Origin of the sequence: Flavonifractor sp. HCP28S3_F3 (assembly GCF_052065355.1) — a bacterium.
GTDB lineage: Bacteria > Bacillota > Clostridia > Oscillospirales > Oscillospiraceae > Flavonifractor.
This window is the reverse complement of sequence record NZ_JBQHUF010000010.1, coordinates 1-55,340: the sequence shown is the minus strand read 5'-3', so window position 1 is coordinate 55,340 and position 55,340 is coordinate 1. Positions and strand designations below refer to the sequence as shown.

Annotated in this window: 57 protein-coding genes and 2 pseudogenes (1 of these 59 running past the window's edge); 32 read left to right on the top strand and 27 right to left on the bottom strand. The window is 57.8% G+C overall.

Translation table 11 applies throughout. From position 1 onward, the window contains the following. The 8 genes from alaS to mltG all read right to left on the bottom strand — a co-directional run. Positions 1-2,397, bottom strand: the 5' portion of a protein-coding gene (gene alaS, locus ACTNB1_RS10060) for an alanine--tRNA ligase (RefSeq protein ID WP_441169185.1). Its footprint begins 273 nt before the window's first position; 2,397 of the gene's 2,670 nt are visible here — the first part of the coding sequence; its start codon is at positions 2,395-2,397; its stop codon lies off the left edge, out of view. Positions 2,398-2,700: 303 nt separating this feature from the next. Beyond that, complete coding sequence (locus tag ACTNB1_RS10055) at positions 2,701-3,156, bottom strand: hypothetical protein (protein ID WP_441169184.1); 456 nt, start codon at positions 3,154-3,156, stop codon at positions 2,701-2,703. Further along, complete coding sequence (locus ACTNB1_RS10050; RefSeq protein ID WP_441169182.1) at positions 3,146-3,688, bottom strand: hypothetical protein; 543 nt, start codon at positions 3,686-3,688, stop codon at positions 3,146-3,148. Before ACTNB1_RS10050 ends, ACTNB1_RS10055 begins: the two co-directional genes overlap by 11 nt. Before the next feature lie 115 nt (positions 3,689-3,803). Continuing rightward, positions 3,804-4,961 (bottom strand): iron-containing alcohol dehydrogenase, encoded by a 1,158-nt coding sequence (locus ACTNB1_RS10045; protein ID WP_441169180.1) that lies wholly within the window; start codon positions 4,959-4,961, stop codon positions 3,804-3,806. A gap of 309 nt (positions 4,962-5,270) precedes the next feature. After that, positions 5,271-6,686, bottom strand: a complete 1,416-nt coding sequence (locus ACTNB1_RS10040) for a hypothetical protein (protein WP_441169179.1) — start codon at positions 6,684-6,686, stop codon at positions 5,271-5,273. Next, positions 6,683-7,168: an RNA polymerase sigma factor gene (locus ACTNB1_RS10035; RefSeq protein WP_441169178.1), complete on the bottom strand. Its 486-nt coding sequence runs from the start codon at positions 7,166-7,168 to the stop codon at positions 6,683-6,685. The genes ACTNB1_RS10040 and ACTNB1_RS10035 overlap by 4 nt, the downstream gene beginning before the upstream one ends. Before the next feature lie 88 nt (positions 7,169-7,256). Continuing rightward, positions 7,257-8,471: a peptidase U32 family protein gene (locus ACTNB1_RS10030; protein WP_441169176.1), complete on the bottom strand. Its 1,215-nt coding sequence runs from the start codon at positions 8,469-8,471 to the stop codon at positions 7,257-7,259. Further along, positions 8,461-9,648 carry an endolytic transglycosylase MltG gene (mltG, locus tag ACTNB1_RS10025; RefSeq protein WP_441169175.1) on the bottom strand — a complete coding sequence of 396 codons (1,188 nt, stop codon included), beginning with the start codon at positions 9,646-9,648 and terminating at the stop codon, positions 8,461-8,463. Before mltG ends, ACTNB1_RS10030 begins: the two co-directional genes overlap by 11 nt. Positions 9,649-9,754: 106 nt before the next feature. Here mltG and ACTNB1_RS10020 point away from each other — a divergent pair, with 106 nt between their 5' ends. Then, positions 9,755-9,901 carry a hypothetical protein gene (locus ACTNB1_RS10020; RefSeq protein WP_441169173.1) on the top strand — a complete coding sequence of 49 codons (147 nt, stop codon included), beginning with the start codon at positions 9,755-9,757 and terminating at the stop codon, positions 9,899-9,901. Between the two features lie 32 nt (positions 9,902-9,933). On the opposite strand, the gene ACTNB1_RS10015 is transcribed toward ACTNB1_RS10020, so the two are convergent. From ACTNB1_RS10015 to ACTNB1_RS10000, 4 genes are read right to left on the bottom strand one after another with little or no spacing between them, the layout of a single operon-like run. Continuing rightward, positions 9,934-10,536, bottom strand: a complete 603-nt coding sequence (locus ACTNB1_RS10015; RefSeq protein ID WP_441169172.1) for a 5-formyltetrahydrofolate cyclo-ligase — start codon at positions 10,534-10,536, stop codon at positions 9,934-9,936. Next, positions 10,514-11,059, bottom strand: a complete 546-nt coding sequence (locus tag ACTNB1_RS10010; protein ID WP_441169171.1) for a DJ-1 family glyoxalase III — start codon at positions 11,057-11,059, stop codon at positions 10,514-10,516. The genes ACTNB1_RS10015 and ACTNB1_RS10010 overlap by 23 nt, the downstream gene beginning before the upstream one ends. Positions 11,060-11,073: 14 nt before the next feature. Then, positions 11,074-11,745 carry a dTMP kinase gene (locus tag ACTNB1_RS10005; protein WP_441169170.1) on the bottom strand — a complete coding sequence of 224 codons (672 nt, stop codon included), beginning with the start codon at positions 11,743-11,745 and terminating at the stop codon, positions 11,074-11,076. Between the two features lies 1 nt (position 11,746). Beyond that, positions 11,747-12,469: a WecB/TagA/CpsF family glycosyltransferase gene (locus ACTNB1_RS10000; protein WP_441169168.1), complete on the bottom strand. Its 723-nt coding sequence runs from the start codon at positions 12,467-12,469 to the stop codon at positions 11,747-11,749. 222 nt (positions 12,470-12,691) lie between these two features. Between ACTNB1_RS10000 and ACTNB1_RS09995 the strand changes: the two genes are divergently transcribed. The 3 genes from ACTNB1_RS09995 (at position 12,692) to ACTNB1_RS09985 (ending at position 15,524) form a co-directional block, all read left to right on the top strand. After that, entirely contained in the window at positions 12,692-13,696 is a 1,005-nt protein-coding gene (locus ACTNB1_RS09995; RefSeq protein ID WP_441169167.1) for an ABC transporter substrate-binding protein, read from the top strand. A gap of 90 nt (positions 13,697-13,786) precedes the next feature. Beyond that, positions 13,787-14,737, top strand: coding sequence for an ABC transporter permease (locus tag ACTNB1_RS09990; RefSeq protein ID WP_441169166.1), 951 nt, complete (start codon positions 13,787-13,789; stop codon positions 14,735-14,737). After that, a complete protein-coding gene (locus ACTNB1_RS09985; protein WP_441169165.1) occupies positions 14,730-15,524 on the top strand; it encodes an ABC transporter ATP-binding protein in 795 nt (264 codons plus the stop codon). Before ACTNB1_RS09990 ends, ACTNB1_RS09985 begins: the two co-directional genes overlap by 8 nt. Before the next feature lie 53 nt (positions 15,525-15,577). Here ACTNB1_RS09985 and ACTNB1_RS09980 read toward each other — a convergent pair whose 3' ends face one another. Together ACTNB1_RS09980 and ACTNB1_RS09975 are read right to left on the bottom strand one after the other, a co-directional pair. Further along, entirely contained in the window at positions 15,578-17,509 is a 1,932-nt protein-coding gene (locus ACTNB1_RS09980) for a S41 family peptidase (RefSeq protein WP_441169163.1), read from the bottom strand. 99 nt (positions 17,510-17,608) lie between these two features. Beyond that, complete coding sequence (locus tag ACTNB1_RS09975) at positions 17,609-17,929, bottom strand: YbjQ family protein (protein WP_441169162.1); 321 nt, start codon at positions 17,927-17,929, stop codon at positions 17,609-17,611. A 599-nt stretch (positions 17,930-18,528) separates the two neighbouring features. On the opposite strand from ACTNB1_RS09975, the gene ACTNB1_RS09970 reads away from it, so the two are divergent. From ACTNB1_RS09970 to ACTNB1_RS09920, 11 genes are all read left to right on the top strand, one after another. Further along, positions 18,529-18,744, top strand: a complete 216-nt coding sequence (locus tag ACTNB1_RS09970) for a helix-turn-helix domain-containing protein (RefSeq protein WP_441169161.1) — start codon at positions 18,529-18,531, stop codon at positions 18,742-18,744. Beyond that, the gene (locus ACTNB1_RS09965) at positions 18,737-21,004 is read left to right on the top strand and encodes a DNA internalization-related competence protein ComEC/Rec2 (RefSeq protein WP_441169160.1); all 2,268 of its coding nucleotides are present in this window, start codon (positions 18,737-18,739) and stop codon (positions 21,002-21,004) included. The genes ACTNB1_RS09970 and ACTNB1_RS09965 overlap by 8 nt, the downstream gene beginning before the upstream one ends. A 12-nt stretch (positions 21,005-21,016) precedes the next feature. After that, positions 21,017-22,054: a DNA polymerase III subunit delta gene (gene holA / locus ACTNB1_RS09960; RefSeq protein ID WP_441169158.1), complete on the top strand. Its 1,038-nt coding sequence runs from the start codon at positions 21,017-21,019 to the stop codon at positions 22,052-22,054. Between the two features lies 1 nt (position 22,055). Beyond that, complete coding sequence (locus ACTNB1_RS09955) at positions 22,056-22,487, top strand: toxin-antitoxin system antitoxin subunit (RefSeq protein WP_441169156.1); 432 nt, start codon at positions 22,056-22,058, stop codon at positions 22,485-22,487. A gap of 1 nt (position 22,488) precedes the next feature. Then, entirely contained in the window at positions 22,489-23,079 is a 591-nt protein-coding gene (locus ACTNB1_RS09950) for a toprim domain-containing protein (RefSeq protein WP_441169155.1), read from the top strand. 144 nt (positions 23,080-23,223) lie between these two features. After that, on the top strand, positions 23,224-23,766 hold the full coding sequence (locus tag ACTNB1_RS09945) for an NADH peroxidase (RefSeq protein WP_130870887.1): 543 nt from the start codon (positions 23,224-23,226) through the stop codon (positions 23,764-23,766). Positions 23,767-24,243: 477 nt separating this feature from the next. Next, positions 24,244-24,678, top strand: coding sequence for a hypothetical protein (locus tag ACTNB1_RS09940; RefSeq protein ID WP_441169153.1), 435 nt, complete (start codon positions 24,244-24,246; stop codon positions 24,676-24,678). Positions 24,679-24,727: 49 nt separating this feature from the next. Continuing rightward, complete coding sequence (locus ACTNB1_RS09935; RefSeq protein WP_441169151.1) at positions 24,728-24,937, top strand: hypothetical protein; 210 nt, start codon at positions 24,728-24,730, stop codon at positions 24,935-24,937. A 35-nt stretch (positions 24,938-24,972) separates the two neighbouring features. Beyond that, positions 24,973-25,434 (top strand): hypothetical protein, encoded by a 462-nt coding sequence (locus ACTNB1_RS09930; RefSeq protein WP_441169150.1) that lies wholly within the window; start codon positions 24,973-24,975, stop codon positions 25,432-25,434. A 64-nt stretch (positions 25,435-25,498) separates the two neighbouring features. Beyond that, a complete protein-coding gene (locus ACTNB1_RS09925; RefSeq protein ID WP_441169149.1) occupies positions 25,499-27,088 on the top strand; it encodes a hypothetical protein in 1,590 nt (529 codons plus the stop codon). A gap of 75 nt (positions 27,089-27,163) precedes the next feature. Next, complete coding sequence (locus tag ACTNB1_RS09920; protein ID WP_441169147.1) at positions 27,164-27,598, top strand: type IV toxin-antitoxin system AbiEi family antitoxin domain-containing protein; 435 nt, start codon at positions 27,164-27,166, stop codon at positions 27,596-27,598. 532 nt (positions 27,599-28,130) lie between these two features. On the opposite strand, the gene ACTNB1_RS09915 is transcribed toward ACTNB1_RS09920, so the two are convergent. Further along, positions 28,131-28,262: a hypothetical protein gene (locus ACTNB1_RS09915; protein WP_441169146.1), complete on the bottom strand. Its 132-nt coding sequence runs from the start codon at positions 28,260-28,262 to the stop codon at positions 28,131-28,133. 11 nt (positions 28,263-28,273) lie between these two features. Next, on the bottom strand, positions 28,274-28,480 hold the full coding sequence (locus tag ACTNB1_RS09910) for a helix-turn-helix domain-containing protein (RefSeq protein ID WP_441169145.1): 207 nt from the start codon (positions 28,478-28,480) through the stop codon (positions 28,274-28,276). A gap of 209 nt (positions 28,481-28,689) precedes the next feature. Between ACTNB1_RS09910 and ACTNB1_RS09905 the strand changes: the two genes are divergently transcribed. The 6 genes and pseudogenes from ACTNB1_RS09905 (at position 28,690) to ACTNB1_RS09880 (ending at position 32,005) form a co-directional block, all read left to right on the top strand. After that, positions 28,690-28,968, top strand: a complete 279-nt coding sequence (locus tag ACTNB1_RS09905) for a hypothetical protein (protein WP_080907055.1) — start codon at positions 28,690-28,692, stop codon at positions 28,966-28,968. Between the two features lie 130 nt (positions 28,969-29,098). Beyond that, the gene (locus tag ACTNB1_RS09900; protein WP_441169144.1) at positions 29,099-29,746 is read left to right on the top strand and encodes a SprT-like domain-containing protein; all 648 of its coding nucleotides are present in this window, start codon (positions 29,099-29,101) and stop codon (positions 29,744-29,746) included. 160 nt (positions 29,747-29,906) lie between these two features. Beyond that, positions 29,907-30,122, top strand: coding sequence for a hypothetical protein (locus tag ACTNB1_RS09895; RefSeq protein WP_441169142.1), 216 nt, complete (start codon positions 29,907-29,909; stop codon positions 30,120-30,122). 12 nt (positions 30,123-30,134) lie between these two features. Then, positions 30,135-30,470 (top strand): annotated as a pseudogene (locus ACTNB1_RS09890) (tyrosine-type recombinase/integrase); the annotation flags it as partial. A 106-nt stretch (positions 30,471-30,576) separates the two neighbouring features. Then, on the top strand, positions 30,577-31,602 hold the full coding sequence (locus ACTNB1_RS09885) for a helix-turn-helix transcriptional regulator (RefSeq protein ID WP_441169141.1): 1,026 nt from the start codon (positions 30,577-30,579) through the stop codon (positions 31,600-31,602). A gap of 10 nt (positions 31,603-31,612) precedes the next feature. Further along, positions 31,613-32,005, top strand: coding sequence for a hypothetical protein (locus ACTNB1_RS09880; RefSeq protein ID WP_441169139.1), 393 nt, complete (start codon positions 31,613-31,615; stop codon positions 32,003-32,005). Here the strand turns inward: ACTNB1_RS09880 and ACTNB1_RS09875 are convergent. From ACTNB1_RS09875 to ACTNB1_RS09855, 5 genes are all read right to left on the bottom strand, one after another. After that, on the bottom strand, positions 31,989-33,500 hold the full coding sequence (locus ACTNB1_RS09875) for a recombinase family protein (RefSeq protein ID WP_002575864.1): 1,512 nt from the start codon (positions 33,498-33,500) through the stop codon (positions 31,989-31,991). The two genes, ACTNB1_RS09880 and ACTNB1_RS09875, sit on opposite strands and share 17 nt — an antisense overlap. Before the next feature lie 94 nt (positions 33,501-33,594). Beyond that, on the bottom strand, positions 33,595-33,786 hold the full coding sequence (locus ACTNB1_RS09870) for a hypothetical protein (protein ID WP_321118048.1): 192 nt from the start codon (positions 33,784-33,786) through the stop codon (positions 33,595-33,597). A 4-nt stretch (positions 33,787-33,790) separates the two neighbouring features. Next, positions 33,791-34,735 carry a MobV family relaxase gene (gene mobV / locus ACTNB1_RS09865; protein ID WP_002575862.1) on the bottom strand — a complete coding sequence of 315 codons (945 nt, stop codon included), beginning with the start codon at positions 34,733-34,735 and terminating at the stop codon, positions 33,791-33,793. 173 nt (positions 34,736-34,908) lie between these two features. Continuing rightward, the gene (locus ACTNB1_RS09860; protein ID WP_002575861.1) at positions 34,909-35,304 is read right to left on the bottom strand and encodes a replication initiator protein A; all 396 of its coding nucleotides are present in this window, start codon (positions 35,302-35,304) and stop codon (positions 34,909-34,911) included. Positions 35,305-35,415: 111 nt separating this feature from the next. Beyond that, positions 35,416-35,829: a cysteine-rich VLP domain-containing protein gene (locus ACTNB1_RS09855; protein ID WP_002575860.1), complete on the bottom strand. Its 414-nt coding sequence runs from the start codon at positions 35,827-35,829 to the stop codon at positions 35,416-35,418. 228 nt (positions 35,830-36,057) lie between these two features. Here ACTNB1_RS09855 and ACTNB1_RS09850 point away from each other — a divergent pair, with 228 nt between their 5' ends. Together ACTNB1_RS09850 and ACTNB1_RS09845 are read left to right on the top strand one after the other, a co-directional pair. Beyond that, positions 36,058-36,321: a hypothetical protein gene (locus tag ACTNB1_RS09850; RefSeq protein WP_002575859.1), complete on the top strand. Its 264-nt coding sequence runs from the start codon at positions 36,058-36,060 to the stop codon at positions 36,319-36,321. 78 nt (positions 36,322-36,399) lie between these two features. After that, on the top strand, positions 36,400-37,200 hold the full coding sequence (locus ACTNB1_RS09845; RefSeq protein WP_002575858.1) for a helix-turn-helix domain-containing protein: 801 nt from the start codon (positions 36,400-36,402) through the stop codon (positions 37,198-37,200). 80 nt (positions 37,201-37,280) lie between these two features. Here the strand turns inward: ACTNB1_RS09845 and ACTNB1_RS09840 are convergent, their stop codons facing one another. Together ACTNB1_RS09840 and ACTNB1_RS09835 are read right to left on the bottom strand one after the other, a co-directional pair. Beyond that, positions 37,281-38,501 (bottom strand): MFS transporter, encoded by a 1,221-nt coding sequence (locus ACTNB1_RS09840; RefSeq protein WP_441169137.1) that lies wholly within the window; start codon positions 38,499-38,501, stop codon positions 37,281-37,283. Positions 38,502-39,934: 1,433 nt separating this feature from the next. Continuing rightward, positions 39,935-41,146 (bottom strand): tyrosine-type recombinase/integrase, encoded by a 1,212-nt coding sequence (locus ACTNB1_RS09835; RefSeq protein ID WP_441169136.1) that lies wholly within the window; start codon positions 41,144-41,146, stop codon positions 39,935-39,937. A 136-nt stretch (positions 41,147-41,282) separates the two neighbouring features. Between ACTNB1_RS09835 and ACTNB1_RS09830 the strand changes: the two are divergent. Beyond that, positions 41,283-41,456 (top strand): annotated as a pseudogene (locus ACTNB1_RS09830) (NADH peroxidase); the annotation flags it as partial. Positions 41,457-41,614: 158 nt separating this feature from the next. Beyond that, positions 41,615-42,325, top strand: a complete 711-nt coding sequence (locus ACTNB1_RS09825) for a YoaK family protein (RefSeq protein WP_441169135.1) — start codon at positions 41,615-41,617, stop codon at positions 42,323-42,325. A 69-nt stretch (positions 42,326-42,394) separates the two neighbouring features. Here the strand turns inward: ACTNB1_RS09825 and ACTNB1_RS09820 are convergent, their stop codons facing one another. Then, positions 42,395-43,687, bottom strand: coding sequence for a cation:proton antiporter (locus ACTNB1_RS09820; protein WP_441169133.1), 1,293 nt, complete (start codon positions 43,685-43,687; stop codon positions 42,395-42,397). 276 nt (positions 43,688-43,963) lie between these two features. Here ACTNB1_RS09820 and ACTNB1_RS09815 point away from each other — a divergent pair, with 276 nt between their 5' ends. From ACTNB1_RS09815 to ACTNB1_RS09785, 7 genes are all read left to right on the top strand, one after another. Then, entirely contained in the window at positions 43,964-45,601 is a 1,638-nt protein-coding gene (locus tag ACTNB1_RS09815; RefSeq protein ID WP_441169131.1) for a class I adenylate-forming enzyme family protein, read from the top strand. 23 nt (positions 45,602-45,624) lie between these two features. After that, on the top strand, positions 45,625-47,196 hold the full coding sequence (locus tag ACTNB1_RS09810; RefSeq protein ID WP_441169259.1) for a sodium:solute symporter family protein: 1,572 nt from the start codon (positions 45,625-45,627) through the stop codon (positions 47,194-47,196). A 153-nt stretch (positions 47,197-47,349) separates the two neighbouring features. Then, a complete protein-coding gene (iorA, locus tag ACTNB1_RS09805) occupies positions 47,350-49,092 on the top strand; it encodes an indolepyruvate ferredoxin oxidoreductase subunit alpha (protein WP_441169130.1) in 1,743 nt (580 codons plus the stop codon). A 3-nt stretch (positions 49,093-49,095) separates the two neighbouring features. Continuing rightward, entirely contained in the window at positions 49,096-49,668 is a 573-nt protein-coding gene (locus ACTNB1_RS09800) for an indolepyruvate oxidoreductase subunit beta (RefSeq protein ID WP_441169129.1), read from the top strand. Between the two features lie 22 nt (positions 49,669-49,690). Continuing rightward, positions 49,691-50,992: a phenylacetate--CoA ligase family protein gene (locus ACTNB1_RS09795; RefSeq protein ID WP_441169127.1), complete on the top strand. Its 1,302-nt coding sequence runs from the start codon at positions 49,691-49,693 to the stop codon at positions 50,990-50,992. A gap of 15 nt (positions 50,993-51,007) precedes the next feature. Continuing rightward, entirely contained in the window at positions 51,008-51,451 is a 444-nt protein-coding gene (locus ACTNB1_RS09790; RefSeq protein ID WP_441169126.1) for an ACT domain-containing protein, read from the top strand. A gap of 11 nt (positions 51,452-51,462) precedes the next feature. Beyond that, the gene (locus ACTNB1_RS09785; RefSeq protein ID WP_441169125.1) at positions 51,463-52,629 is read left to right on the top strand and encodes a pyridoxal phosphate-dependent aminotransferase; all 1,167 of its coding nucleotides are present in this window, start codon (positions 51,463-51,465) and stop codon (positions 52,627-52,629) included. Between the two features lie 35 nt (positions 52,630-52,664). On the opposite strand, the gene ACTNB1_RS09780 is transcribed toward ACTNB1_RS09785, so the two are convergent. The 3 genes from ACTNB1_RS09780 to metA all read right to left on the bottom strand — a co-directional run bounded on the left by ACTNB1_RS09780 (position 52,665) and on the right by metA (position 54,861). After that, a complete protein-coding gene (locus tag ACTNB1_RS09780) occupies positions 52,665-53,189 on the bottom strand; it encodes a hypothetical protein (RefSeq protein WP_441169124.1) in 525 nt (174 codons plus the stop codon). After that, on the bottom strand, positions 53,189-53,794 hold the full coding sequence (locus ACTNB1_RS09775) for a hypothetical protein (protein ID WP_441169122.1): 606 nt from the start codon (positions 53,792-53,794) through the stop codon (positions 53,189-53,191). Before ACTNB1_RS09775 ends, ACTNB1_RS09780 begins: the two co-directional genes overlap by 1 nt. Positions 53,795-53,946: 152 nt before the next feature. Continuing rightward, complete coding sequence (metA, locus tag ACTNB1_RS09770; protein ID WP_441169121.1) at positions 53,947-54,861, bottom strand: homoserine O-acetyltransferase MetA; 915 nt, start codon at positions 54,859-54,861, stop codon at positions 53,947-53,949. Positions 54,862-55,340 lie beyond the last annotated feature (479 nt).

The window sequence follows — 55,340 nt, the reverse complement described above, 5'->3', positions numbered from 1 at the left end:
CTGACGCAGTTTGGCGGCATCGGCCTGAGGCAGGGTGGCGGTGAGCACCTTCAGGTCGCCCACGGCATGGCCGCCCATGAGGAAGCGGTCGGTCTCGCCGGCGGCCTCCTTGGCCTTGAACTTCTCCACCATGTGGCGCAGCTCCCGCAGCTCAGCGATGGTCTGCTCCGCCTTCTCCCGCAGCTCGCTGGGCTTGGTCTTGAGCACAGCGGCGGCCTCAAACAGCTTCTCCTGGTTCTGGTTCATGACCTTCAGGGACTGAGCGCCGGTGGTAGCCTCGATCCGGCGGACGCCAGAGGCCACGGAGAACTCGCTCTCGATGTGGAACACGCCCACCTTGGCGGTGTTGTCCAGATGGGTGCCGCCGCAGAACTCCACGGAGTAGCCGCTGCCCATGTCCACCACGCGGACGGTGTCGCCGTACTTCTCGCCGAACAGGGCGATGGCGCCCTTCTTCTTGGCCTCCTCGATGGGCAGCACGTCGGTGTGGATGTCATAGCCCTCCAGCACCGCCTCGTTGACCATGGCGGACACCTTGCCCAGCTCCTCAGCGGTCATGGCGGAGAAGTGGGTGAAGTCGAAGCGCAGCCGGTCCTCCTCCACCAGGGAGCCGGCCTGATGGACGTGGTCGCCCAGCACGGTGCGCAGGGCCTTGTCCAGCAGGTGGGTGGCGGAGTGGGCGCGCATGATGGCCTTGCGGCGCTTCACGTCGATGGCGGCGGTGACGGTGTCGCCCAGCTTCAGGGCGCCGCCGGTCAGCTTGCCGTAGTGCATATACTTGCCGCCCTTGTTCTTCTGCACGTCGGTGACGGTAAAGACAGCGCCGCCGGCGGTGATGGTGCCGTGGTCGGCCACCTGGCCGCCCATTTCAGCATAGAAGGGAGTCTTGTCCAGCACCACGATGCCCTCCACGCCGGGCATCAGCTCTTCGGCCTGCTCGTTCTCCACCACCAGAGCCACTACCTTGGCGTCGTCAATGGCGGTGTTGGCATAGCCCACGAACTCGGTCTCGGGCACGTCCTTGCCGAACTCCACGCCGGCCCAGCCCAGGTCGCCCAGAGCCTCACGGGCCTTGCGGGCACGCTCCTTCTGCTCCTGCATCAGCTGCTGGAAGGCCTTCTGATCCACGGTCATGTCCTGCTCCTCCACCATCTCGATGGTCAGGTCGATGGGGAAGCCGTAGGTGTCGTACAGCTTAAAGGCGTCGGCGCCGGAGAAGACCTTCTCGCCCTTGGCCTTGTGGCCCTCCAGCATGTCGTTAAAGATCTTCAGGCCGCCGTCGATGGTGCGGGCGAAGTTCTCCTCCTCGGTGCGGATGACCTTGGTGATATAGTCCTGCCGCTCCCGCAGCTCGGGGTAGTGACCCTCATTCTCATGGATGACGGTGTCGCACACCTCATACAGGAAGGGATCGTTGACGCCCAGCAGCTTGCCGTGGCGGGCAGCCCGGCGGAGCAGGCGGCGCAGCACGTAGCCACGACCCTCGTTGGAGGGGAGCACGCCGTCGCAGATCATGAAGGTGGCGGAGCGGATATGGTCGGTGATGACACGCAGGGATACGTCCTTGGCGGCGGTCTCGCCGTAGTGGGCGTGGGTGATCTCGCTCACCTTGTTGGTGATGTTCATGACGGTGTCCACGTCAAACAGAGAGGCCACGTCCTGGCACACGCAGGCCAGACGCTCCAGACCCATGCCGGTGTCGATGTTCTTCTGCTTCAGCTCGGTGTAGTGGTTCTCGCCGTCGTTGTCGAACTGGGAGAACACCACGTTCCACACCTCGATATAGCGGTCGCAGTCGCAGCCCACAGTGCAGCCGGGCTTGCCGCAGCCCCACTGCTCGCCGCGGTCATAGTAGATCTCGGAGCAGGGACCGCAGGGGCCGGAGCCGTGCTCCCAGAAGTTGTCCTCCTTGCCGAACTTGAAGATGCGGTCGGCGGGGATGCCGATCTCCTCGTTCCAGATGCGGAAGGCCTCGTCGTCGGCGGGGGTGGTCTCGTTGCCGGCGAAGACGGAGGGGTACAGGCGGTTGGGGTCCAGACCCACCCACTCGGGGCTGGTCAGGAACTCCCAGGCCCAGTGGATGGCCTCCTTCTTGAAGTAATCGCCGAAGGAGAAGTTGCCCAGCATCTCGAAGTAGGTGCCGTGGCGGGCGGTGTGGCCGATGTTCTCGATATCGCCGGTGCGGATGCACTTCTGGCAGGTGGTCACGCGGTGGCGGGGAGGCTCCTGCTCACCGGTGAAGAAGGGCTTCATGGGCGCCATGCCGCTGTTGATGAGCAGCAGGGAGGCGTCGTTCTGGGGAATCAGGGAAAAGCTGGGCAGGCGCAGGTGTCCCTTGGTCTCAAAGAAAGACAGGAACATCTCGCGCAGTTCGTTCAGACCGAATTTCTTGGGCATAAAAACTCTCCTCTTTTGCAAAAAAATAAGCTCCGCCCCCATGTCAGGGGCGAAGCAATGTTAACTCCACGGTACCACCCTGATCTGCGCCTTAAGGGCGCATCTCATTGCATCCGATAACGGGGATGATTCGTCCCGGTCCTCCCGGGCGGCTCAGAAGTGGCTTGCGGACCCGTATCGCGGAGGGCTTTCACCATCCCCTCTCGCTGAACGCGGCGCGATCCGCTTGGTTTCGTCACGGCCTTTAGCTGTACTATTCTATCACATTTTAGGCCGTTGTCAACCGCCATTTCGGCCGGACGGTCAGAGAAAGGATTCCAGACAGTAGAGCAGGTTCCGCTCCGCGTCCCAGTAGAAGATGATCTCGCTGTGGTCCGACTTGGAGCCATACCAGCTGGAGCAAGCATCATAGTCAGGACGGTACTCAGCGGGGACTTCGATCTCATCCAGCCAGGTTTCGGCGGCCTGGGTAAGGCTGTCATAGTAGATGGTCTTCCGATCCACGCTGGCCCAGGCGAACATCTGGTCAATGAAATCCTCGTACCGGTACGAGAATACATGGTACCGGATGCCGTCCCCGAGAAAGCTGGGGCCGGAATCCTTTTCATAATAGGGGGTGGTGCGGGCCAGAAAGGGGACAGAGATGCCCCAGTTCAGGCGGATCGCCAGGGTGTAGCTGGACAGCAGCTGCCAGCCGAGAAAGCCCGCCAGAAGCAGCAGGCACACAAGACCGGTCAAAAGGAGCTGTTTACGTTTCATCAAAATCCTCCTTCATCCGATGGGGCAGCAGGGACCCCAGAAAGAACAGCAGCGGCGGCAGCAGCCCCGCCAGGAACATGCACAGGTACCACAGCGGGAGAAACGGGGCATTGGCAAGGAGGCTGTCCAGAGGGACGCCGAGAGAAAAGTTCAGGGCCGACAGCATAAAGACAAAGGACGGGCATGCCAGAAAGTAGGTGCTCAGCAGCATCAGAAAGCCCACATTGCCCAGCGGTGAGAGTGGACAGATAAACAGCAGCCATCCGCCGAAGGCCCAGCCCCAGGCAAATAGGGCTGGGTAGAGGACGGCCTTCAGCCCCGTCTTGGGCGAAGGCTGGTGCCAGCCCCGGAGGGTAGCCACGATCCACCCGGCGGGGAGATAGCAAACCGCCATCAGCAACAGTGCTCCCAGAGGTGTGGCGGCCAGTGTCAGAAGGCCGGGCATCAGAAAGATCAAAGGGGCGGACAGAGCGGTGACCACGAAGTGTCCCGCGGCAAAGCCTCCGAACCGGGAGGCGGGTGAGGGTGTCATAGGGCATCCCTCCTTTCGGGGCCATCCTACCACAGAACAACCTGTAAGTCAATATAAATTTATTGAAAAACAATAATACCGGACGTACCGTGAGGTACGCCCGGTAGGGGGTTTCTTATTCGCCCTCGTAGGCCCGGCGGTAGATCTCGATGACCTGCTCCTTGGTGGCCTTGCGGGGATTGGTGAGACAGCACACGTCCTTCATGGCGTTTTCCGCCATCACCTCAAAGTCTTCCGGCTTGACCCCCAGCACCTTCAGGTTGGCGGGGATGCCCACCTGCTTGCTGATGGTGCGGATGGCCTGAATGGCCTTGGCGGCGGCGTCCCCGGTGGACAGACCGTCGATCTTCTCGCCCATGGCCTCCGCCAGATCCCGGAACCGGTTCAGGTTGCCGATGAGGTTGAACTCCTCCACGTAGGGCAGCAAAATGGCGTTGCACACGCCGTGGGGCAGGTTGTAGTAGCCGCCCAGCTGGTGGGCCATGGCGTGGACGTAGCCCAGGGAGGCGTTGTTGAAGGCGATGCCCGCCAGGTACTGGGCGTAGGCCATCTTGTCCCGGGCCCACATGTAGTCGCCGTTGGCCACCGCCTTGGGCAGGTACTGGTAGATCATCTTCACGGCCATCAGGGCGGCGGAGTCGGTAAGTACGTTGGCGGCGGTGGACACGTAGGCCTCAATGGCGTGGGTCATGGCGTCCATGCCGGTGGCGGCGGTGAGGGAGGCGGGCATGCCCTTCATCAGCACCGGATCATTGACGGCGATCTTGGGGGTGACCCGCCAGTCCACAATGGCCATCTTCACCTTCCGGGAAGTGTCGGTGATGATGCAGAACCGGGTGATCTCAGAGGCGGTGCCGGCGGTGGTGTTGATGGCCATCAGAGGCACCACGTCCTTGGTGGCCTTGTCCACGCCCTCATAGTCGTGGATGCGGCCGCCGTTGCTGGCCACCAGGCCGATGCCCTTGGCGCAGTCGTGGGAGGAACCGCCGCCCAGAGAGATGATGGAGTCGCACCCGTTGGCCTGGAAGAAAGCCACACCTGCCTCCACGTTTTTGTCGGTGGGGTTGGGCTCCGCCCCGTCAAAGACCACCGAGTGGATGCCGGAGGCGGACAGGATCTCCTGGATGGAGGCGGCCATGCCGGACTGGGCCAGGAACTTGTCGGTGACGATCATGGTGCGGCCCACGTTCAGGCTCTTCAGCAGAGCTCCGGCCTCGTTGACGGCGCCTTCGCCAAAGACGTTGCGGGTGGGCAGAAAGTAGTAAGTGGACATGAGCGGTTTCCTCCTTTTTCTCAGTGGGGCGGCGGCGCCCCATCGGTTGGCGACAGTATAGCTGCCTAAAGTGAGGAAGTCAATAAGTTTTAAGAAGTTTATTTTTTAACAAATTATCGTTATTTTTAAAACAAATAAGTTAAAAAAGCAACTGTCACAATTTTAGGGGGAACCAGGGAAACCGGGGGTAAAAGCGGCAGGATATGGAAACCTGTTTTGTCTCGTTGTGAGAGAAACGACAATTTAATACGGAAACGAAATATTGCAAAAAATTCCGGCCCTCCTCGTGTGAGGAGGGCCGGAAAGCGCTCAGAAGCGGTAGAGATACAGGCAGGACTGGGTGAAATCCTCTGCGGCATAGCCGCAGATGGCCACCCGGTCTTCATCGAACCAGCCCAGGCTGGCCTCATAGAGGTCGGCGCTGCTGTCCCGGTCCAGCAGGGTGAAGGTGCCCCGTTCCAGGTCCATCACGCCCAGGCTGGAGATACCCAGCCCGTCGGCCTGGCCGCCGTAGCTGGCAAACAGAACCTTGGTGCCGGAGGGGTTGGCGATAAAGGTGGGCGTGTCCCACTGGGCCAGGGAGAAGTTCTCCACAGCAATGGTTTCTCCGGTGACCAGGTCCAGCACTGATACCGAGCCGTCCTCTGTCACATAGATCCCCCGTCCGCCGCCGAAGAAGAACTGGAAGCCGTAAGATGGTTCCTCATGCCGCTGATAGACCGGCAGCTGAGAAAAGGTCTGGGTCAGGGTGCCGCTGTCCGGCTGCCAGGTCCAGACGTCACAGCAGTCCCCGTCTTGCCCGGAGAGGGTCAGCAGGATCAGGGTGCTGTCCTCGGCAAAATAGGCGCTGAACACCTCCAGGCCGGTGAGCTCGTTGAGGCTGGCGGTGGTTTTGCCCTCCCGGTCGCAGTAGAACCAGCCCGTCCGATCGCTGGACAGGATGGCGGCGGACAGATCGTCCATCCACTGTACCTCGGTGAGGGGCGCGGCAGTCTCCCAGCCGGTGCCGTCCAGCAGGTCGGTGATCTCCCCGGTGGCCAGGTCCAGCAGCACCGGGTATTGCCGGTAGTCCATCTGGCTGCCCTGGCTCAGGGTAAGGAGCACCGCGTCGGTGCGGCCGCCGATGGAAGAGACATAGAAGTCGTAATCCAGAGCCATGCCGGCGGTGCCGTTGTTGTAGCAGGAGACCTCACCCTCATACACGCACCAGTAGACCGTATCCGTGTAGGTCACCCCGTCCCAGACGGTGGAAAATTGGGTGGTGCTGGTCTCCAGGGGAATCAGCTCGTCCCCCTCCGCCGCCCAATAGTGGAAGGCCAGGATGGAGCCGTCGTCGGCCCGCTCCGCCTGGCACAGAACATTGTCCCCATAGCTCCAGCCGAACCCGTCAGGCAGGCGGATGTACTGCACCTCCACCTGCTGGCCGATGGTGCTCTGGGTCAGCTCCGGCTGTTCCGGCCCTTCGCCCGTGGGAGCGGGCACCTGCTCGGTCTCCTCCAGCCGGAACAGGGTGAGCACCGCCGTCCGCAGCTCCGGACTGGCCGCCATGGCCACCAGGAAGGTGCAGGCCACCGCCGCGGCCGCCGCCAGGGCAGTGAGGCCCGCCCGCCGCCGCCGGGGACGGGAGAGGGGAGCGGGGGCGTCCAGGGTATCCCGGATGCGGTCTTTCAGGTCAGGGGCGGGCGTCAGACGGTCCAGCGCGCCTTTGTATTCTTCCAGATTCATACCGATCCCTCCGTTCCAAGCTCCAGTTCCAGCTTCAGCTGCTCCCGGCCCCGTTTGAGCCGCATCTTCACCGCCGAGGGGGACAGACCCAGGATCTCCGCCACCTCCGCCACCGAGTAGCCCTCGTAGTAGTGGAGATGGATGGGTCCCTTGTAGGTCTCCGGCAGGGCCAGAATGGCCTCCAATACCCCTTGATCCGCCTGATGTTCAGTGGGAATATCCACGTCCAGAGCCGCCGCCCGCTTCCGCCAGAACCCCTTCAGCTGGTCCTTGCACAGGTTGGCCGTCACCTGGAGCAGCCACCGCTTTTCGTGCGCTTCATTGAGAAACGCCGGAGCCCGCCACAGCAGGCGGCAGAAAACCTCCTGGGTCACGTCCTCCGCGTCCGCCCGGCGGCCCAGATACACCATGGCCAGGCGGTAGACCATGGCGCCGTAGGCGTCGTAGCTTGCTTCAAAGCGCTGCATTTGTTCTTCGTCCATCGGCCCGCCCTCCTTTCGACCATATAACGATTGGGCTTACGCTGAGGTCACAAAAAAGTCCAGGCGAATTTCGCCTGGACTTTTTCTTTCAGGAATTTTCCCGGCAGGCCCGGAGAATGGACAGGGGGGGCACCGCTTTCGGGAGCTTCATATGGAACACCATCTGAGGCGTCCGGGGCTGAGTGAGGGGGAAGCCGTCGGCGTCGGTCATCTCGCCCGCCGTAAAGGGGGTGGCGGCCACGTCGGGACCCACCAGCTCCAGCTCGTCACCCACGGAGAACTTGTTCCGCAGGGAGAGAGTGGCGTTGCCGGCGGCATCGCAGGAAGTAACCACAGCCACCACCTGCCACTCCCGGATGTACCGGGCGTCGCCGGTGTACTGGCCCGGCTGGCCGAACCAGAAGCCGGTGGAGTAGGGCCGGTGGCTCACCTTCTCCACCTCTTCCCGCCATACCGCGTCCATGGGCCTGCCCTCTGCCGCCGCGTCGATGGCGTGGCGGTAGGCGGCGGTGACGGCGGCGGCGTAGTAGGCGCTCTTGGCCCGACCCTCGATTTTCAGAGAGTCCAGCCCGGCGGCCATCAGCTCCGGGATGTGGTCGATCATGCACATGTCCCGGGAGTTCATGATATAGGCGCCGCCCTCGTCCTCACCGATGGGGAAGTACTCCCCGGGGCGCTTTTCCTCCACCAGGGCGTACTTGTACCGGCAGGGCTGGGCGCAGGCGCCCCGGTTGGCGTCCCGACCGGTCATATAGTTGGACAGCAGGCAGCGGCCGGAGTAGCTGACGCACATGGCGCCGTGGATAAAGGCCTCGATCTCCAGATCCTTGGGCGCCTTGGCCCGCAGCTCGGTGACTTCATCCAAGGACAGCTCCCGGGCCAGAATCACCCGGCTGGCACCCAGGTCGTACCAGGCCGTGGCGGTCTGGTAGTTGGAGATGCTGGCCTGGGTGGAGATGTGGGCCTTGACCCGGGGAGCGTACCGCTTCAGCAGGGAGAGCACCCCCACGTCGGCCAGGATCACCGCGTCCACCCCCAGGTCCTGGAGGTATTCCAGCCACTCGGGCAGCCGGGCCACCTCGTCATTACGGGGCATGGTGTTGCAGGTGACGTGGATGGACACGCCCCGGCTGTGGCACATGGCCACAGCCTGCTTCATTTCCTCCGGGGTGAAGTTGCCGGCGAAAGCCCGCATGCCGAAGTCGGTGCCCGCCAGGTACACCGCGTCCGCGCCATAGGCCAGGGACATTTTCAGCCGCTCCATGTCCCCGGCAGGGGAGAGCAGTTCGATCTTATTTGTCATTTTTGTACAGCTCCTGCGTGGCAATGAAGTTCTGCTGCTCCCGGTAGGTGGCGAAGAAGGAGTGGGTCCCGTCGTCGCCCAGCGCGTAGTAGTAGTACTTAGTGGACTCGGGATAGACTGCCGCCTTCAGGGCGTCGGTACCCGGATTGGCGATGGCTGTGGGAGGCAGACCCTTGTGGGTGCGGGTGTTGTAGGGGGTATCGGCATTCAGGTCCACCTCGGTGCCGCCGGTGGCGTACAGAATGGTGGCGTCGATGTTCAGGTAGCCCGCCGTCTCGCTGGTGGGATTCTCCAGACGGTTGTAGATGACCGAGGCAATCTTGCCCTGGTCGGCGCCGTCGGTCTCCTTCTCGATCATGGAGGCGATGATGACGGCCTGGTTGATGGTGTAGCCCGCCTCCTGGATGTCCGCCCGCATCTCGTCGGTAAAGACCTGGTCAAAGCGGAGGATCATCTTGTTGAGCACGGTCACGGGGTCCTCACCCATATAGAACTCATAGGTGTCGGGGAAGAGGTAGCCCTCCAGCCGCTTGGGGTCGCCCAGAGGCTGCACGCCCTTGAGGAAGGAGAAATTGAAGTCGTAGTTGGCGGCGGTGTCCTCCAGCTGTTCCACGGTGGATACGCCCTTTTCCTCCAGCAGCGCGAAGATCTGAGCCTCGGTCATGCCCTCGGGAATGGTGACGGTGGTGACCATTCGGCTGGCGGAGGAGGAGCCCATGCTGGAGATCAGAGCCCGGTAGTCCATATCGCTGTTGAGCTCGTAGGTACCGGGGGTGATCTTGGCGTCCTCTTCACCGGCCTTGCCGGAGACGTGGGTGAGGGAGCAGAACATCTTAAAGACGAACTTGTACTCAATGAGCCCCTGCTCCTTCAGCTTGTCGGCCACGTCGCTGACGGTATCTCCCGCCTCGATCTCCACGGCGGCGGTGTGCTCGGGCTTGTTGAGAGCCAGCACATCATTGGCCCAAAGCCAGCCCACGCCGGCCAGCAGGGCGGACGTGCCCAGCACAAAGAGAATATAGATCAGCATGCCCCATGCGCCCATTTTGCGGCGCTTTTTCCGCCGGGGCGCGGAACGGCGTTCCGGCTGGGAAGAGGGGGCCACCCGCTTTCCGCCGTGACTGCTGCGGGCGTGGCGCTCATTACGCGCATTCTCGCGGTAATCTTCCTGAGACAATTGGTTCAACTCCTAACAGATAACAGAAAAACAATGGTGGGGCTGGAACCACATGAGCTCCTCCCGCATAAGATAAGTCAGTTCAAGTAAGCGAGGTGAGAAGCAAATGTGTTTCGGTAATAACGGGTGGGGCGGCAACAGCTGCCTGTGGATCATTCTGATCCTCATCATCATCTGCTGCTGCTGCGGCGGCAACGCCGGCAATTCCTGCGGCTGCGGCAACTCCTGCGGCTGCGGCGACAGCTGCTGCTGAGCGGACTACGTAACCCGGGCGGAGGCGGGGCCTTAGGCCCCGCTTTCCCCATCCCACACAGGGGACGAGCCATAGACGGTATCCTCAGTGACCACCAGGTCCACCCTTCGGTCGTGTCCCTCCCGGGGCACCTGGTCCAGCAGGACCAGCCCCCGGCACAGGGCGATGGTAAGGCCGGAAAACCCGGCAAGCCAGCGGTCGTAGAAGCCGCCGCCCTGACCCAGCCGGCCGCCGGAGCGGTCAAAGGCCAGGCCGGGCACCAGCACCAGGTCGATGTCCGCCGGACCCGCCAAAGGGCAGTCGGTTCCCGGCTCCAGCATCCCCCAGGGATGTGGGACAAGCACGGTCTCCCTGCGGACGACCCGGGCCTCCATCTCATTTCCCGGCAGGCAGCGGGGCAGGCAGACGCGCTTGCCCAGCCCCCACAGCGGTTCCAGCAGCTGGGCTGTGTCCGGCTCGGTCCCCATGCCGTGATAGAGCAGCAGAGTATGGGCGTCCGCCACCTGAGGCAGAGCCAGAAACCGGTCCAGCAGAGACCGGTCGCTCTCCCGCCGCTGTTCCGGGGAGAGAGACCTCAGTGCGGCCCGAATCTTGGTCCGCAGCGCGGCCTTCTCAGCCGTGATAGTGGACGGCATCCTTGACCTGAGCGGCGGCCTCGGCTCCCTTCAGGATCTCCACCAGCTTCAGACCGAAGGGGAAGGCGGAGCCGGCGGCCTCGCCGGTGACGATATGGCCGTCTACCACCACAGGGGTGCCCTTCTGCACCACGGCGGAGCCCATCAGGTCCTCCATGCCGGGGTAGCACACCGCCTTGCGGCGGTCCAGCATCCCCAGATTGGCCAGGATGGTGGGGGCGGCGCAGATGGCGGCCAGCCAGCGGCCGTGGTCATAGCAGTACTGAATGAGAGCCTGGGCGTGTACATCGGAGCTGATAGCCTCCACGCCGCCCAGTCCGCCGGGGAGCATCAGCATGTCCACCTGGTCCCGGTCCAGCTCGTCCAGAGTCAGATCGGCGGTGACGGTAATGTTGTGGCTGCTGACCACCTGACGGCCGGAGAGGCCAACCAGGGCCACCTCTACGCCCGCGCGACGGAGCAGGTCGGCGGGTACGATGGCTTCTCCTTCTTCAAATCCGGTCCCCAATAAGATCGCTACCATGTTAACAGCACCTTTCATTTCATGGTGTGGGCCAGCTCGGCCCAGATTTCTTCCTGTATCTCCTCCGGGCTCCGCAGAGCGCCGGTCTCCTTCAGACAGGGGATGCGCTTCCAGCCCAGCTCCTCCGCCGCCCGCAGGGCGGTGCGCCGGCACAGGGCCAGATAATCGGTATCCACCTCGTGGATGTCTCCCTTGGTGTGGGTGGCGGCTTCCCGACTGCGGAGCAGCTCCACCGCCTTTTCGGTGGGCATGTCCAGATAAAACACCTGGTCGGGCATGGGCAGTCCCAGCTTGCCGCACTCAAAATCGAAGAGCCACCGGAAGAAGTCCTCCCACTGGTCCTCCGGCAGCTTGCAGGCCTGGTGGACGGCGTTGGAGGTGGTGTACCGGTCGGAGAGCACCAGCCCGCCGTTCTGGTAGTACTCCCCCCACACCTTCTTCCAGGAGGCGTACCGGTCCACCGCGTAGAAGGTGGAGGCGGCATAGGGATTCACGTCAGAGGGATGGGAGCCGAACTCCCCGTTCAGATACATCCGCAGCAGGGCGGAAGAGGGCTCCTGATACTGGGGGAACACCAGCCGGCGGAAGGGGATTCCCTCACGCTCCAGCCGCTCACACAGCAGGCGGAACTGGGTGGACTTGCCCGACCCGTCAGTGCCTTCCAGAACGATCAGCTTTCCCGCCATCTCATTTCCCTCCGATCCGGCTGCCCAGGGCGTATACCAGAACCAGAGGCAGCTTGGCCATACGGCCGATGCGCTTGGGCTCCTTCATCAGCCGGTAGAGCCACTCCATGCCCAGCTTCTGAAAAGCCTCCGGAGCACGCTCCACCACGCCGGCGAACACGTCCAGGGAGCCGCCCAGGCCCACCATCAGGTGAGCGCCGGAGGCGGGGCCGTTCTTGACCATCCAGAACTCCTGCTTGGGCGCGCCCAGGCAGACGAACACCACGTCGGCGGCCGCCTGACGGATGGCCTCCACCACCGGCTCGTCCTCCTTAAAATACCCGTCGTGGGTACCGCAGACGATGAGGCCGGGGTACTTGTCCTTCAGGTTGGCGGCGGCCAGCTCGGCCACGCCGGGCTTGGCGCCCAACAGGAACAGCCGCTTGCCGTTCTTGGCCATCCAGGCCACCAGCCGCTGGGCAAACTCGATGCCGGGAGCCCGGCCCTTCAAAGGCCGGCCCAGGAGCTTGGCGGAGTAGACCACCCCGATGCCGTCGGCCAGCACCAGGTCGGCGTCCAGCAGGGCCTGGCGGAAGGCCGGGTCCTTCCGGGCGGCCAGAATGAATTCCGGATTGGGGGTCACGGCGTAGTGGAAACCCTCACCCTCCACAAGTGCGGCGCCGGCCCGGGCCGCCTCATCCAGGGTCAGATCGTCAAACCCCACGCCCAATACATCTGTCCTCAAAATCAAATGCCTCCGATTGTATCATGTCCATAATTTCATGCCATTTTACCATAACTTGCCCCAAAAGTCTATGCGGAAACCCAAAGAAAGGAGAAGCGGTATTCTTAAGATTCTGTGAAGTTCACCGTTGACAACGGGAGGAAAAGTGTCTATAATGAAACGCAACATATTGCTTTAGCCCTTAAAAGAGCTAAAGCACAGTAGGAATTGGAGGAAGCAGAAATGAATAGAAAGAGACTGGCCGCTCTTGCGCTGAGCGGCGCAATGGCCCTGAGCCTGGCTGCCTGCGGCAGCGGGGACCAGGGCTCCGCCAATACCCCGGACGCCGGTGGGGAGACCGCTTCCGGCGGCGAGACCTATGTGGTCGGCATCTGCCAGCAGATGACCCACGACGCGCTGGACGCCGCCACCCAGGGCTTCAAGGACGCCCTGAACGAGCTGCTGCCCGGTCAGGTGGAGTTTGAGGAGCAGGACGCCGGCGGCGAGTACGCCAACTGCGGCACCATCATGGACGGCTTTGTGGCCGAGGGTGTGGACCTGATCCTGGCCAACGCTACTTATCCCCTCCAGGCGGCGGCCTCCGCCACTGCCGACATCCCGGTGCTGGGCACTTCGGTGACCGACTACGCCACCGCCCTTTCCATTGAGGACTGGACGGGTACCGTGGGCGGCAACATCTCCGGCACCTCCGACCTGGCCCCTCTGGACCAGCAGGCCGACATGCTCCAGGAGCTCTTCCCCGACGCCCAGAACGTGGGCCTGCTGTACTGCTCCGGTGAGCCCAACTCCGTCTACCAGGTGGAGACCATTGAGGGCTACCTCACTGAGATGGGCTACACCTGCACCCAGTACGCCTTTACCGACGTCAACGACCTGTCCTCCGTGGTCCAGTCCGCCTGCGACAGCTCTGACGTGATCTATGTTCCCACCGACAACACCGCTGCCGCCAACGCCGAGACCATCGCCAACGTGGTCATTCCCGCTGGGGTGCCCGTCATCGCTGGTGAGAGCGGCATCTGCTCCGGCTGCGGCGTGGCCACCCTGTCCATCAGCTACTATGACATCGGCTACACCACCGGCGAGATGGCCGCCAAGATCCTCACCGGCGAGGCGGATATCTCCACCATGCCTGTGGAGTACGCTCCCACGGTGACCAAGATGTACAACGCCGCCAACTGCGAGGCGCTGGGGCTGACCATGCCCGACGACTACGAGCCCATTGCCTGACTTTGACCCGAAAGGGCGGAGAAGGAACTCCCTTCTCCGCTCTTTTCTGGCGTACTGACGCTGATTTTTAACACATTTGGAGGCGAATCCATGGACGTCCTGTTCACATTTTTCAATTCCCTGCCCGGCGCCTTCGGACAGGGACTGGCCTGGGGCATCATGGCCATCGGGGTGTACATCACCTTCCGCATCCTGGACATTGCCGATCTGACGGTGGACGGCTCCCTGGCCACCGGCGGCGCGGTGGCCGCCCTGTGCATCACCATGGGCTGGAACCCCTGGCTGGCTCTGCTGATGGCGGTGATCGCCGGCATGCTGGCCGGTCTTGTCACCGGTCTGCTCCACACCGCCTGCGGCATTCCCGCTATCCTGGCGGGCATCCTGACCCAGCTGGCTCTGTACTCCATCAACCTGCGGATCATGGCCATCGGGGACGAGAAGGCCACCACCAAGGCCACCCTGGCCCTCAGCGTGGACCGGCAGGAGCTGCTGATCTCCTCCCGCTACATCCGGGAGCTGACCCTGGAGAACCCCCTCTTCCTGCTGGTCATCTTCACCGTGGTGGTCATCGCCCTGCTCTACTGGTTCTTCGGCACTGAGCTGGGCTCCGCTCTCCGTGCCACCGGCGCCAACCAGAACATGGCCCGTGCCCAGGGCATCAACACCAACTGGTGCAAGGTGCTGGGCCTGGTGGTATCCAACGGCCTGGTGGCCCTGTCCGGCGGCCTGCTGGCCCAGTATCAGGGCAGCTCCACCGTGGATATGGGCCGGGGCGCCATCGTCATCGGCCTGGCCGCCGTCATCATCGGCGAGGTGCTGCTGGGCAAGGTGTTCCGCAACTTTGCCCTCAAGCTGCTCTCCGCCGTCATCGGCTCTATCATCTACTACATCGTGCTGCAGTTCGTGCTCCGGCTGGGTCTGGAGTCCACCGACCTGAAGCTGCTCTCCGCTGTGGTGGTGGCCCTCTTCCTCACCATCCCCTACTGGAAGGGCAAGTATTTCACCAAGACGGTAAGGAAGGAGGCGGGGCGCAATGCTTGAGATCCGGGAGATCTACAAGACCTTCAACGCCGGCACCATCAATGAGAAGCGTGCCATGAACGGGGTGTCCCTCACCCTCAACGACGGGGACTTCGTCACCGTCATCGGCGGCAACGGCGCGGGCAAGTCCACCCTGCTGAACCTGGTGGCGGGCGTGTTCCCCGTGGACAGCGGGTCTATCGCCATCGACGGCCAGGATGTGACCAAGCTGCCCGAGCACAAGCGGGCCAAGTTCATCGGCCGGGTGTTCCAGGACCCCATGATGGGCACCGCCGCCACCATGCAGATCGAAGAGAATCTGGCCCTGGCCGCCCGCCGGGGACAGCGCCGCTCCCTCCGGGTGGGCATCACCAAGACCGAGCGGGAGGAGTACCGGGAGCTGCTGAAGATCCTGGATCTGGGCCTGGAGGACCGGCTGACCAGCAAGGTGGGCCTGCTCTCCGGCGGCCAGCGGCAGGCCCTGACCCTGCTGATGGCTACCCTGAAGAAGCCCAAGCTGCTGCTGCTGGACGAGCACACCGCCGCCCTGGACCCCAAGACGGCGGCCAAGGTGCTGGATACCACCGAGAAGATCGTCCAGCGGGATAAGCTGACCACCCTGATGATCACCCACAACATGCGGGACGCCATCGCCCACGGCAACCGGCTCATTATGATGTACGACGGCCGCATCGTGGTAGACGTGGCCGGGGAGGAGAAGAAGAAGCTCACCGTGGAGCAGCTGCTGGAGCTGTTCAGCAAAGCCAGCGGCTCTGATGAAGCCGACGATAAGCTGCTGCTGGGCTGAGAGAAAAGAAAAGCGCCCGCCTGCCGGAAATTCTGGCAGGCGGGCGTTTTGACTTAAATCGAGGTTTGCACAGGCAGGATGCCGATATAATTCAGCAGCGTGCAGGTGAGAGCGGCGGCCTCCTCCCGGGTGGCGGCGGCGGAGGGGTCGATATCCTCCAGCGGCTCCCACAGCAGGTTGATGGTGTTGCCCAGCAGACCCTGCTGACTCAGGGACAGCAGCCATACCGATTCCTTGGCCCAGTCGGCGTAGCCGGACAGGGCGGAACTGGAAGCGGTGTCTGCCGGCATTTCCGCCACCGACAGATCCAGGAACAGGTTCAGTTTCCTGGCCAACCGGCCCATGATGGTGATGAATTGCTGATGATCCACCGGGGCGTCGGGGTCGAAGCGCCCGCCGCCCACGCCAGTCACCAGACCCATGGAGGCCAGGGTATTGACGGCGGAAGCATACCAGCTGTCGTCGGACACGTCGGAGAACCGGCTGGTCCCGGTGTAGAGGGTGCACTGGAGGGCTTGGGCCAGCAGGGCGCACAGCTGGGCTCGGGTGAGGCCGTCCTCAGGCCGGAAGGCGCCGGTGCCGTCGCCCTTCAGGATCCCGTAGGTAGCCAGCAGGCGGATCTGAGTGTAGTAGGGGGAATCGGCGATATCGGAGAAGGTGCGGGCCTCGTAATCGGTCAGACCGTACTTTTCAGCCAGAGCGGCGGCGTCGGTATCGGCCCAGCCTTCTACGCCGCCAGTGCCCTCCAGAATGCGGACGGTTGTGGGCAAAGCCTCCAGCAGGGCGGTAAAGGCGTCGCGGTACTCCTCGCTGAGGGCGGTGTCCAGATCCACATACCACCGCCAGCCGAAGTCGATGCGCAGGGAGCCTTCGGTTGAGCCGGAGGTACTGGTGCTGCTGAGCAGGACGGCCACATCGGCGGCGATGTCCGGGTCCACCAGCAGGTGGGGGAGCAGGCCGACTGTCTGCGCGGTGCTTCCGCTGGCGCTGTACAGGCGGTAGGTCGTGATCTTCAGGGCGTCCCCATCGGGGAAATAATCAGGCAGGGATTCCTGGTCAAATACGCTCTGGGCCACGCCCTTGCCGTAGGTGCGTCCGCCCACCAGAATACCGGCGTTGTTGTCCCGAACGGCGGCGGCAAAGAGCTCCGAGGCGCTGGCGGTATCTCCATCCGTGAGCACAATGACGGGATAGATGGTCTGATTTTCCATATTGCTGCCGTAGGAGCCGATCTGGCCGGAGCCGTCCAGCATGTAGGTCATCAGAGCGGGACCGGTGAAGCAGGCGGCGGAGGACATAGCGGCGTTGATCTCACCGCCGCCGTTGCCCTGCAGGTCTACGATCCAGTGATCTGCCTGGTCGCCGTAAGTCTCGATCCCGTCCAGAAAGTGGTCCAGCGTGTCGCCGCCGAAGGTGTCGCAGTCGATGTAGCCGATGTGGCCGTCCCACAGCTCGCTGTAAGTGGCGGGGATGGTGACGGCCTGGCGGGTGAGGGTCACGGTGTGCTTTGCGTTGTCCCGCAGGAAGCCCACCTTCACCTGAGTGCCCTCCTCGCCCTGGAGCCAGGTGGCAGCAAGCATCAGGTTGTCCGCGGTAATGGTCGTGCCGTTGATCTCCACGATCAGATCCCCGGACTGGAGCCCACCCCTGGCGGCGGGAGTGTCCTCATACACCCGCTGGACCAGCAGTCCCTCCAAGGTAGTCAGGACGGATACGCCGATGCCCACCACGTTGATGTCCTCCATGGTGCCCAGGAACTGGGCATACTCCTCGGCGGTAAAATATTGGGTGTAGGGGTCCCCCAGCGCCTCCACCATCTGCTGGACAGTGGGCTGCTCCAATACGGACTGGGGAACGTCGTCAATATAGTAATCCTTCAGCAACGTTCCGGCCTGATCGGGGGTCAGGGCGGAGGCGGCAGAGGTCAGAGAAAGGGTCAGAGCCAGGGTCACGGCCAGGGGCCGGACGAAACGTCTGTGGGCCATAAAAAAGCCTCCTCTTGGATTATGTAACCTGATTGTACGACAAAGTGGGGACAGGCGCAAGGCCCGTCCCCACTTTGTAGCAATTTGTCATTTCTTCACTTACGCGTCGCCCAGGATGCGCACGGCGGTGCCGTAGGCGGTGACCTCGGCAGCCCCCTGCATCACAGCGGAGGAGGTATAGCGCACGTTGAGCACGGCGTCGGCCCCCAGGGACCTGGCGTCGTCCTCCAGCCGATCGGTGGCGATCTGCCGGGCTTCCGCCAGCATCTCGGTGTAGCCTGCGATCTCGCCGCCCACCAGGGTCTTCATGCCGGCCATAAAGTCTTTGCCGAAGTGTTTGGACTGGACCACGCTTCCCTTGACGATGCCTAAAGGCTCGATCTTCTTCCCGGGGATATAATCAATATTCAGCAGCAGCATCATGTCTCCTCCTTTTCAGTAGGTGGTATGTTCAGGATATACCCTATCATAGACGGGATGTCAAGAGAAAAAGTTGAGGATTACCTCCCGAAAGGCGCCTGCGCGGCGGGCGCCCCCTTTTCGGCGTCGAAAAGGGGGAAAAAGACGGCAGGGGAGGGATTTCGATTTCCCTCCCCTGCACCCCTCCTTAAAAACGACCAATCAGGGGGGCTGCGGCCCCCCTATTGGATGTACCCCCCGAGGCTGGAGGTTGCGCAACTCCCAGGGGGAGTTTCCAAAGATGGGGGAACCGCAGTTCCCCCTCTTTGGCCGTTTTCAAGGGGTGGGGTGTTGGGGCGGTTTGAGCGTGTAAAAACGTGCCAGTGGCACGTTTTAGCTCAAAAGCAATCAAGGCGAAGCCACCATAACCCGTGAAATTCGGAATCCCCCGCCCTGACCCTTTCTTTCCCACCGCTTTCTTTGGAAAGAAAGCGGTGCCGCCGGAGGCCCGCCTCCACGGGGTTGCAAAAAGAGCGAAGAGGGGTATAATTACATTCGTACGGTAGCAGACTTACAAACAAATGCCACAAAAAAGTAGCATTTGGTTGAGGTGCTGCCGAATGTATTTCCAACGCTTGGAGGATTTGCGAGTTGACCACGATAAGACACAGATTCAAATTGCGGAATATCTGAACCTTAATCGAGAGGTCTACCGCCGTTATGAGAAAGGTATCCGTGAGATCCCGGTGTGGGCGGTGCTGAAATTGGCGGAGCTTTACCACACCAGTACCGATTATATCCTGGGACTGACCGACGACCCCGCGCCCCGTGCGTAAGCTGGCCTGGTTTGCCGGCTCCTATGCGGGTGCGGTGTTTTTGGCGGTCTATCTGCTGCCGGAAGGCATCCTCCTTCCGGCGGGAGCTTTGTGCGCCGTGGGAGGCCTGGCTGGCCTCTGCCTGCGGGGTGACCGCCGTCTGCGGCTGCTCCTGCTGGGCTTCGGCCTGGGAGCGGGCCTGTTGTGGACAGGGGTGTATACCGCTCTGTTCCATACCCCTGCCCGTCTGCTGTCCGGCGCGGAGCGCACCGTCACCGCCCAGGTGACAGACTGGCCGGAGGCGGATTCCCGCTGGATAGAAGTCAGGTTCCACCAGGAGGAAGGCGGCTGGCTGAAGGCCCTGCTGTGGCTGGAAGCTGTGCCGGAGGATCTGCGGCCTGGGGACGAGGTGACGGTGACCGCCTCCTTTGAGCTGGCGGATAGCCTGTCCGGGGAGCGCAGCGACTACTACTATTCCAAGGGCGTCACCCTCTGGGCCTATGCCAAGGGAGAGGCGGAGGTGACCCGCCCGGACCGGGTGCCGGTGCGGTACTGGCCGGTGTACGTGTCTCACGCCATCCGCCAAAGCGCCCTGCGGGCCTTCCCGGATTCCATCGGTCCTCTGGTCTCCGCCCTGATCACCGGCGACACCTCCGGCCTGGACGGAGGCTTCTACTCCGCCCTGCGCCGGACGGGAGCCGCCCACGTGGTAGCCGTGTCCGGCCTCCACGTCTCCTTCCTGGCCGGACTCATTACCGTCCTGCTGGGCCGCAGGCGGCGGCTGTCCGCCGGGGTGGGCATTGCGCTCATGTTCTTCTTCGCCGCCGCGGCGGGGAACACGCCATCGGTGCTCCGGGCGGCCTTCATGCAGTCCATGCTGCTGCTGGCTCCGCTGCTGGACCGGGAAGACGACCGGGCCACCTCCCTGAGTACCATCCTGATGCTCCTGCTGATCCAGAACCCTTACGCCGCCGCCAGCATCTCCCTTCAGCTCTCCTTTGCGGCGGTGGCGGGTATCTACCTGTTTACCGGGCCTCTGTGCCGCCGGTGGGAGGCCGTCCTGCCTCATAAGCCCAAGGGCTTTTGGCTCCGGCTGGGCTGCATGGCCTTCCGGTTCGTCACAGCCAGCCTGGCCGTCTCTCTGGGCGCCATCGCCTTTACCACGCCCCTTTCCGCCTACTACTTTGATACGGTCGCCCTCATTTCGCCCCTGGCCAACCTGCTCATTCTGTGGGCGGTGTCCGACCTGTTCCTGGGCGGACTGGTGGTGGCGGTGATCGGTCTGCTCCTGCCCGGCCTGGCGGCTCTGCTGGGTCTGGTGGTCTCCCTGGCGGGTTGGTATTTGCTGTGGATGGTGCCAGCCCTGGCCGCCTTCCCCTTCGCGGCGGTATCCGCCGGGTCGGTCTACATCAAGGCGTGGCTGGGACTGGTGTACGCCCTGCTGCTGGTCCATCTGATCCTGCCGGGCGGAAAGAAGGGATTGGTGCTCCCCTTCGGGCTGAGTATCGCATCCCTGTGCTGGGCGCTGCTGCTCTACGCCGGGACCTATACCGCCGGACAGATGACGGTGTCAGTGCTGGATGTGGGTCAGGGCCTGTCCACCGCCATCTACGCTCAGGGCGCTTCCGCCCTGGTGGACTGCGGCGGCAGCGGAGTGGACGACGCCGGAGATATTGCCGCCGACTACTTCCAGGGCCTGGGCCTGAGCCGCATCGACGTGGTGGTGCTCACCCATTACCATGAGGACCACGCCAACGGCGTTGCCCGGCTGCTGGAGCGGATGGAGGTAGGTCTGCTGGTGCTCCCGGATGTGGAGCCGGATAACTCGCTGCGCCAGACCATTCTGGCTCTGGCGGAGGAGAATGGTGTGGAGACACTGCTGCTCACAGAGCGGGCGGATCTGAGTCTGGGGAATGGCTCACTCACTGTCTATCCGCCGTTGGGCGGCGGGGACGCCAATGAGGAGGGCCTCAGCGTACTGTGTACCGCCGGGGAATTTGACGCCTTAATCACCGGGGATATGGATCAGGTCATTGAGGGCCGCCTGATCAAATACGGGGACCTGCCGGACATCGAATTGCTGGTGGCAGGCCACCACGGATCCAAATATTCCACCTCGGAGGAGCTGCTGCTGGCCGTGCGGCCTGAGCTGGCGGCCATCTCCGTGGGCTACAATACTTACGGCCACCCCGCCCCTGAGACCCTGGAGCGGCTGGCCGCCGCCGGGTGCGAGATCTACCGCACCGACTGGTCGGGAACTGTGACCATCACCGCGCGATAAAGGAGGATCGCCATGCCGCCCAAAAAGAAGCCGGACGACGGGGCTTACCAATTATTAAAGAAACAGATCAAATCGGGGGAGATCGGCTGCCTCTATGTCTTTCACGGGGAGGAGGCCTACCTCCGGGACTACTATCTGGGGCAGATGAAGCAAAAGCTCCTGCCCGCCGGTATGGAGGAGTTCAACCTGCATACCATCAACGGGAAGGACTTTGACGTCAAGACCCTGGGGCAGATGGTGGACTGCCTGCCCATGATGAGCCAGCGGACCCTCATTGTGGTCAATGACTACGATTTATATAAAGGTGACAAGGACGGCCTGATGGCCGTGCTGAAGGACCTGCCGGACTATGTGTGCCTGGTGTTCGTCTACGACCTCATTGAGTACAAGGCCGACGCCCGCACCAAGCTGGCGGGCTTGCTGAAGGAAAAGGGCAGTGTGGTGGCCTTCAACCGCCAGGACCAGGGGGACCTGGTGGACTGGATCGCCCGGCGGTTCAAGGCCCTGGACCACGACATCGGCACCGAGGACGCCCGCTACCTGATCTTCCTGTGCGGGGACCTGATGAACACCCTGATCTCCGAGATCGGGAAAATCGGAGCCTACGCCTCCCACCGTCGGGTGACCCGTGCGGATATCGACGCGGTGGCCACTCCTCAGCTGGACGCGGTGGTATTCCAGATGACCGACGCCATCGCCGCCGGAGACTTTGACAAGGCGGCGGCGGTGCTGGGGGACCTGCTCCACATGCAGGAGGCCCCCATCAAGCTCCTCTCCGTGCTGGGCAAGCAGCTGCGGCAGCTCTATACCGCCCGGCTGGCCCTGGAACAGCGGAAGGGGACCAAATACCTGATGGAGCTGTGGTCCATGCGCTCCTCCTACCCGGCGGAGCGGCTGATGCAGTCCGCCAAACGCTTCTCCCTGTCCTGGTGCCGCAGGGCGGTGACCCGCTGCGGGGAGACAGACCTTGCCATGAAATCCACCGGCGCCGACGGGGAGGAGCTGCTCATTGCCCTGCTCATGGAGCTGGCCGTGAAGAAAGGAGCCTAATATGAAAAAATCTACTGTGGTGAAAACAGCGGCCCTGGCCGCTGCCGGGATTGCCGGCTGGTATCTGACCGGAAACAGCCGGAAGGGACAGGTGGAGAAGATCCGCCGAGAGGTCCACCGCCTGCGTAACGTCCGCCGGGACGAGCTGGAGGCTCTGCGTGACGCCGCCAAGAACGGGGAGCTGGCTGCCGACGCTCTGGGTCCGGTGCCCCTGGACGGCGCCGAGCTGGACGCCGTCCGGCTGGAGGACGGCGCCGCGGTGCTGGTGCTCCGGGGCGGCCGGGCGGCTGCCTGGCTGGCCAGCAAGCCCCTGGACACCCTGACCGAGGTGCGCTGCCTGCCCTGGCGGGGCAGTGCCCGGCCCGGCGTGCTGTACACCGAGCACCTGGGCGACGGCTGGTACGCGGGCTACGCCTGCCTGGGGTGGAACTGACGTGCTGCATATTCGGGAAGCCATCGTAGTGGAAGGCCGCTACGATAAGAACACCCTCTCCCAGCTGGTGGATACCGTGATCCTGGAGACCTCCGGCTTCGGGATCTTCAAGGATGGGGAAAAGCTGGCCCTGTTCCGCCGGCTGGCGGAGGAGCGGGGCCTGATCATCCTCACCGACCCCGACGGAGCGGGCTTTGTCATCCGCAACTTCCTCAAGGGCAGCATCCCGACCGACCGGGTGAAGCACGCCTATGTGCCCGACATCCTGGGCAAGGAGCGGCGCAAGCGCACTCCCGGCAAGGAGGGCAAGCTGGGTGTGGAGGGCATGCGTCCGGCTGTGCTGGAGGCGGCGCTCCGCCGGGCGGGCGCCACTTTCCTGGACGGCAGCGGGGCAGATCAGGCGCCCCGCCGCCCCATCACCAAGGCGGACCTGTTCACCCTGGGCCTGTCCGGCGGACCCGGCGCGGGAGAGAAGCGGAAAGCCCTGCTGAAACAGCTCTCCCTGCCGGAACACCTGTCTCCCAACGCCATGCTGGAGGTGCTCAACGCCCTCTATTCCTACGAGGAGCTGGCCGCCCTCATGGACCCATAAAAAAGTTTTTTGAAAATGAAAAAAACACTTGACGGAAAAGTTAAGTTGTGCTATCTTAATAACAGAAATGATAATCATTACTGATTAGCACTTCCGCTAAACCAAGTAAACGAAATAAAAAATGAAATTTAGGAGGCAATCAATATGAAAAAGTGGGTTTGCTCTGTCTGCGGTTACGTTCACGAGGGAGATTCCGCTCCCGATTTCTGCCCCATCTGCAAGGCTCCCAAGGAGAAGTTTGTGCTCCAGGGCGGCGACCGCACCTGGGCTGCTGAGCACGTTGTGGGCGTGGCCAAGGGCGCTCCCGAGGAGATCATCCAGGGCCTGCGTGAGAACTTCCAGGGCGAGTGCTCCGAGGTTGGTATGTACCTGGCTATGAGCCGCGTGGCTCACCGTGAGGGCTATCCCGAGATCGGCCTGTACTGGGAGAAGGCCGCTCTGGAGGAGGCCGAGCACGCCGCTAAGTTCGCTGAGCTGCTGGGCGAGGTCCTGACCGACTCCACCAAGAAGAACCTGGAGATGCGTGTTGACGCCGAGAACGGCGCTACCCAGGGCAAGTTCGACCTGGCCAAGAAGGCCAAGGAGCTGAACCTGGACGCCATCCACGACACCGTGCACGAGATGGCTCGCGACGAGGCCCGTCACGGCAAGGCTTTCGAGGGCCTGCTGAAGCGTTACTTCGGCTAATCCAAACCGGATCAACAAGCACTTTTCGAGAGGGAATCGGGAAACCGGTTCCCTCTCTTTTGGCGTTAACGCCGCCGAAGTGTGCAACTTGGTGTGCAACTTTTCCTCTCTTCACACTTTTTTGACTTTCACATGTGCAACTCACCAGAATTGCACCAATATCAAGCAGTTTTCACCGCTTAATAACAAGTTTTAGAGAAAAACCATCAACTTTTATGAAGTTTTGGCCCAATCAGAAGGAAAATCAGAGACTTTTCATCGGATTGAAGCCAAAGGGAATCAAAATTGCCGTTTTTCTCTTGATTCCAGCAGCCCTTCGAGGCTGCTTTTTTCATAGTTAGATTATATCACATGTCATTGTTAAAGTACAGGTTTTCTCTTTGCCCATGCTATACTTAAAGCACAAAGAGGGACAGAGAACAAGAGAAAAACAAAACCTCTTAAAAGAAAAATAAATGAAATAAGGAGAATACCACCATGAAAAAGAACGCTATCATCTACATCGACGACACCCACGCCCAGGTCACCAAGGCTTTCGAGAAGCAGGCCCGTATCTTCGGCACTCCTGAATACAGAGAGTGGAGAGCCTACCGTCAGGACTTTCCCAGCGCCCAGATGGTGACCAAGACCATCAAGAAGAACACCAGCAAGCGCACCTACAAGAATCTGACTTACGCCAACATGGAGCGGTTCCTGAACATGCAGCCCAATGGCAAGGCGCTTATCAAGGAGTTCAACGATCAGAAGGAGACCGCCGCCATCCAGCAGAATCCTTACCGCGCCGTGCTGGCCTGGTTCCTTGCCAAGTTCCCCAAGTATGACGAATACAAGGAGTTCTTTGCTGACAGCAGTGAGGCGGAAACCACCAGCGAGAAAGAAACCGTTGATTTCCTGCTTGCTGCCAATCAGTAAACACTCTTTGAAGTACACTTCTCAAAAATCAGAAAAGGAGCTTAATACGATGAAATTCACCCGTGGCTACATGACCTATTACTTGCTGTCCTTCTGCAAGACCTACGACGAGCGCGACAAAGAGGAAGCGCGCCTGACGGCGCTGCCCGACAAAGTGCTGGAAGCCGAGTTCACCGCCGAATACAACGAGCAGAAAGGCGCATGTCCCAACCCGCCGCTCTACGAAGATCAGACCCCCGATCTCTACACCGACTTTTAAGCCAAACCAGAATTGATTTTTAGGAGGAAATTACCATGAAGAACACTTACAAGGTAGACTTTGTGAACAACACCCTGACCATGACCAAGGCTTTTGAGGATGCCGCCAGTAACCCTACTTCTCAGGAATACAAGCTGTTGCAGCAGATTCGCGCCGACTTCCCCGGCCTGACCATCATCCGCAAGACCCGCCGCGCTCCCAAGAAGGCCCGTCCCACCAAGAACCTGACCTACGCCAACATGGAGAAGTACATGAGCGTGTTCCAGAACGCCAACGAGCTGCTGGCCCAGTTTGAGGTAGTCAAGACCTGTTCCCTGGAGCAGCCCAGTCCCTACAAGTTCGTGCGGGATTGGTTTGAGGCCCAGTTCCCCAAGTACAAGGAGCAGCCCGATTTTAATACCAATGCCTCCAAGGTGGTTGATCTCGTTTCCTTCCAGAAGAAGCAGGAAGAAAAGAAGGAACATCCAGATTATTGGTCTATGTCACCATGGCAATAGCCATTCAGCGCTTTTTGACCCAACGACTTTGAAGGTAAATTGTTTCAGCGAATGTGGCGGTGGTATGCTGCTTCACACTTGGGTGAAAAGAGCGCTTGATTTTGATGAGCCTTATGAGGCAAAGAACTTTATTGAAAACTGGATTGATGGCAAGGCGATTGATCTGTCGGGCCGAACACCAATCGATGCTGACTTTAGTTACACAGAACGACTGTTCAAATTGGAACACATTGATCCTGTTCCGGGTATTGATCCTGAGATTATAAAAGATATTTACAGTCACCTTGATACAACAGATGCAACGCTGAAACGTCTTGTATGGCATACCAAAGATGGTATTTCGGTTGATATGCTCAAATTATATCAGGTGGCGTATCACCCAGAGCAAAGAACGATTATTTTCCCACACCACAATATCCAGGGTGAAATTGTAGGTTTCTATGAGCGAAGCTTTCTCATGCCTCGCAGTGAATTTAGAAAGCGTTATCCAGATGTTGACTTTCGGGAAATACTTCGACTGCCAAGGGCAAAATATGTTCCGCTATTAAGGGAAGATAAATACCGAGAGATGCTTCCAGATAAAGAGAAAACCTCTTGGAGCTTTCCAAATTCTCAAAACCTTTATGGATTGCACATCGCAGCGCCCTACATCAAAGAGAGCGGCGAAGCTATTATCTTTGAAGGGGCCAAAAGTGTCATGTTGGCCCACCAGTGGGGTATTAAAAACAGTGTAGCGTCACATACATTTGGCTGCCATTTCAATCACATCAATATGCTCCATGAGTGTGGGGCCAGAAAGATATATCTTGCGTTTGACAGACAATATCAAGAGCAGTCAGAAGATGACCGCGATTGGAATTTGTATGATAACAAGACCAGAGGTATGGCCGAAAAAATCAAGGATATTGGCGGAATGGAAATCCGTCGTATTATTGATTTGCCAAATACCGGCGTCCCTCTCGATCACAAGGATGCGCCCGTAGATAAGGGGAAGGAAAAGTTTTTCGCCCTGCTGGAAGCAGCGAGAGCATCTTTGCCCCTTTGGGTTCCAGAGGAAAAGCCGGTTACACAAATAGCAGAGCCGCAAGTCCTGTTGCCGCTCGAAAAGAATACTTCCGCCGCGCTGGAAGAAACCGCCGCCGGACTGACCTTTCGCGGCCTACCTATTGCTTGGGAGAATATCACGACGGAAGAGGACGGGAAGCAAAAGACAGCACATTGGATTGCCTGGAATGGTAGCCGCTCGAAACGAGAGGATTTTTTCAAACTGGCCTTTCCTGACCGCTACAACAAGGTCAAAAAACGAGTGAAGTTTTTGGAGCAAGCGGCGGATGATGTGTTATGGCTGACCAGCGGACAGCGTACCAAACTCATGTATGAGATTTTAGCGGCAAAGTATGAACTGGTGGAAGTGGATGAAGCGGATAACACGAGCCTGACCCTTCTTTGCTGGGATGAAGATAACAATAAAACCGCTGACGATCTGCTGTCCCGCTTGCGCTGGCCGAATGGCTTAGCCAAGCTCGTGACCTTTGGCGTGGGAATGAAGCTGGACGCCGCCGCGCAACATACATGGTGCTATTCTGTGGACTATCAGGAGGACAAAGCAATCTTTGAAGGGCAGTCAATGACCTGGGAGTGCTGGCAAAAATAGCTGATTGAAATTCTTGACCACTACCGAAATGGTTGCCTTCCCTACAACAAGGTAAAGAAGCAGATTTTCCCTGCATTGTACTACCAGGACGGAAAGCGTCTTACCCTTGCGGCAGCAGACCGAAAAGCAATAACAGAATGGGTGAGGGATTACCTTGTGAGCGGTTCCGCTCCATTTCCATTGTCCGGGGCAATACCCGCCGCCGACTTCAAGTTTGTGATTGACTACAACACAGATGTTGAGTTGATGGACAGCCGGGATTTGAAAGACCCTGACGAGATGGCAAAATACAACCGCGAAACCAACGCCGCCAGAAACAAGGAGAAGGGCAAAAAGAAAGTACAGACGCGATTTTCTGCCGCGTGTGGAGCTATAAAGGTAGGTGATACTCTGACTACAAAGCAACTTGTAGAAATGGGGTACACAGATGATAAGGCCCGGAAAAGGCTGGTTGATAGCGGTGTCCTAAAAAGGATAAAGCGTGGTCACTATTTGGTACTTTCCGTGTAATTCCAGCGGAAACCCGGCACGCCCCGAGGGGGTTAAAAGAAAAGATATAGTCCCCACGGGGCACGCCGGGTTTCCGCTGTCACACTTGAAAAGTGCATATCAAAATTTATCGAAAGGGGTAATACCATGGTACAATAGCAGATACTAAAGATTTTCAGAGAGTTTGAGCAAGAGGAAAGCTGGGATAGCTGGCTGGAAACTTTTGCTGACAAAGACAGTCCCACCTACAAGCTGCACAAGCAGAGCAAAGACTTCTTGCGTCCACAACGCTTTCTTCAATTCCTGCAAAGGCGCCGTGATTTATTGGACTGTTTAGAGAGAAGTATTATTGCAGACAATACAGAGCAGATTGAAAAAGGCGTAGAGCAGACAGCAGAAACAGAATTGCAGAAGATGGTAGATAAAATGTCGAAGTTCTATTTCAAACTTAATAGTACGGGCTGATTTGACAGGCCCCGCCTGGAAGATGTATTAAAATGTCAAGAAGTCGGAGGAAGATGTAAAATCTTCTCTCCGACTTCTCTTTTTGTATTCAAGGCTTTTTGGAAGTTGATGAAAGTTGTGTGGTTTCCTTCTCTTCTTCATCCTTTTCACCGGGCTTCTTCTCCCAGCCTAAAATCTCTTCCATGATAAGGGCCAGAGGCAATTCCGTATCTCCAAACATGGAAGTACCTCCTATTCCTTGATGTATTCCAGCAAATCCCCCGGCTGACAGTCCAGAAGGGCGCAAAGGCGCTCAATATTATCCCACGCCAGCCCCTTACCATCCCGGAGCTTTTGGATAGTCGATTGACTTAAAATATTTTCTTTCCGTAGCGTGTATGTCGTGTAGCCCTTTTCTTTGAGTGAATCTAATATGTCTACCTTAAAACGAAGCGGCATAGTTTGACCTCCCTCCGGGGCGCACAAAAAATTGCGCTCCTCTTCCATTGTCCTTATTTTAGCACAGAATATGCACGATTTCAAGTGCATAAATTTCACAAGAATATGGTCGCTATTTCGTGCATGTTGCCAATTGAATATGCACGAAAATTAGTCTATAATAAAGACAGTTAAGGGGGACCACCCAATAAAACAAAGGAGAATGAGCTATGAGCAAGAACGAATTGGTAGCCAAGATTGAGGCCCTGAACGAGTGGGAGGCTGTTATTGAAGAGGCCAAGGCGGAGGCCGAAGCCATTCGGGACAGCATTAAGGCCGAAATGATGGAGCGCGACACCGAAGAGCTGGCCGCTGGAAAGTACATCGTCCGCTGGACTTCCGTTCTCTCCAACCGCTTCGACACCACCGCTTTCAAGAAGGTGTACGGCGATCTCTACAAAGCCTTCACCAAGCAGAGCCAGAGCCGCCGCTTTACCATCAGCGCATAAAGAAAAGCCCCTTGTCCGACACGCCGACCAAAGCAAGCGGACAAAGAGCTTCCACCCAAACCGCAACGGAGAGGGCAAGAACATTATAGCTTGCCCTCTCCCCAAAATCAAGAACAGGAGAGATAAAGACATGAAGGAACTGACAAGCTATAACCGCGTAGCCGGGTATCTCAACAAAGTGTTTGACCTGCTGAACGCTGAATTCTTTGAAGGTACACTTTCAAGACCCACCATTACTATCCAGTCTACGCCCCGCGCCTACGGTCACTTCTCCCTGCGGGAAGATACCTGGGTTTCCAAGCTGGGCGGCACCCATGAAATCAACATCGGGGCCGGAACGCTGGCCCGCCCCATTGAGGAAGTGGCGGCGACTCTGCTTCACGAAATGGTTCACTACTACAACTTCGAGAACGGCGTGCAGGATTGTAGCCGGGGCAACACCTACCACAACCGGAAGTTCAAAGCGGCGGCGGAGGCCCACGGCCTGACCGTCACCCACAGCGACAAATATGGATGGTCACATACTGCTCCCGGCGAGGCGCTGCTTGACTTTGTATTAGAGAACGGCTTGACCGACATTCTCATAAACCGCAACGAGTTTGCCGGTTTCCAGGTCACCGGCACGGGGACACACAGCGGCACAGGAACCACCCCGCCGCCGCGCCCGTCCAGCACGAGAAAATATATCTGCCCCTGCTGCGGGAATTCCGTTCGGGCCACCAAAGCGGTGAATATCGCTTGCCTGGACTGCAACGAGCGGATGGTGATGGCCGGTTGACAGGGAAGGGCGGGGAGAAATCCCCGCCCACTTCCCGAAGTTCGTATAAGTCCAGAAATACGAACACCAAAATCCAGCAATCACAGGACTTTCCCGCTGCGGCCCGAAATACACGAACTTTCCCGCCTCAAAAAACGAACTTTTGACGATGGAGGCCACCATGAACAAGAAAACCAAGGCGCTCACCACCGAGCAATATAAAGAGATCATCCAGACCATGCGAGAGGGGTTCAGCGGTTGCCGCCCCAATGAGCGGATAGCCACCGCCTTGGTGCTGGAAGGAAATTTAGGCTTGCGGATCAGCGACATATTGAAGCTGCGGCCCTGCGATATTGTCCGGGACGGGGACAGATACCGCCTGGAGATCACCGAGTAGAAAACCGGCAAGCGCCGGGTGTTCACTGTTCCCCTGGTCATTCAGCAGTATATTGAAAATTATTGCTTGCGGAACGGTATAGACCGAAACACCCTGATATTTCCCATCACTGAGAGGGCCATACAGAAGCAGCTCCATATCGTGTGCGAGTACCTGGGCTTTGAGGGGGTCAGCACCCACAGCTTCCGCAAGTGGTACGCCACGGAGATTTACAAGGCAAACGGCTATGACATAGCCCTGGTGCAGCGGCTATTACAGCACAGCTCCGCCGCCGTCACACAGCGGTATATCGGCATTGAGCCACAACGGATAGAAACAGCAATCCAGAACCACGCGCAGCTCATTTGACAGCCTAGGGCCGCTCGACACGAGCGGCCCCAGTACTCTTTGCTGCTGCCTTTTTCCTGATTTTGTGATACACTGGACATAAGACCGGGAAAGCGAGGCGGCGCACATGGCAAAGTCAGAAAACCAAAAGGTGAAAACGCTCTATGTTGCCAAATACTTTTTGGAGAACTCCGACGAGAACCACCCCGTTACCGCCGGGGATGTGGTGGACTATCTAAAAGCCGAGTGCGGGATTGAGGCGGAGCGCCGCGCCATCTACCGGGATATTGCCGCCCTACGGGATGTGTTCGGGATGGATATAGAAGGCGGGCAGGGCGGCAAATACCGGCTGCTGTCACGTCAATTTGAGTTTGACGATCTGCGGTTGCTGGCTGAGTGTGTCCACGCGGCAAAGTTCATATCCGCTCGGCAAGCAAAAGATTTGGTGGACACGCTGGGTGAGTTTTGCAGCACCTATCAAGCGGAGCAGCTTCAACGGGAAGTGTTCCTGTGTGACCGGGTGAAAACAACCCAAAAGGGAACCATGGCGATCATTACAAAGATTAATCAGGCCATGGCAACCAAGCAAGACGGCAAGCCCCATACCCCGCAGAAAATCAGCTTTAAATATTTGAAATATACACTTCAAGATGGAATAACACAGGTAGAACGCCGCAAAGGTGCCACCTATAAGGTCAGCCCCTACAAGCTGCTTATCAATGAAGGCAACTATTATCTGCTGGCCTTTGATGATAAGGCCCAGGATATGCGGACATATCGGATTGACCGCATGAAGGAGGTCAAGGTACTTCCAGAGCTACGGGAAGGCGCAGAGGTATTTTCCAAGATAGATATGGAGACTTACACCCGCCGCGTGTTCTCCATGTTTGGCGGCGAGCGGAAGCGTGTCAGTATTCGATTTATCAACCCTTTGCTTGATACGGCGGTCGAGCGGTTTGGAACAAGTCCTGATGTATTTTATAGGCGGGACGACGAAAAGCATTTTATAGTAACTGCCGACGTGGAAATCAGTGATCAGTTTTTTGCGTGGGTGTGTGGATTTGGGAAGCGCGTTAAGATTGTCAATCCCCCCGATGTCTTAGATGATATGAAAATGTTCCTATCCCATATTTATGATATGTATAGGGGTTGAGAGGTTTAGTATGAAAAAGGGAGTTCAAATTGCATTTGCGATTACACTGTTAATCATTTCTGTTTTGGCAACATTTAATCAATCTAAGCTGTTTGAAGATATTATTTATGCGGTAGTTATTCCATCTTTCTTATTATCAGTAATTTCTTTTGCGACTGAAATTCGTGAAAAGTGTAGTAAAAATGCGCATACATTTGAGAAAGTATATATGGAGAATAGTGACTTGAAATATCAATCAGCCCAACAAAAATTAGCTCAATATGATCAAGGGACATATCATCAACCATATAAAGAGGGTTTTGTTCCAAAAGATATTTACGAAGAGATAAAGTACAGTTTACAAGGGACTACACAGGGTAGGTATCTGACGGGAGGGGTGCCGCCAGTCAGATTTTCCATGTGATGTTCAAGCTGTCGCTTGTGGCGGCTATGGTGGTGATCATCAAATCCACCACACGCCGCTTGTCATCAAAAGATACATTCTCCCAGGTATCGAGGTAGCCGGAAATCTGGCTGACCTGTTCCGGGCTGATGGCCTCCACAGTCAACTCCGCTATCCTTGCCAGAAGTTCCTGCTTGCGCCCGTCCAGTTCCGCTATCTTCACATTCACATAGGAGAACAGGACATTGTTTGCCCCCGTCAGACTGTCCACCAGCTTTTCAATCTCGCTGTCTACATGGGCAAGTTCCACTTGCAGGGCGGTGATTTTCGGGTTTGCCTTTGCCGCTTTCTTTTTTCCTGTCAGCGTCTTGTAGCTTGCCAGCTTCTTTACCATCTGCTGATAAACAACCGCTTCCAGTTCCGAAGTGATGATTTTCCCACAGCCAGGACAGCTTTTATTGTCCAGCCGTTTCGTGCAGCGGAGATACTGTTTGCCGGAGGGATTGTAGATACTCATAAGAGCATACCCGCAATTCCCGCACTTGATTTTTCCTGCCAGCCATGTGTGGGTGGCTTTCCGGGCAGACTGGATTTTCATGTTGTTCATCAGCTTCTTGCGGCAGGTCAGCCAGGTGTCGGAGGGGACGATACCCTCATGGGGAGCCAGTACCAGCATTTGGTCTTTTAAGTCGTTTTTCTTGCTGGCCTTTACATCTCGCCCTTGATACAGATAGCAGCCGTTCATGCCCGTAAAATCGGCAACGTCATTGACAATGACTGTACCTTGACTTTTGAAAAATTCGTACACATCAAGGTCTGCCTGCACATAGACAGGATTGCGTAACATCTGCGCCAGCGTGGGGCGTATCAGCTCTTTGCCATGGAACAAAATCCCCTGTTCGGCAAAGTACCGGGTAATGTCCCCGTAGGAAGTTGTGGGCTGGGCGTACATCTCAAACATCAGCCGGATATTGGCCGCTTCCTCCGGGTTTACCACCAGCTTCTTTGTGTTGATACCGTCCATCTTGATAGGCTCCGTATGGAAGCCGTAAGGGGCTTTCCCGCCCATCTTAAAGCCCCGCTGACTGCGGGAGTAGTAAGCGTCCGTTACCCGCTTCTGTATCGTTTCCCGTTCAAGCTGGGCGAACACGATACAGATATTCAGCATGGCCCGTCCCATCGGCGTGGAGGTATCAAACTTTTCCGTAGAGGACACAAACTCCACATTGTACTGCTGGAACAGCTCCATCATGTTGGCAAAGTCCAGAATGGAACGGCTGATACGGTCGAGCTTGTAAACCACGACCTTTGCAATCAAGCCCCGCTTGATGTCCCGCACCAGTTCTTGAAACTTCGGACGGTCTGTGTTCTTGCCGCTGTACCCTTTGTCTGTGTATTCCTTGCAGTTACCGCCTTTCAACTCGTATTTGCAAAATTCAATCTGGCTTTCAATGGAAATGCTGTCCTTTTTGTCTACCGATTGTCTTGCATAGATTGCGTCTATCCGATTGTTCATATTGTCGCTCCTTTTCTTAAAAAAGAAACGGAGCTGCTGACAGTTCTATTATACCGCCAGCAGCCCCGCAAATCAATGATGGGTTTGGAAAACCTTATGTCCCGGCTTCCTCACTCTCCCGCTTGTCGGCGTACTTGCGGAACACCTCATAAAGCTGCTGTTCCAGTTCCCGGCGTTTGGCTGCTTCCTGTTCCGGCGTGAACACCGGGGAGAGATTTTCCAGTGTGATTTCCTTTCCCTGAAAAGTCACGATTTCGATTTCCTTTTTGTATCTGATATTACTTATAAGATCACCTTTCCTTTCCATGCTGCCGCTGTTGCCGTTTCAGTTCCGCTAAAATCTCCGGCGGGATACGGTCAACCAGCCGCCGCATATCGTCCAGTTCGCTTTTTAACTTCGCCCGTTCCATCGTGTCATTCATCTTGCCTTTTTCGCTGGCCTTTGCCCTGACTTCCAGCTTTTCATTTTCCGCTAACAAGTCATTGATTGTGACCTTGTATTTTTTCAGTTGCCCGGAGAAGTTCTCCATCTGCGGAAACCACTTTTTCAGCATGGAGAGGGCTTCCTCTTTCTTCTTTCCGGCGTTCAGCGGGGTAATGCCGGAGAGAACCGCTTCAATGGCCCTCGCCTGTTTGGAGAGGTTGACCGCCTGTTTGAACAGCCGGGTGGGGATATGCTTCCGGCCCGTCTTGCTGGCGCTTTCCCCACGCTCCAGGTCGGGGTACTGCTCCACCATACAGGCGTGAAAATCGTCCTGCCACTTCGTCAGATTGGCCCGGTTGCCGATAATTTCTTTGGCGCACAGGCGGTTGTCCTTTGTCAGCGGCACAAAGACCAAGTGCAGATGGGGCGTTTTTTCATCCATGTGTACCATAGCCGAAACGATGTTCTCCCGGCCCACCCGGTCAATGAGGAAGTCCGCCGCCCTCTGGAAGTAGGCCGCTATCTCCTTTGGGGACTTGCCCTTGAAAAACTCCGGGCTGGCGGTAATCAGCGTGTCCACAAACCGAGTGCTGTCCTTGCGGGTGCGGCATCTGGCCTGCTCGATGCGGCTCTGAATGAAATGGTAGTAGCGGCCATCCGGCTTGACGATGTGGAAATTGTACTTGCTCCGGCTGGTGTCAATGTCCGGGTTGCTGGCGTACTGCTCCTTTTTCCGTTCATGGTGGGCTTCCAGCGGCCCCGCCGGGTGGCCCTTGTGCTTCTCAAATCGCAAAATTGCGTGTTGTGCCATTGAACTCCTTTCCCCATTCCATTCCTTTCCGGCGGGTTTTCCCGCCGAAAATATCTCTGATAGGATTGGAATGGAATGAATGTAAATAGATGGTTTTAATCTCTGTATTTCTATATACCGTCAGATTTCCGTACTTCAAGAGGATTGATTTTCGTACTCGCCAAGTACGGTTTTCAGCCCTCCGGCGTACCATAACCGGATTTCTTGAAGTCGGTGTTTGGAACCGCTTCATAGGATTTCGGGTAAATGCGGTTGGGTTTTCCACAGCCCTGTTTCTGGATTTCCACCAGCCCCGCATACTGCAACTCCCGCAGGGTGTTGACCGCTTTCTGCCGCCCGCAGCGGAGCAAAGCGACCACCTCGCAGATGGGGTAGTACAGGTAGACCCGCCCGTACTCGTCCGCCCAGCCGTTCTTCCGGGACAACTCCGCCCGGCGCAGGACAAAGGCATACAGCACCTTCGCTTCGTTGCTCAAGGGCTGGAATGTGGGTGCTTCAAAAAGGAAATTGGGGAGCCGGGTGAAACTGAACGCCTTTTCCGGCTGGTGAATATAAATCGTGTTTGTCATAGCGTGTTTTGTGGACGGTTAGAGGCCCGTTTTCCGGGGCGAATGATAAATGATACCAGCCGCCCCGGTTGAGGGCTTGCGGAGCCTTGCAAATCAAGGCTTTTCCCGCTCTTAACTGTCCACAGCAGACCTCCTTTTCCGTTCACTTTCTGTTTTCTGCCGCCTGTGAACTCTGGCGGCGCAGTCCGGGCAGTATTTGCCCCGGTTGGACTTCGGGACGAACACACCGCCGCACTCCGCACAGCGTTTCAAGTCCCTGTCCCGGTAAATCTCCGCTTCCAGCGTCCTGTCCAGCGGCAAGACCGCCCAGCGGAACCACTTGCAGCAGACGGAGAACGAAATCATCTGCGGACAGGCGCAGGTGTCGCCATCGTCCAGCGCAAGGCAGTTTCCGTCCTCGCAGTTGCAGCACTCCCGGCGTATCAGGCCGCTGGCTCGTCTCTTCTGGGGCGGGGTTATGCGGTAGGGGGAGCCGTCCGGCCTGTGTTCCAGCGGCGGCAGGTGTTGATAGGGTCTTTTGCTCATGCGTCCCTCCGTTTTCTTTGGCGTGTTCTGTTTCCAAGGTGCTTGTCCATCGATGAACTATCCCAAGTCTACACCTTTTTGACCGCCTGTGCCGTATATCCAAGAGGTAGGAAATCAGCCTGAAAAACTCCCTATTTCCACGCTCTCGGATTTGTGATATAATCAAAAAAAGGTAAAAGACAAATTCAGGTTTCTGGTCTTCTTGCACAAAATAAAGGAGGAGCTATTATGCAAATTGTTTATATTCCAAGCGAATCAATGTCTGTTCAAGGTAAAAAAGATGAAATCTATAAAAGATATGGGAAAGACTGGAATATTAGAGAACAGGGAGGAGGTAACGGAAATTGGTTGTTGACCAGAAAAAGTGATGTGCTTGTAGATGGAAAAAGTTATCGTACTTTTGTACTTGAACACTACGGTAAATCCAAGCTGACAGCGAAGCTTGTTGATAAATTTCGTGAAGATGTAGCAAATGGTAAAATAAAACTGTAAATGCCTATGCCGTTATGCTATGAGCATAGTACATAGCATAACGGCTTCTCTTTCGTTGAGCTAGCAAGGAGGGTGAATATGTCTTTATCCATACAAGAGCGATTAAAAGACCTACGTGTGGAGCGTGGCTTGACGCTGGGGCAGCTTGCGGAGCAGACCGGGCTTTCCAAGTCTGCGCTGGGCAGTTACGAAACGGAAGACTTCAAGGACATCAGCCACTATGCCCTTATCCGGCTGGCGAAGTTTTACGGTGTGACCGCTGATTATCTGCTGGGGCTGTCTGAAATGAAAAATCACCCAAACGCCGATCTTGCAGACCTGCGTTTGAGTGATGAAATGATTGACCTGCTGAAAAGCGGGAGGATAGACAATACCCTGCTGTGTGAGCTGGCGGCGCACCCGGATTTCCCCCGGCTGATGGCTGACCTTGAAATCTATGTGAACGGAACGGCACTGAAACAGGCGCAGGGTGCAAACGCCATAGTGGACACGATGAGCGCAACTGTTATAAAAAAGCATAATCCTGGCATGAGTGATACGCAGTTAAGACAGCTTATCACCGCCCATATTGATGAGGACGAGTTTTGCCGCTATGTGATACAACGGGACATAAACGGGATTGCCCTTGCTCTGCGGGAAACACACAAGGACGATTTTTTCAGCGTCCCAGAGGATAACCCGCTAAAAGAAATGCTGGAAACTGCTGGTGAAATCGTCAGCCAGGACAGCGACACGGAACAAGCGTACTTGGCGTTTATCTGCAAACGGCTCAAGCTGAATTTTAGGAAGCTGTCAGTAGAAGAACGGAAGTGGCTGAAAAAGATTGCGGAAAAATCCGACTTGCTGAAGAATCCAAAACCGCAGAGAGGACGAAGATAAAAAATGCCTGAACGGCGGTTCTGGTTTTTCAGAACCACCATCCAGGCATTTTGTTTAGTAATAGAAAAAGGTGCAGTTGATTATTGCGTATTGTCAATCTCTCTCAAACCGGGTAGTAAAAATACGGCAAGCGCAACGATGATAATGCCAATTCCGCAAATGACAAACCATTTCTCAACTCCCAGCCGCTCCGCCAGAGGCCCGGAAATGACAAGGCCAAACGGCATGGCGAGGGAAGCGGCGCTTGTCAGTAGAGAAAAAACTCTCCCCAGATATTCTGGTTTGACCGTTTCTTGAAAAATCGCATTTTGCACACCGTAAAATGGAGCGGAAATTCCCATAACAGTACAGCACACAACAAAGACAAGAAATGCGTCTGGCGGCAAAAGCCCGGAGAGCATATTGCTAACGCCCATCAGGAGAACGGAAAGACCGATGGTGTACCGCCGTTTCTTAAAACCGCCCCAAATGCTCAGAATGACTCCGCCAAGCAGCATACCAACCGCAAAAGCAATTTCAGCGGCAGAGGCATGGGCCGGTGTTCCTTTGAAGTATGACATACAGATGAGAGGAAAAAGCGTACTGATTGGCATATAAAAGAACATATAAATTACACCAATCCAGAGCAGAGCAAAGAGGCCCCTGTTTTGCTTTAATACCACATACCCCTCTTTCATATCCTGTAAAAACTGTTGTCTTTTCGTTTCTGGACATAGTTCAGGCGTTGGTATGGACGAAATCGCAACAGTCACACAGGCAAGGATTGCACCCACAATATCTAACAATATAATTGCATTAAGAGGCCAAACAGCATATAAAAACGCTGCGGCAGCTGGACTGATAATCGCACTTACTGCTTGCATGGTCTGCGTGTAACCAGCGCATTTTGTAAGTTCCTCTTTTGGCACAATCATAGGTGTTGCTGCGCTGAATGCTGGAGAATGAAAAGCAGTTCCCGCACTTCGGATTAACAGGACAACCATAATAGACCATACGGGCAATTCCATGTAAAACGCCACCAGCGCCAGAATACCGCCAGCGGCGGCAATTATCAAATCCGCACCAATCATTACGCTTTTACGGCTGTGCCGGTCAACAAAAGCACCTGCAAACGGGCCTAAACAGGCTTGCGGCAAAAATCCAATCAGTGTTGCCGCCGTCAATATGATTGCAGAATTAGTTTTCGCAACCAAATAAAAGATAATGGCCATTTGCAAAATACCGCTGCTAATAAAGGATATTGCTTGTCCGGCAAGAAGTGTAAAATAAGTTTTTCTCCATGAATTGTCGTTTTGGGTCATAATGCGAACCTCCTTTTTTATTGCATTGTTCCTTTGTTTCTGCAATAAAAAGCAGGCGTTGTCCCACAGAGAGGGCAGACGCCTGCATAACAACAAAGCACGAAAAAACACCACGATACAGTTCAAAGACTGCTCGTGTCAAACCTACGTGTTCCTTTGCATACGCACGCAAAAAAAGCCCACCATCATGTGGAAAGGTACTTCTACTTTTTATTGCTTATTAGCGTACACAAATTAACACACGTAAGCCTCCTTCCAATCTCAAACTGTCGCACAGTATAACACACATCCGATAGACTTGTCAACCATTTTTAACCTTGTTTTCCATCTTGTTTTTCCATCTCTTACGGGCAGTAGCAAAGCCAGGCGAGCCAGTCAACGGTCAAGATGAACGGCGCTTTCAGCGCCGCCGTTGACAGTCTCGCCCGTCTTTGCTAATGGGTAATCAAGGCGGGAAAGCCATTTTAGGGCTTTCCCGCCCATTTCAATTTTGGGAGAAGAAAGGCCCCAAAATGAACGAGTGCGGCCAAACACTTTTAGGGATTGGCCACCTTGTCCACCCATCCAGCGGGGCGGCGGGGAACGGTCAAGGCCGGGCGTCAGCCCATTCATTTCAGCCTTGACGGTTTCCTGCCGTCCTGCTACTTTTCCCGGAGTGTGGCCACACATCTGGTCACGGTGTCCAGAGCTTTGGGACTTTTTGTCCCATAGGCCGGGGGCGGAGGACGAGGGACGGGGGCTTTCATAATACGCCCTGTCTGCTGCTGAAATCAGCCCTTTGTTTCCGGCTTACCAGCCCCAAACAAAGCCCTGCTTTCCTGCCGCGTCAAATGCCCTTGCCCTCCCCGGCGGCAACGGTATTTTCAGGGCAACGCCGACAGAGCGTATAACACACTACACTTTGCTCCGCAAAGTCGTGTGCCAAATGGGGCGCTGCCCCCTTTGGAAACCCCCGCAACAAACAGGTGCTATGCACCCAGCCGGGAGCATAGCGCCGTTTGTTGTCAGCAGCCCGTTTCACGGTCTGCGTGTAGTTCCTTGTAAACTGACCTAAAGGACAGTTTAAACCAGATAAATAAAGCTACTGTCTATATTAACATCCGATCATTTTTAAGTCGCTGTGAGAAAGCTTTGGATATTATAAACATTACAGGTTATGCGTTGCTTTTTTTGTCACTCATTTTTTCTCCACACATTGTCTCTTTTTTATCGTCGATAAATTTAAATTGCATAACATTGTGGTCTTTAACCCTACTATATTTTAGTGTTGAGTTAAAATCACAGGTATGCGCAAAGGTATTTGATTTGTTAGTAAAATTTTATGAAGCCAGAGGGAAAAACATTCAATCAGAAGATAAAGAATCTTCTTAAAACATATTATAAGAAGTCCAGGAATTGTTACTCCTGGACTTCTTGTTTTTAAAAGTTGTTGATTATAGTCGATTTAGATTGTCGCGTAAAATATCAATACCCGTTCTGGAAATGGCGATATAATACCGTTGCGTTACCTGGATATTTCCGTGCCCCATCTGATTGCAGAGAAGGTGGGTAGGGGTATTCATTTCCGCCATCATGGTTCCGTAAGTATGCCGCAAGTAGTGGTATTTGAACATGATGTGATACTTATTTTTGAGTTCCCGCGAGTGATATTTCATGGAGTTTACCGTCTGGATTTTTCCATCTGGCAGACAATTTACAAGCTCCGTGGAAGAGATCTTCTTGCCGCCCAAGTCCTCTATGATACGCTGATTCTGTTCTCGCAGAGTGGCGTATTGCAGCATATCCTGTTCCCGCCGCGCTGCCAGTTCTTGAAAATACACTTTCAATTTATCGCACATGTAAATGGCGCGTTTGGCGTTTCGGGTTTTCAGCGGCACCAGTTTGATAAGACCGTTTTGGTATTGCATTTGCCGGTCAATCAAGATGGTTCCGTTGACCACATCGACATTTGACCATTTGAGGCCGTAACACTCATTGATACGCAGACCGCAATACCGCCCCAGCAAGTACGCCGTTTCCGCATTGGTTCCGTGGAAGTAATCATCCAACACGGCAAGGTCTTCCTTGCTGAACGCCACAATGTCCAGATCATCGTCCGTTTTCAGTTTGGGCATGTGGATTTTGGTATCCTTGTTGATACAGAGCTTGTTGTAAGAATCTACATCCAGGTAGTTCCGGGAATACGCCTGACCAAAGAGCAAATAGAACTGCTTTAAAAAGCTCTCTACATAGCGGTAGGAGAGGCCCTGCCCGCAATAAAGCTCCGTCAGATAGTCAACCACCTCCGCCGCGCTGACTTCATCTACAAAGCGGCTGCCGAACCGAGCGGAGAGGTGGTTCTTCCACAAACTGTCCTGCTTGCGGATGGTATTGTAGGCCCGATCACTACGGCCCGTATCACAGTATTCTTGATAGACCTCCTGAATAGTTTTCCGTACCGTGGGTTTGGGCTTGCGGGAATTCTGGGCGTTGTCAATGGCGACTTGACGCGCCCTGGTTGCCGCTCGCCGACTTTTGAATGGATTGCCGTTTTCGTCCTTGCTGACCTGTTTTGATACTCTCTTGCCGCTTTGCGTATAGGTATAGCGAAATGCCCACATGCCGCTTCCAAGCTGGAATACACTTGCGCTGTTTTCGGTTCCCATGTTTCTTGCCTCCCAAAGTGTGCAATTTTGGGTGCAAGTTCTGATGTATTCCAGCATGTGAAAAGTTGCACATGTGCAACTGATTTTGTGTGATTGAAAGGATTCCCGGCGCCGAACGGCGCAGCCGTTTGGCTACCTGGAGATGCGTGTGGACGCCGAGAACGGCGCTACCCAGGGCAAGACCGACCTGGCCAAGAAGGCCAAGGAGCTGAACCTGGACGCCATCCACGACACCGTCCACGAGATGGCTCGCGACGAGGCCCGCCACGGCAAGGCTTTCGAGGGCCTGCTGAAGCGTTACTTCGGCTAATCCAAATCGGGTCATCAAGTACATTTTGAGCGGGAATCGGGAAACCGGTTCCCGCTCTTTTTGCACTTATGCCGCCGAAGTGTGCAGCTTAAGAAAAATCATTCTTTGACAAGGGAGAATCGCTAGGGGTAAAATGGTGTGGAATGGGAGGAGAGTGCATGATTCGGCTTCAGCTATACGATGACAGCGGGCAATACCGGGAGAGCGAGCGGGGATGGGTCTATTCCACCCTGATGGCTATAGGTGGTTTTTACGGTGCGTTTACCTACAGCATCCGGGGCGGAGTGTTCTGCAACGCCCAGACCGCCAACTTCGTGCTCTTCGCCATGGCGGTAGGTGATGCCCACTGGAGTAAGGCGCTGTACTACCTGATTCCCATGACCGCCTATTTTCTGGGCGCATTTCTGACGGAGCTGGCCTTTACCTCTCCCAGGTGGAAGTTCCCTATCCATTGGGAGACGGCGCTGATCGCCATTGAGATGGGTATCGTGGTGGTGCTGGGCCTGATCCCGGAGAGCGCCCCCTATCAGATTTCCCAGGTCATCGTCAACTTTATGTGCTCCATGCAGTACAACACCTTCCGGGCCGCCCAGGGGATTCCCATGGCTACCACCTTCTGTACCAATCACCTGCGGCAGACGGGGATCGCCTGCTGCAAGGCCATCCGCAGCGGAGACAGGAAGGACAGAATGCGGATGTTCTGCCATCTGGAAATGATCGCGGTCTTTGTGGTGGGCGGGATCGTTGCCACCGTTCTGTGCCGCCGCTTCCAGGGCCGGGCCGTCTGGGCGGCCCTGCTCCCGCTGACGGTGCTGCTGGTATATCTGATCCGGGCAGATCTGGCCCAGGGCAAAGAGGCGGCCAACTGACACAATAAAAAAGAGCCTGCTGCGAGAAAACGCAGCAGGCTCTTTTTGTGTTGGCAGCAGGATAAAGGGTCAGGACTTGTGATGTTCCTTGCCGCTGTGGAGCAGACGCTCGTGGTCTTCCAACAGGGCCTGGGCGGCCAGGTCGAAGGCCTCGGCGTCCTCGTAGCGGTTGACCAGCTCGCTCTCCTGCAGGTCGCTGTAGTCCTTCTCCTTGCCGCGGTAGACCAGCTTGAGGAGAATGGGGGTCAGGATGGTGGTGGCGATGACCATCAGCACCACAGGCCCGAAAAACTCTTCTTTCATCAGACCGGCGGCGATACCGTTGTTGGCCACGATCAGGGCCACCTCACCACGGGAGATCATACCCACGCCGATGCGCAGGGAATCCTGGCCGGAGTAGCCGCACAGCTTGGCGCCCAGTCCGCAGCCGATGACCTTGGAGGCAACAGCCCAGATGATCAGCAGGATGGAGAAGAGGATGATGGCGCCGCTCATCTGGGGCAGCACCACCTTCAGGCCGATGCTGGCGAAGAAGACGGGGGAGAGGAGGGAGTAGGACAGGGTCTCGAACCGGTCCTGCAGGTAGGTCACCCGAGGAGTCTTGGCGAAGATCAGACCGGCGATGTAAGCGCCCGTGATATCGGCCACGCCGAACAGGGCTTCCGCCAGATAGGCGTACAGCAGGCAGAAGGCGAAGGAGATCACCACGAACCGGCGCTTGTCCCGGTCGTAGCGCTGGAACCACCACTCCACCACCCGGTGGAGGATGATCCACACCACGACGCTGACAGCGAAGAAGGCCACGATCTTCAGCAGCACCAGGAACACATTGGCGCCGGTGCCCGCCAGGCTGGTGATGATGGTGAGGGCTACGATGCCCAGCACATCGTCGATGATGGCGGCGCCCAGGATGGCGTTGCCCGAGCGGGTGGACAGCTTGCCGATCTCCTTCAGAGTCTCCACGGTGATGCTGACGGAGGTGGCGGTAAGTACCACGCCGATAAAGAAGTTCTGAAGCAGGGTGTCAGGTCCCTGATTGAAGAAGCTGGTGAGGAAGAAGCCGCCCACCAGCGGCACCAGTACGCCCACCAGGGCGATGATGAAGGCGGACCGTCCGGCCTTTTTCAGCTCGCCCAGGTCGGTCTCCAGACCGGCGTTGAACATCAGCACGATGACGCCCAGCTCGGCCAGCTGGTCCAGCAGTGTGGTCTCCTGTAGGATATTCAGCATGGCGGGACCCATGACCAGACCGGCCAGCAGAGCGCCCACCACCTGGGGGAGGGCGAACCGCTTGGTGAGGATGCCCAGCACCTTTGTGCTCAGCAGGATCAGCGCCAGTTCAAACAGATAGTGATAACTCATATTGAACACTCCTTTCGCGGGTATGGTAAAAGTGCACTATAGATAGTATTTTGATTTGGGCACAAAGTCAACGGTCAACCTGGATAGAAATTCATTGCGAAAACGAACAAAAATCCGGCAAAACAAAGGTGCCGGTGGGAATGGTCTCCTGGAATTTCCATAATCAGGCCGCTGTGGGAGACTCTTGACTTTTGCTATTTAAAGCGGTAAAATAAGCACCGTGAAAAATCCACACCACCCCCGGGGTATGGACCGGGGGAAAAGGGAGAGGGATCCATGGTAATTACGGAATTTCTGGAGCGCAACGCCCGACTGTACCGGGACGAGACGGCCCTGGTGGAGATCAACCCCTCGGAGGAGCGGGACCGGGCCGCTACCTGGCGGGAGTTTAGCCTCATTGAGCGCAGCCGCCCTGACGAGCCCTACCGCAGGGAGATGACCTGGGGGCAGTTTGACAAGAAGGCCAACCGTTTTGCCAACCTGCTGCTGAGCCGGGGGGTGAAGCGGGGCACCAAGGTGGGCATTCTGCTGATGAACTGCCTGGAGTGGCTGCCCATCTACTTCGGCATCCTGAAGGCGGGCTGCCTGGCGGTGCCTCTGAACTTCCGCTACTCCTCCGACGAGATCCAGTACTGCTTGGACCTGGCGGATGTGGAGGCCCTGGTCTTCGGTCCGGAGTTCATCGACCGGTTGGAGCCCATCCTGCCCGCCCTGAGCCGGGTGCGCCTGTGGTTCTATGTGGGCAACAAGATCCCTGCCTTTGCTGAGAGCTACCGGGAGCTGGTGATGTACTGCTCCTTTGAAAATCCGCCGGTCCATCTGGAGCTCAGCGATCTGGCGGCCATCTATTTCTCCTCCGGCACTACCGGCTTCCCAAAAGCCATCCTACATAACCACAAGGCTCTGCTGTCCGCCTGCCTCACTGAGCAGCATCACCACGGCCAGACCCATGAGGACGTGTTTTTGTGCATCCCGCCCCTGTACCATACCGGCGCCAAGATGCACTGGTTCGGCTCCCTGGCCACCGGCGGCAAGGCGGTGCTCCTGCGGGGCGTGTCCCCCAAATGGATCCTGCGGACGGTCACCGAGGAAAAGTGCACCATCGTCTGGCTGCTGGTACCCTGGGCCCAGGATATCCTGGACGCCATCGACAGCGGGACGGTGGATCTGAACGACTACCTGTTGGACCAGTGGCGGCTGATGCACATCGGCGCCCAGCCGGTGCCTCCCAGTCTGATCCACCGGTGGAAAAAGATCTTCCCCCACCACCTGTACGACACCAATTACGGCCTCTCCGAGTCCATCGGACCCGGCTGTGTCCACCTGGGTGTGGAAAACATTGAGAAGGTGGGCGCCATCGGCAAGCCGGGCTACCTGTGGCAGGCCAGAGTGGTGGACGAACAGGGAAACGAAGTGCCCCAGGGCCAGGTGGGCGAGCTCATCGTCAGCGGCCCCGGCGTCATGCAGTGCTACTACAAGAACCCGGAGGCCACCGCGGAGGTGCTGAAGGGAGACTGGCTGTACACCGGCGACATGGCGGAGGTGGACCCGGAGGGCTTCATCTACCTGGTGGACCGGAAGAAGGACGTGGTCATCTCCGGCGGCGAGAACCTGTACCCGGTGCAGATCGAGGACTTCCTCCGCCGGTTCGACAAGATCAAGGATGTGGCGGTCATCGGTCTGCCCGATTCCCGTCTGGGCGAGATCGCCGCCGCCATCGTGGAGGTAAAGGAGGGCGTGACCTGTACCCAGGAGGAGATCGACGCCTTCTGCAAGGAGCTGCCCCGATACAAACGGCCCCGGCGGGTCATTTTTGACAAGGTGCCCCGCAACCCAACCGGCAAGATCGAAAAGCCGGTGCTGCGGGAGAAGTACTGCCGCGGCCGCCTGGTGGAAGCCCAGATCACCCACTGAGAGGAGGGCGCCAAGTGACCGACCTGTGGATCAAGCTCTCCCTGCTGCTGGTGTTCTTCGCCGTGATGGTGGGCATCGGCCTCTACTGCCGTCGCCACGCCACCGATGTGGCAGGCTTTGTGCTGGGCGGCCGGTCGGTTGGCCCCTGGCTCACTGCCTTCGCTTACGGCACCAGCTACTTTTCCGCCGTGGTCTTTGTGGGCTACGCCGGACAGTTCGGTTGGCGCTTCGGCATCGCCTCCACCTGGGCGGGACTGGGTAACGCCTTTCTGGGCTCCCTGCTGGCCTGGGTGGTGCTGGGACGGCGCACCCGCATCATGTCCCAGCACCTGGACAGCGCCACCATGCCGGAGTTCTTCGGCCGCAGGTTCGGCAGCAGAAGGCTGAAGCTCACCGCCTCGGTGATCATCTTTATCTTCCTCATTCCCTACACTGCCAGCCTGTACAACGGCCTCTCCCGGCTGTTTGCCATGGCCTTTGACATCGACTACGCCGTGTGCGTCATTGTCATGGCGGTACTCACCGGCGTCTACGTCATCGCCGGAGGCTATATGGCCACCGCCATCAACGACTTTATCCAGGGCATCATCATGATCTTCGGCATCATCGCCGTCATCGCGGCGGTGCTGAACAGCCAGGGGGGCTTCCAGGCCGCGATGGACGGCCTGGCCCGGGTGAGCGACCCCGCCGTGTCCGACACCCCCGGCGTCTTCGCCTCCTTCTTCGGCCCCGACCTGGCCAGCCTGGCGGGCGTCGTGGTGCTCACCAGCCTGGGCACCTGGGGCCTGCCTCAGATGGTGCAGAAGTTCTACGCCATCAAGAGCGAAGACGCCATCACCCAGGGTACCATTATCTCCACCGTCTTTGCCCTCATTGTGGCGGGCGGCTGCTACTTCCTGGGCGGCTTCGGCCGGCTGTTCTCCACCCCGGAGGAAGTGGCGGCCAACGGATACGACTCCATCATCCCCACCATGCTCTCCGGCCTGCCTACCATCCTCATTGCGGTGGTGGTCATCCTGGTGCTCTCCGCCTCCATGTCCACCCTCAGCTCTCTGGTGCTGGCCTCCAGCTCCACCCTCACCCTGGATTTCATCAAGGGTACCATTATTAAGGATATGGAGGAGAAGCAGCAGGTGCGCTGGATGCGGTCCCTGGTGGTGGTGTTCATCGCCATCAGCGTGGTGCTGGCTATCATCCAGTACCGCTCCAACCTCACCTTCATCGCCCAGCTGATGGGCGTGTCCTGGGGCGCCCTGGCGGGCAGCTTCCTGGCCCCCTTCCTGTACGGGCTGTACTGGAAGCGCACCACCAAGGTGGCCTGCGTGTGCAGCTTCCTGTTCTCCACGGTGGTGATGCTGGCCAACATCTTCGTGGGGAGCGCCTTCCCCGCGGTTCTCCAGTCCCCCATCAACGCCGGCGCCTTCTGCATGGTGGCCGGACTGGTCATCGTGCCGGTGGTGAGCCTGCTCACGCCCGCCCCCAAGGCGGAGTGGGTGGAGGAGATCTTCGCCTGCTATCAGCGCACCGTCACCGTGGCGGTCACCGACTCCATCGGCCCCAGAAATGCCCTGGAGGAAACCGGAAAAACACGTTGACTTTATTGTAAGAAAGTGATAAAGTAAAACCGTTCAAAGTTTTGCGAGAACGGAACCAGGTAGAGGCCGTTTCGCCGGAATTCTTCGTCCTCTGCATGTGCGTGCAGAGGACGTTTTTTTATCTTCCCGGCCTCTGAAAAGGAGAGATGCACCATGAAAACCCTGATGCTCGGCAACGAAGCCGTGGCCCGGGGCCTCTATGAGGCGGGCTGCGCCGTCGTTTCCAGCTATCCCGGCACCCCCAGCACCGAGATCACCGAGGCCGCGGCCAAGTACCAGGAGATCTACGCCGAGTGGGCTCCCAACGAGAAGGTGGCCATGGAGACCGCCTTCGGCGCCAGCCTGGCGGGGAAGCGGTCCTTCTGCGGCATGAAGCACGTGGGTCTCAACGTGGCCGCCGATCCTCTGTTTACCATCGCCTACACCGGCGTCAACGCCGGCATGATCATCGGCGTGGCTGACGACGCGGGGATGCACTCCTCTCAGAATGAGCAGGACTCCCGCCACTACGCCCAGGCCGCCAAGCTGCCCATGCTGGAGCCCGCCGACTCCGCCGAGGCCCTGGCCTTCACCAAGCTGGCCTATGAGCTGTCCGAGCGGTTTGATACCCCGGTGCTGCTGAAGATGTGCACTCGGGTCTCCCACTCCCAGAGCGTGGTGGAGACCGGCGAGCGGGTGGAGCCCGCCCCGGTGCCCTACGAGAAGAAGGCTGCCAAGTACATTATGATGCCCGGCTACGCCAAGCTACGCCACCCGGTGGTGGAGGAGCGCATGGCGGCTCTGGCGGAATACGCCGAGACCTCTCCCCTGAACCGGGTGGAGGAGGGCTCCGACCACAAGATCGGCATCATCACCTCCTCCACCAGCTACCAGTATGTGAAGGAGGTCTGCGGCGACAAGTACCCGGTGCTCAAGCTGGGTATGATCTGGCCCATGCCGGACAAGAAGATCAAGGAATTCGCCGCCTCTGTGGACCTGCTGACGGTGGTGGAGGAGCTGGACGGCTTCATTGAGGACCACTGCCGCGCCCTGGGCCTGGCCCTGGCGGGGAAGGACTACTTCTCTCCCATCGGAGAGCTGAGCCAGAACCTGGTGGCCGAAAAGCTGGGCGTGGTGCCCGATTCCGGCAAGGCCCTGGAGGAGAATATTCCCGCCCGGCCTCCGGTGATGTGTGCCGGCTGTCCTCACCGCGGCTTGTTCTATACCTTAAATAAGCTGAAGCTCACCGTGCTGGGCGACATCGGCTGCTATACCTTGGGAGCGGTGGCTCCCCTCAGCGCCATCGACTCCACCATCTGCATGGGCGCTTCGGTGTCCGGCCTCCACGGCTTCCTGAAGGCCAGCGGCGGAGAGATGGACGGGAAGACCGTGGCGGTCATCGGCGACTCCACCTTTATGCACTCCGGCATCACCGGACTGGTGAATATCGCCTACAACGAGTCCAACGCCACTGTCATCATTCTGGATAACTCCATCACCGGCATGACCGGTCACCAGCAGAACCCCACCACCGGCTTTAACCTGAAGGGGGATCCCTGCACCAAAATCGACCTGGAGAGCCTGTGCAAGGCAGTGGGCATCCGCCGGGTGCGGGTGGTGGATCCCTACGACCTGGCCCAGTGCGAGAGCGTCATCAAGGAGGAGCTGGCGGCTCCCGAGGCGTCGGTGGTTATCTCCCGCCGTCCCTGCGCCCTTCTGAAGTACGTCAAACACAAGGCGCCTCTCACGGTGGATACCTCCAAGTGTGTGGGCTGCAAGGCCTGCATGAAGATTGGCTGCCCCGCCATTTCCGTCCGGGACGGCAAGGCCGGGGTGGACGCCACCCTGTGCGTGGGCTGCGGTGTGTGCGAGCAGCTGTGTAAATTCGACGCCCTCCAGGCAACCGAGGAGGTGTAAGGCATGCAGACGAAAAATATCATGATCGTAGGCGTGGGCGGCCAGGGCACCCTGCTGGCCAGCAAGCTGCTGGGCCGTCTGCTGCTGGATCAGGGCTATGACGTAAAGGTGTCCGAGGTCCACGGCATGAGCCAGCGGGGCGGCAGTGTGGTCACCTACATCCGCTACGGCGACAAGGTGTATTCTCCCGTCATCGACAAGGGTGAGGCCGACTTCATCGTCTCCTTTGAGCTGCTGGAGGCCGCCCGTTGGCTGGAGTATCTCCGTCCCGACGGCCGGATCATCACCAACACCCAGCAGACCAACCCCATGCCGGTCATCACCGGCGCGGCGGAGTATCCCCAGAACCTGGTGGAGAAAATGACTGCCGCCGGGGCAAAGGTGGACGCCATGGACGCCCTGGCTCTGGCCGAGGAGGCCGGAAGCAGCAAGGCGGTGAATCTGGTGCTGATGGGACGGCTCTCCCGGTACTTCGACCTGCCGGAAGAGGTGTGGCAGAAGGCCATCACCAACAGCGTGCCGGAGAAGTTTTTGGAGCTGAACCGAACCGCCTTCCACCTGGGCAGAAATTCCTAAGGCACAAGGAGAGAGAGCAAGCATGGAGCGTTACTATCAGAAGGAAATCGAGTGCGCCAGCCGGGAGCAGATCCGCGCCTGGCAGGACGAGCGCCTGGTGAAGCAGGTACATAACGTGTGGGACAACGTGCCCTACTACCGCAAGAAGATGGAGGAGAAGGGCCTCACCCCCGAGGACATCAAGGGTGTGGACGACCTGCACAAGCTGCCCTTCGTCACCAAGGACGATCTGCGGCAGGCCTACCCCTACGGCCTGCTGGCCCGGCCCCTGAAGGACTGCGTCCGCATCCAGTCCACCTCCGGCACCACCGGCAAGCGGGTGGTGGCCTTCTATACCCAGCACGACATCGACCTGTGGGAGGACTGCTGCGCCCGTGCCATCATGGCCGCAGGCGGCACCAATGAGGACGTGTGCCAGGTGTCCTACGGCTACGGCCTATTCACCGGCGGCCCCGGCCTCAACGGCGGCTCCCACAAGGTGGGCTGCCTCACCATCCCCACCTCCTCCGGCAACACCGAGCGGCAGATCATGTTCATCCGTGACCTGAACGCCACCATCCTGTGCTGCACCCCCTCCTATGCCGCCTACCTGGCGGAGAGCATGAAGGAGATGGGCCTCACCCCCGACCAGATCCCCCTGAAGGCGGGCATCTTCGGCGCCGAGGCCTGGAGCCAGGAGATGCGGAAAAACATTGAGGAGACCCTGGGCATCAAGGCCTACGACATCTACGGTCTCACCGAGCTGTCCGGCCCCGGCGTGTCCTTCGAGTGCTCCGCTCAGACCGGCATGCATATCAACGAGGACCACTTTATCGCCGAGATCATCGACCCCAACACCGGAGAGGTGCTCCCCGAGGGATCCAAGGGCGAGCTGGTGTTCACCTCCATCACCAAGGAGGCATTCCCCCTGCTGCGCTACCGCACCCGGGATATCTGTGTGCTCCACCACGAGGACTGCCCCTGCGGCCGTACCCACGTGAAGATGAGCAAGCCCATGGGCCGCAGCGACGACATGCTCATCATCAAGGGCGTCAACGTCTTCCCGTCCCAGATCGAGACGGTGCTGCTGGGCCAGAGCTTCGCCCCCAACTATCAGATCATCGTGGACCGTGTCAACAACACCGACACCATGGAGGTGCTGGTGGAGATGACCCCGGAGATGTTCTCCGACCAGCTGAGCCAGGTGGCCGAGAAGGAGAAGCAGGTGGTGGCTGCCCTGAAGGCCATGCTGGGCATCTACGCCAAGGTGCGCCTGGTGGCGCCCAAGTCCATCACCCGCTCCGAGGGCAAGGCGGTCCGGGTCATCGACAAGCGGAAGATTTAAGGGAGGAGCGAGACTATGACCATCCAACAGATTTCCGTGTTCCTGGAAAACCGTGCCGGTCAGCTGGCGGAGATCACCACCATCCTGGCCGACCATCAGGTCAATATGCGGGCCCTCCATATCGCCGAGACCAGCGACTACGGCGTGCTGCGCATGATCGTGGACCGGCCCCAGAAGGCGGCGTCCCTGCTGCTGGAGCACGGCTTCATCCTGTCCATGACCCCCGTGCTGGCGGTGACCGTGCCCGACGAGCCCGGCGCCCTGGGGAAGATCCTTACCCTGCTGGCCAAAGAGAATATCGACGTGGAGTACGTCTACTCCGTGTTCGGCCAGGTTCAGGGCCGGGCCTGCATGATCTTCCGGGTGGCCGACCTGGACAAGCTGGCCAATCTGCTGAAGGACAACGGCATGCCTCCCGCCCTCCATGGCGAGCTGGGCATCCAAGACGAACAGAAATGAGGGAATAAGCTATGCAGCCCATGAGCAGCAAGACCCAGTATTTTACCGACTCCGTCATCCGCCGGATGACCCGTATCGCTATCGCCAACAACGCCATCAACCTGGCCCAGGGCTTCCCTGACTTCGATCCCCCCAAGGCCCTGCTGGACCGGCTGGCTCAGGTGAGCTACGAGGGACCCCATCAGTACCCCATCACCATGGGCGCCCCCAACTTCCGCCGCGCCCTGTCCAAGAAGTGCAAGCGCTTCATGGGCCGGGACGTGGACCCGGAGACCGAGATGGTGGTGACCATCGGCTCCACCGAGGCCATGGTGGACTCCATCTTCGCCCTCACCAACCCCGGGGACAAGGTGGTGCTGTTCTCCCCCTACTTTGAGAACTACCACGCCCAGATCCTCTTTGCCGACTGTGAGCCCATCTATGTGCCTCTGGTGCCCCCTCAGTTCAACTTCGATCCCAACGTGCTGGAGGACGCCTTCAAGCAGCATCCCAAGGCCATTCTGATCTGCAACCCCTCCAACCCCAGCGGCAAGGTGTTCACCGAGGCGGAGCTGAAGCTCATCGCCGAGCTGTGCGTGAAGTACGACGTGTACGCCATCATGGACGAGGTGTACGAGCACATCGTCTACGCCCCCCACAAGCACCTCTACATGTGCAACATGCCCGGCATGTGGGAGCGGACCATCTCCTGCTCCTCCCTGTCCAAGACCTACTCCATCACCGGCTGGCGCATCGGCTACGCCATCGCGCCCCAGCCCATCATGGACAAGATCAAGCAGTACCACGACTTCAATACCGTGGGCGCTCCCTCGCCCCTGATGGAGGCCGCCGTGGCCGGTCTGGAGATGCCGGACAGCTACTATGAGGAGTTCGGGGCCCACTACGCCCATATGAAGCAGCTGTTCACCGACGGCCTGCGGAACATCGGCATTCCCTTCACCGATCCCCAGGGCACCTATTTCGTCCTGGCGGATATCGGCCCCTATATGAAGAAGGGCCAGACCGATGTGGAGTTCTGTGAGGAGATGACCCGCAAGGTGGGCGTCTCCGCCGTGCCCGGCACCTCCTTCTTCAAGGAGAACGTGCAGAACATCGTCCGCCTCCACTTCGCCAAGAAGGACGAGACCCTTCTGGAGGCGCTGAACCGTCTGGCGGATATCAAGAATAAAATGGCGTAAAAAAGCGGGAGCCCATTGGGCTCCCGCTTTCATGATTAGGAAGAGGTGTTGTCGGACGCCAGAGCTAAAATGCGCTGTGGGAACTGATCCGCCATGATGGGGCCTGTGCTTCCGGATACAGTCCGGATGGCGTCAGCTATGTCGGTAAACAGTGCTGCCAAACTCTCGTGAGACAGACCGGGCGGCTCAGGATCTTCAATCTTTATGATGTAGAAGACTGACTGCTCATCGCCGGGCTCAAGCTGCCAATAGAATCCCACTGTAGGTGCCACCGCTCCTGCTGCAGCACCATATCCCAATTCACATTGCTCCGCGCCTCTGGACAGAATGTCGCCGGCCGGGGAAAAGAAGGCCTCTGAATACGCAGAAACCGGCAGAGTGACTTCCGTAGCCTGCGCCAGGCTGATGCATTCAGCCAAACTGCTCATAAGTGATTCAAATTGAAACTGCGTCAATTCTATTTCGTATGCCTGGAATACAGCTGCGGCCTTCTCGGCAAGCTGTGTTCCGCCCAGCGTGCCGATCATAGCGCACAGCTCTTCTGTTTGTGTGTTTGCCATCAGTAGCTCCTCTCCATTGCGCCGAATATGGCGGTATCCACGTAATCCGCTGTCACGCCATTTGCCAGCATTGTGTTGAACTCCTCCTCAGTTCCGGTGTAGCCGCCTTCCACCGCAGCCTGGTAGGCGGAAAACTCCGGTAAGGGAAGAGCGGAATCCTGATACGTGTTTGTCTCGGAATCCCACAGCGCCCAAAAACCGTTTTTACCGGGGATGGGAGGATGGCGGCTGATGTCTTGAAGCTGCTCCAGCGCCTGGGAGAAGGCTGTCGGCAAGACCGGCCACTGGGTATCGCCGGACAGACTGGGCGGAACAAAGAGCTGAAGCACGTTGGTGTGCCGTGTCTGGCTGTCTTTGGCAGCTCGCAGCTGGATGTGGTAGATACCGGATGAAGCCAGCATTTCTTTGGTCAACGGGACTGAAAGCATCCCGTTTTTGAGGGAAAGGTCAATCACATTCAAATGGTCTCCAGCCTGCACCAGCAGTTCCCAGGTCCAGCCCTCCGGAATATCGCCTGCCACGGTAAAGTCCGTGGTCAGGTTGTCGTACTGCCGGGGCGGTGCAATGCCTGCGCCGGTGATAACCCAATTATCAAATCGAATCACGCGGTATGCTCCTTTCGTTCTGTTTTTTGAGTCTCGCTCTATAATTGGGGCGTCACCTGCTAAAAGTTGTATGAACAGATACACCAGTGGGATTCTGCTGTGTGTGCCGAAAGAAAAAAGAGCATGGGAGTGGTCTCCCATGCTCTTTATTATCACAGCGCGGTCAAATCGTAGGGGGTGGTCTGGTACACGTAGTAATTCAGCCAGTTGGTGTAGAGCAGCTGGCCTGCGCTTCTCCAGCGCACCACCGGCACCTTTGTGGGATCGTCGCCGGGGAAGTAGTTGGCAGGCACCGCGATGTCCAGCCCCTTGTCCACATCCCGCCAGTACTCCCGGGCCAGAGTGTCCGGGTCATACTCCGGATGACCCATAACAAAGAACTGGCGGCTGTCTTCGGTCTTAACCGCGTACACTCCGGCTTCGGAGGAGACCGCGATCAGTTCCAAACCGGGTGACCTGCGGATATCCTCTTCCCACACCTCGGTATAGCGGGAATGGGGAGCGTAGAACACATCATCGAAGCCGCGGAACAGGGGAGAGTTGGGCTTCAGCACCCGGTGCTCATAAACGCCGAACAGCTTTTTGGGCAGGGAGCGCTTCTCAATGCCGTGGTGGAAGTAGAGCCCGGCCTGGGCGCCCCAGCAGATATGCAGCGTAGAGTGGACGTGTGTCCGGCTCCAGGTCATGATCTCGCACAGCTCCGGCCAGTACTCCACCTGGTCAAACTCCAGGTTCTCCACAGGAGCGCCGGTGATGATCATTCCGTCAAAGTTCCTGTCCTTGATCTGGTCAAAGGTGGTGTAGAAGGAGGCAAGGTGATCTTCATCGGTGTGCTGAGACTGATAGCTGGCGGTGCGGAGCAGTTCCACTTCGATCTGCACCGGTGTATTGGACAGCTTGCGCAGGATCTGGGTCTCAGTCACGATTTTGGTGGGCATCAGATTCAGAATCAGAACGTTCAGCGGGCGGATGTCCTGGTGCATTGCCCGGTATTCGGTCATAACAAAGATGTTTTCGCTCTCCAGAACGGCGGTAGCCGGTAAGGAGTCCGGTATTTTGATAGGCATGGCTGCACTTCCTTATAAATAGGGTAATCACCCTCTTAGAGTAACATATTTTGGCTTCAGCCGCAACCGGCGAATAAAAAGCAAAAAACTGAAAAAAGGTGTTGACAAAAGGCGAAGCAGGTGGTATTCTATCTGAACGCCTTGCGAGAGGGCACTGAAAACTGAAGAAATTTGGAAGAGACCGAGGCAGAACCTGGACGGACTTCTGAAAGAAATCAGAAAAAAGTGCTTGACAAACTCGAGAGCGCGTGGTAAACTAAATGAGTTCGCGTCGGAAGACATGAACGAGCTTGAAAAGTTCTTAAATCGAGCGGCTCGGAGCTAGAAAGCTCCGAAAAAACTTGAAAAAAGTTCTTGACAAGCGAAAACGAAAGTGCTAAAATAAATAGCACGTCAGCCCGAACGGCTGGCAAGAGCGTGTACCTTGTAAATTAAACAACGTGAGAGAAACACGAAGCACCAGAAAGGACGAGAAGTCC

What these genes read in the sequence shown, in the direction of transcription:
- ACTNB1_RS10055 (WP_441169184.1), bottom strand. Translation starts at nt 3,156, where the DNA reads ATGAAACGTAAACAGCTCCTTTTGACCGGTCTTGTGTGCCTGCTGCTT.
- ACTNB1_RS10050 (WP_441169182.1), bottom strand. Translation starts at nt 3,688, where the DNA reads ATGACACCCTCACCCGCCTCCCGGTTCGGAGGCTTTGCCGCGGGACAC.
- ACTNB1_RS10045 (WP_441169180.1), bottom strand. Translation starts at nt 4,961, where the DNA reads ATGTCCACTTACTACTTTCTGCCCACCCGCAACGTCTTTGGCGAAGGC.
- ACTNB1_RS10040 (WP_441169179.1), bottom strand. Translation starts at nt 6,686, where the DNA reads ATGAATCTGGAAGAATACAAAGGCGCGCTGGACCGTCTGACGCCCGCC.
- ACTNB1_RS10035 (WP_441169178.1), bottom strand. Translation starts at nt 7,168, where the DNA reads ATGGACGAAGAACAAATGCAGCGCTTTGAAGCAAGCTACGACGCCTAC.
- ACTNB1_RS10030 (WP_441169176.1), bottom strand. Translation starts at nt 8,471, where the DNA reads ATGACAAATAAGATCGAACTGCTCTCCCCTGCCGGGGACATGGAGCGG.
- ACTNB1_RS10020 (WP_441169173.1), top strand. Translation starts at nt 9,755, where the DNA reads ATGTGTTTCGGTAATAACGGGTGGGGCGGCAACAGCTGCCTGTGGATC.
- ACTNB1_RS10015 (WP_441169172.1), bottom strand. Translation starts at nt 10,536, where the DNA reads ATGCCGTCCACTATCACGGCTGAGAAGGCCGCGCTGCGGACCAAGATT.
- ACTNB1_RS10010 (WP_441169171.1), bottom strand. Translation starts at nt 11,059, where the DNA reads ATGGTAGCGATCTTATTGGGGACCGGATTTGAAGAAGGAGAAGCCATC.
- ACTNB1_RS10005 (WP_441169170.1), bottom strand. Translation starts at nt 11,745, where the DNA reads ATGGCGGGAAAGCTGATCGTTCTGGAAGGCACTGACGGGTCGGGCAAG.
- ACTNB1_RS09995 (WP_441169167.1), top strand. Translation starts at nt 12,692, where the DNA reads ATGAATAGAAAGAGACTGGCCGCTCTTGCGCTGAGCGGCGCAATGGCC.
- ACTNB1_RS09990 (WP_441169166.1), top strand. Translation starts at nt 13,787, where the DNA reads ATGGACGTCCTGTTCACATTTTTCAATTCCCTGCCCGGCGCCTTCGGA.
- ACTNB1_RS09985 (WP_441169165.1), top strand. Translation starts at nt 14,730, where the DNA reads ATGCTTGAGATCCGGGAGATCTACAAGACCTTCAACGCCGGCACCATC.
- ACTNB1_RS09980 (WP_441169163.1), bottom strand. Translation starts at nt 17,509, where the DNA reads ATGGCCCACAGACGTTTCGTCCGGCCCCTGGCCGTGACCCTGGCTCTG.
- ACTNB1_RS09975 (WP_441169162.1), bottom strand. Translation starts at nt 17,929, where the DNA reads ATGCTGCTGCTGAATATTGATTATATCCCCGGGAAGAAGATCGAGCCT.
- ACTNB1_RS09970 (WP_441169161.1), top strand. Translation starts at nt 18,529, where the DNA reads ATGTATTTCCAACGCTTGGAGGATTTGCGAGTTGACCACGATAAGACA.
- holA (WP_441169158.1), top strand. Translation starts at nt 21,017, where the DNA reads ATGCCGCCCAAAAAGAAGCCGGACGACGGGGCTTACCAATTATTAAAG.
- ACTNB1_RS09955 (WP_441169156.1), top strand. Translation starts at nt 22,056, where the DNA reads ATGAAAAAATCTACTGTGGTGAAAACAGCGGCCCTGGCCGCTGCCGGG.
- ACTNB1_RS09945 (WP_130870887.1), top strand. Translation starts at nt 23,224, where the DNA reads ATGAAAAAGTGGGTTTGCTCTGTCTGCGGTTACGTTCACGAGGGAGAT.
- ACTNB1_RS09940 (WP_441169153.1), top strand. Translation starts at nt 24,244, where the DNA reads ATGAAAAAGAACGCTATCATCTACATCGACGACACCCACGCCCAGGTC.
- ACTNB1_RS09935 (WP_441169151.1), top strand. Translation starts at nt 24,728, where the DNA reads ATGAAATTCACCCGTGGCTACATGACCTATTACTTGCTGTCCTTCTGC.
- ACTNB1_RS09930 (WP_441169150.1), top strand. Translation starts at nt 24,973, where the DNA reads ATGAAGAACACTTACAAGGTAGACTTTGTGAACAACACCCTGACCATG.
- ACTNB1_RS09925 (WP_441169149.1), top strand. Translation starts at nt 25,499, where the DNA reads ATGCTGCTTCACACTTGGGTGAAAAGAGCGCTTGATTTTGATGAGCCT.
- ACTNB1_RS09915 (WP_441169146.1), bottom strand. Translation starts at nt 28,262, where the DNA reads ATGTTTGGAGATACGGAATTGCCTCTGGCCCTTATCATGGAAGAGATT.
- ACTNB1_RS09910 (WP_441169145.1), bottom strand. Translation starts at nt 28,480, where the DNA reads ATGCCGCTTCGTTTTAAGGTAGACATATTAGATTCACTCAAAGAAAAG.
- ACTNB1_RS09905 (WP_080907055.1), top strand. Translation starts at nt 28,690, where the DNA reads ATGAGCAAGAACGAATTGGTAGCCAAGATTGAGGCCCTGAACGAGTGG.
- ACTNB1_RS09900 (WP_441169144.1), top strand. Translation starts at nt 29,099, where the DNA reads ATGAAGGAACTGACAAGCTATAACCGCGTAGCCGGGTATCTCAACAAA.
- ACTNB1_RS09895 (WP_441169142.1), top strand. Translation starts at nt 29,907, where the DNA reads ATGAACAAGAAAACCAAGGCGCTCACCACCGAGCAATATAAAGAGATC.
- ACTNB1_RS09885 (WP_441169141.1), top strand. Translation starts at nt 30,577, where the DNA reads ATGGCAAAGTCAGAAAACCAAAAGGTGAAAACGCTCTATGTTGCCAAA.
- ACTNB1_RS09880 (WP_441169139.1), top strand. Translation starts at nt 31,613, where the DNA reads ATGAAAAAGGGAGTTCAAATTGCATTTGCGATTACACTGTTAATCATT.
- ACTNB1_RS09875 (WP_002575864.1), bottom strand. Translation starts at nt 33,500, where the DNA reads ATGAACAATCGGATAGACGCAATCTATGCAAGACAATCGGTAGACAAA.
- mobV (WP_002575862.1), bottom strand. Translation starts at nt 34,735, where the DNA reads ATGGCACAACACGCAATTTTGCGATTTGAGAAGCACAAGGGCCACCCG.
- ACTNB1_RS09860 (WP_002575861.1), bottom strand. Translation starts at nt 35,304, where the DNA reads ATGACAAACACGATTTATATTCACCAGCCGGAAAAGGCGTTCAGTTTC.
- ACTNB1_RS09855 (WP_002575860.1), bottom strand. Translation starts at nt 35,829, where the DNA reads ATGAGCAAAAGACCCTATCAACACCTGCCGCCGCTGGAACACAGGCCG.
- ACTNB1_RS09850 (WP_002575859.1), top strand. Translation starts at nt 36,058, where the DNA reads ATGCAAATTGTTTATATTCCAAGCGAATCAATGTCTGTTCAAGGTAAA.
- ACTNB1_RS09845 (WP_002575858.1), top strand. Translation starts at nt 36,400, where the DNA reads ATGTCTTTATCCATACAAGAGCGATTAAAAGACCTACGTGTGGAGCGT.
- ACTNB1_RS09840 (WP_441169137.1), bottom strand. Translation starts at nt 38,501, where the DNA reads ATGACCCAAAACGACAATTCATGGAGAAAAACTTATTTTACACTTCTT.
- ACTNB1_RS09835 (WP_441169136.1), bottom strand. Translation starts at nt 41,146, where the DNA reads ATGGGAACCGAAAACAGCGCAAGTGTATTCCAGCTTGGAAGCGGCATG.
- ACTNB1_RS09825 (WP_441169135.1), top strand. Translation starts at nt 41,615, where the DNA reads ATGATTCGGCTTCAGCTATACGATGACAGCGGGCAATACCGGGAGAGC.
- ACTNB1_RS09820 (WP_441169133.1), bottom strand. Translation starts at nt 43,687, where the DNA reads ATGAGTTATCACTATCTGTTTGAACTGGCGCTGATCCTGCTGAGCACA.
- ACTNB1_RS09815 (WP_441169131.1), top strand. Translation starts at nt 43,964, where the DNA reads ATGGTAATTACGGAATTTCTGGAGCGCAACGCCCGACTGTACCGGGAC.
- iorA (WP_441169130.1), top strand. Translation starts at nt 47,350, where the DNA reads ATGAAAACCCTGATGCTCGGCAACGAAGCCGTGGCCCGGGGCCTCTAT.
- ACTNB1_RS09800 (WP_441169129.1), top strand. Translation starts at nt 49,096, where the DNA reads ATGCAGACGAAAAATATCATGATCGTAGGCGTGGGCGGCCAGGGCACC.
- ACTNB1_RS09795 (WP_441169127.1), top strand. Translation starts at nt 49,691, where the DNA reads ATGGAGCGTTACTATCAGAAGGAAATCGAGTGCGCCAGCCGGGAGCAG.
- ACTNB1_RS09790 (WP_441169126.1), top strand. Translation starts at nt 51,008, where the DNA reads ATGACCATCCAACAGATTTCCGTGTTCCTGGAAAACCGTGCCGGTCAG.
- ACTNB1_RS09785 (WP_441169125.1), top strand. Translation starts at nt 51,463, where the DNA reads ATGCAGCCCATGAGCAGCAAGACCCAGTATTTTACCGACTCCGTCATC.
- ACTNB1_RS09780 (WP_441169124.1), bottom strand. Translation starts at nt 53,189, where the DNA reads ATGGCAAACACACAAACAGAAGAGCTGTGCGCTATGATCGGCACGCTG.
- metA (WP_441169121.1), bottom strand. Translation starts at nt 54,861, where the DNA reads ATGCCTATCAAAATACCGGACTCCTTACCGGCTACCGCCGTTCTGGAG.